The following is a 55,516-nucleotide window of genomic DNA, read 5'->3' as shown; positions in this document are numbered from 1 at the left end:
GATCGGCGATGATGACCAGCCCCAATATGTCGGCAAGCGGCCCTAGGCTGCCGCTGCGTATCAATGCCAGCGGAATTCCCGCGACCCCAACGCCCAAGCCGAGGGCCAGCGCGATCGTCCGGAGCCATTTCGGCACCATGGCCCGATCGACGGCCATCACCGCGCTCAACGTGGCGACGGCAATCGCGAGACACGCGAGGAAGGTGCCGACTTGCGCCGACAAGGTGCCGGCCATTCCCGGCACGAGCGCCAAATGCATCTGGGACCAGAAGGTGCCCCAAAGCAGCATCGTCCCCGACCACGCCGCCTGCCACGCCAGATATTGGCGGCGCACCGCAACGGCGAGCGAGAGGCTGTAAATACAGCTGACGAGCAGAAGCGTAAGTGCGGCACCGACCGCGGCGGCCATGCCGGCCGACTGCATCGCCGCCTCTGCCTTCGGCACCAGCCTTGCGCGCACAAAGACATGGCTGGCGAGCCGGTCGAAGCGCATCGTCGCCGCGGTCAGCGGCACCCCGCGTTCGGGCGCTTCAAACAGGATTTGCCCGCCGACGCGCCAATGCGACCCGTAACGGCCCTGCCGCACCTGCTGCCAGCGCGTTGCACCGTCGGCATAAGAGAAGGCGACCGCCAGCCGATCGAACCGCGACTGATGAACCATCAGCGCGATGTCGCTGCGCCTGCCGCCGCGAGCGTCGATCGGCACGCGCAGCCAGAGGCTCCCTTGCTGATAGTCCGCCGGCGATGCGCGACATGAGAAACGAAGCGTCGAAAGGCTGTCGTCGGGCGCCGCAATATCGCTCTGCGCGTGACAAAGGTCGCGGTCGATGTCGAGCGCCATCGCCGCTGCCGGCGCGGCGCAGAGCGCGAGCACAAGCAGAGCGAAGCCGAGCACGAGCCGGCCGCACAGGTTCGCAAAAAGATCGCCCGCCACAGTCATCGGTGCCCCATCGCACAAATATGTTGGAAAATGTTTAGCATCATTGGACGGGTGGCGCGACGTTAACGGCGGCCGACCTGTATCGTGACCCGGACCCGGTCGCCCACCCCGACCGCTTCGGACCGCTGAACCGCGACCTTGATCGGCAGCAAATAGGTGCCGTCGCGCGGGAAAAGCGATGTTGCGAACACCGTTTTCCCGACCGTCGCCGCCACCGGCACGACGCCCCAGCCATAGCTTTCGGTCATCGCGGCATACCGAATGGCGCCCACATGCTCGTCGGGAACCCGAGCAAAAAGGAACGGTGCCGGCCCGCGCCATTCGATGATCGCGGCCTCGAAAACGACCTCTTCCATCAGTTCCTCGGCGCCTGCCGCCGATAGCTCAGCGCTTCGGCGATGTGGATGCGCCCGATGTCCGCGGTGCCCGCAAGGTCGGCGATCGTGCGCGCCACGCGCAAGATTCGCGTATAGCCGCGCGCCGACAGCCGCATCGCTTCGGCAGCCTGCGCGAGCAGCTTGCGTCCGGCATCGTCGGGGGTCGCGACCGCTTCGAGCAGTTCGCCATCGATCTCGGCGTTGGTGCGCGCCTTGTGCCCGGCGTAGCGCGCGGTCTGGATCGCGCGCGCGGCGGCGACGCGCGCGGCGACCTCGGCGCTGCCTTCGGCGGGGGGCGGCAGGACGAGGTCGGCGGCGCTCACCGCCTGCACCTCGACATGCAGATCGATACGGTCGAGCAGCGGCCCCGACAGCTTCGCCTGATAATCGACGGCGCAGCGCGGCGCGCGGCTGCACGCGAGCGCGGGGTCGCCGAGATGGCCGCAGCGGCATGGGTTCATCGCGGCGACAAGCTGCACCCGCGCCGGGAAGGTCACATGCGCATTGGCGCGTGCGACGCTGACCTCGCCGGTTTCGAGCGGCTGGCGCAGCGAATCGAGCACCCCGCGCTGGAATTCGGGCAATTCGTCGAGGAACAGCACGCCGAGATGCGCGAGGCTGACCTCGCCCGGGCGCACCCGCAGTCCGCCACCGACGAGCGCGGGCATCGACGCCGAATGATGGGGGCTGCGAAACGGCCGCGCGCGGAGGAGGCGCCCGCCCTCAAGCTGTCCCGCGACCGACGCGATCATCGACACCTCGAGCGCTTCGGCGGGGGTAAGGTCGGGGAGGATGCCGGGCATGCACGACGCCATCAGCGATTTTCCCGCCCCCGGCGGACCCGACATCATCAGATTATGTGCGCCCGCCGCGGCAATTTCGAGCGCGCGCTTTGCCGTCTCCTGCCCCTTCACCTGACGCAGATCGACCGTGCGCGCCGGGATTTCGACCTCACCCGGCACCGGGGGCGACAGTAGGGCATTGCCCTTGAAATGATTGAGCAGCGAGAGGAGATCGGGCGCGCCGAGCACCTCGACATTGCCCGCCCACGCCGCCTCGGGGCCCTGCACAGCGGGGCAGATCAGCCCGCGCTCGATGCTGCTCGCATGGATCGCCGCGAGCAGGACCCCGGGCGACGCCGCAACGCGCCCGTCGAGCCCAAGCTCGCCGACGACCACATAGGAGGCGAGTGTCTCGGCATCGATCACCCCCATCGCTCCGAGCAGTGCGAGTGCTATCGGCAGATCGTAATGCGACCCTTCTTTCGGCAGGTCGGCGGGCGACAGGTTGACGGTGATGACCTTGGGCGGGAGCGACAGCCCGATCGCGGCGATGGCGGCGCGGACGCGTTCGCGGCTTTCGCCGACCGCCTTGTCGGGCAGGCCGACGACGACGAAGCGCGGCACGCCCGGCGTGATCTGGCACTGTACCTCGACCCCGCGCGCGTCGATGCCCAGATAGGCAGTGGTTGAAACGACTGCGACCATGTTCCCCCCGGAACAGCACCTATGTGCCCCCTTTGTTCCAAACCTTCTTTAGGCCAGACGGCGGGAAGGTCGAGTCTTTTTGCAACTTCTCGATCGTTGCGCACATCGCGAAGGATGTTCGGGATTTGACAGCATACCAACTAGTCGGTATGTCGATTCGCATGACGCCGAATCAAACCTCGCCTGACACCTCGCCAACCCGCGCTCCGCGGGGCAGCGCGCGCGCCAAGTTGATTGCCGCAGCCCATGCCACGGTGCGCAAGCAGGGCTATTCAGCGACGACGGTCGATCAGATCTGCGCGGCGGCAGGGGTGACCAAGGGCGCCTTCTTCCATCACTTTGCATCGAAGGAAGAGCTGGCGGTCGCCGCGGCCGAGGGCTGGACCGAGCGTGCACGGCCGATGTTCGAACTCGCACCGCATGTGAAGCTCGAAGACCCGCTCGACCGCCTGCTCGGCCATATCGATTTCCGCCTGGCGATGCTCGACGGCCCGACCGAGGATTACACCTGCTTCGTCGGGACGATGGTGCAGGAAGCCTATTCGACCAACGACCGCATTCGCGCCGCGTGCGAGGCGAGCATCAACGCCTATTGCGAAGCGCTGGCACCCGATATTGCCGCGGCGATGGAGGTTTACGGGGTGCCCGAGGACGTCACCGCGATCGGTCTGGCGCAGCATGTCCAGTCGGTATTGCAGGGCGCCTTCGTTCTGGCGAAAACGACGAACGATCCGGCGATTGCGCGCGGCACCGTCACCCATTTGAAGCGTTATGTCCGGATGCTGTTCGACAGCGGAGGAGCGTCATGACGCGGCGCGTAATTGCCCCCGCGCGCCGCGCCCGCTGACTTCAACAATCAACACCCCCAAAGGAGAGAAGACGATGCCCCAGATGATTTTCGTGAACCTGCCGGTCGCCGACCTCGATAAGTCGAAAGCCTTTTACGAAGCGGTCGGCGCGGCGAACAACCCCGCCTTCACCGACGAAACCGCCGCGTGCATGGTGGTTGAAGAGGGTTCGATTCACGTCATGCTGCTGACGCATGAAAAATGGGCGACCTTTACGTCGAAGACGATCCCCGACGCGCACACGACCGCGCAGGTCCTGATCTGCGTGTCGGCCGACAGCCGCGACGCGGTCGACGGACAGGTCGACAAGGCGGTCAAGGCCGGCGGCAAGGCCGACCCGACTCCGACGCAGGATTATGGTTTCATGTACGGCCGCAGCTTCGAGGATCCCGATGGTCATATCTGGGAAGTGATGTGGATGGACCCGACCGCGATCCCCGCCGGAGAACCTGCCGAAGCATCGGCATAACCAGATCATAGGGAGGAGGAAGAGGATGACCGATAGTGCTCCCAATAAGGGCCCGTTGATTGCCGGCCGCGTTTTGAGCGGCCTTGTGATCCTCTTCCTGCTCTTCGACGCCGGGCTGAAGCTGGTGTCGCCCGAAACGGCGATCAAATACACCCCGCCCAGCCTCGGATGGCCGCTCAACGTCCCGACGATGACGATGCTCGCCGTCCTGCTGCTGATCCCGACCCTGCTTTACATCTGGCCGCGCACCGCGATCCTCGGTGCCATCCTGATCACCGGCTATCTCGGCGGCGCGATCGCCACCCATGTGCGGATCGGCAGCCCGCTGTTCAGCCACTGCCTGTTCGGCGTCTACCTCGGCCTGATGCTGTGGGGCGGTCTGTGGCTGCGCGACCCGCGGCTCCGCGCGCTGATCCCTCTGCGGGCAGGAGCAGGCGCATGAGCTTTCAGGCCTATATCGACAATGTCGAAAGCAAGACCGGCAAATCGGCCGAAGAGCTGAAGAGCCTCGCGATCGACAAGGGCCTCGCCGACCAAAGCGGCCTCGCCCCCGGCATCAAGGCCGGCGCGATCATCGACTGGCTGAAGGCCGATTATGATCTGGGCCACGGCCACGCGATGTCGATCGTCGCCTGGATCAAAGGCAAACGGTCCTAGTCTCCGTCCTTAGAATAAGAGGAAACGTCCGATGACAAATCTCTCCTCCCGCCGGAGCCTTGCGCCTGCGATCGCGCTGCTCGCCGCGGCGACCACCGTTGCTGCCGTGCCGCAGCCGGCGCGGGCGCAGACACCCACGACCACCCCGGCCGCCGCGCCGGCGAAGGCCAAGGCCGCCGACGCCGATGTGAACGGCACGCGTATCCATTACCAGCTGCACGGCGACCTCGCCGCGGGCAAGACCCCGCTGCTCGTGCTCCACGGCGCCTTCATGTCGAGCGATGCGATGAAGTCGCTGATCGATCCGCTGGCCGCGACGCGCCCGGTGATCGCAATCGACGCGCGCGGCCATGGCCGTTCGGGCGGGGTCGACGGCAAGCTGAGCTATGACCAGATGGCCGACGATGCCGCCGCGGTTCTCGCGAAGCTCGGCGTGAAACAGGCCGACGTGCTCGGCTATTCGATGGGCGCATCGACGGCGATCGCGCTGGCGGTCCGCCACCCCGGGCAGGTCGGCAAGCAGGTCATCCTGTCGGGAACGTCGCGGCTCGACGGCTGGTATCCCGAAGTGCTGGCGGGGATCGCAGAGCTGACCCCCGCGACATTCGCCGGCAGCCCGATCGAGACGGGGTACAGGAGCCTGTCGCCGACGCCTGACAAATTCCCCAAACTGGTCGAGAATATCAAGACGCTCGACGCGACGCCCTTCGCCTATTCCGACGAGCAGGTCCGCGCGATTCCGGGCAAGACGATGGTGATCATCGGCGATGCCGACGGCGTCACGCTCGACCATGCGATCGCCTTGTTCAAGCTGCGCGGCGGCGGCGACATTGCCGCGGCGACGCAGGGTTTCATGACCGAAGCGCCGAAGGCGCGGCTCGCGATCCTGCCCGCGACATCGCACATCGGGATCATGAGCGAGGTGCCCGCGATCGTCGCGACGGTCGTGCCGTTCCTCGACGATACCGCGCCCCCGATGCCGACCTTTTAATTCCACCCGACACGATCAAAGGAGAGGATCATGCCCGTCAACCCCAATGCCAGCATCGAAGTCACCGCCTTCGACTGGGTCCCCGATTTTGCGCGCGGTTATGTCCGCGACCTGCGCCCGCGCTGGGCGTGCGAGGAAATCGGGCTCGACTATGCCGAACATCTGATCAGCGCGATCAACCGCCCCGCCGACCATTTCCTGTTCCAGCCCTGGGGACAGGTGCCGGTGCTCAACGACGGCGGCATCCGCCTGTTCGAAAGCGGCGCGATCCTGCTCCACCTCGCCGAAAAGGATGCGCGGCTGATGCCCCGCGACGCGCAGGCGCGCGCCAACACGCTCGCCTGGCTGTTCGCCGCCTATAACAGCGTCGAGCCGATGCTGTTCGAACTGGGCAATGTCGATATCTTCGCCGCCGACGAGGAATGGGCGAAGCTGCGCCGTCCGAGCCTGATCGAATTCATCCAGGGCCGCCTTGGCCGCCTGAACGATGCGATCGGCGACAAAGATTATCTGACCGGCGAGTTCAGCGTCGCCGACATCGCGATGGCGACCGTGCTGCGCGAAGCCGTCGAGGCCGGATTGATCGCCGAGCAGCCGCGGTTGCAGGCGTATCTCGACCGCTGCCTCGCCCGCCCCGCCTTCCAGCGCGCGATGGACGCGCAGCTTAAAGCCTTCAGCGAAGAAGCGGGTCCACCCGCCGCCTGAAAACTCCCACCCCCCTTAGGAGAGACAAGATGACCTATGTAGAAGGATTTGTCGTGGCGGTGCCGACCGCCAACAAGGAAGCCTATCGCAAGCACGCCGCCGATGCCGCGCCGCTGTTCAGGGAATTCGGCGTGAGCCGGATGGTCGAAGCGTGGGGCGACGATGTCCCCGATGGCAAGGTCAATGACCTGAAAGGCGCGGTGCAGGCGAAACCCGACGAGACCGTCGTGTTCAGCTGGTTCGAATATCCCGACAAGGCGACACGCGACACCGCGAACCAGAAAATGATGAGCGACCCCCGGATGCAGAGCATGGGCGCGAGCATGCCCTTCGATGCGAAACGGATGATCATCGGTGGCTTCGATTCGATCGTCGACGATCGCAGCGAGGGCAAGACCGGCTATGTCGACGGCTATGTCGTGCCCGTCCCCGACGGCAACAAAGAAGCCTATCGCGCGCTGGCGCAGAAGGCGTCCGAAGTGTTCCGCGACTATGGCGCGACGCGCGTCGTCGAGGCGTGGGCCGACGATGTGCCCGACGGCAAGGTCACCGACTATGCCCGCGCCGCGCACAAGAAGGACGGCGAAACCGTCGTCTACAGCTGGGTCGAATGGCCCGACAAGGAAACGCGCACCGCCGGCTGGGAAAAGATGATGACCGACGAGCGGATGAAGCATGATCCCGAGACCAACCCGTTCGACGGCAAGCGCATGATCTACGGCGGCTTCGCTCCGATCGTCGAGGCGTAACGCTCCAGATCCTCCCTGTGCCGCAGGCATGGGGAGGTGGCAGCGGCGCAGCCGCTGACGGAGGGGCGATGGCGCGACGTCGCCGCCCCTCCACCATCCTTCGGATGGTCCCCCTCCCCATCGCTTCGCGACAGGGAGGATCAGAGGGAAGAGAACCGATGGCCGATATACAAAAACCCGAACACCGGACCGCCTCATGCCCATGCGGCACGGTGAGCCTCGAACTCGTCGGCAAGCCGATCGTCGCGGCGACCTGCTATTGCCATAGCTGCCAGGCGGCGGGGCACGCGTTCGAGGCGCTTCCCGGCGCGCCGGCGGTGGTCGGCGCCGATGGCGGCACACCTTATGTGCTCGTCCGCAAGGATCGCCTGACATGGCTGTCGGGATCGGACCAGCTCGATGAGCATCGGCTGACCACCGAATCGCCGACGCGGCGGTTGGTCGCGCGCTGCTGCAACGCGCCGATCGCGCTCGAATTTACCAAGGGCCATTGGCTGAGCGTCTATTCGGCGCGCATTCCCGAAGGGCAGCGCCCGGCAGCCGAGATGCGGACGATCGTCGGCGACCGGCCCGAGGGCGTCGAATTGCCCGACGACATACCCAATTACAGGTCGCCATCGGGCAAATTCATGTGGCGCCTGCTGACGGCGTGGGCCGCGATGGGTTTCCGCGCGCCGACCATCGAAGCGACGAAGGGATATGGGCGTTGAATAAGGCCATCGAACGCCGCGAGAGCCCCAATCAAGGAGACAGACAATGACCGAAGCATCGAACTTCATCTGGTATGAATTGATGACCCCCGACCCCGCGGGCGCGGCGCAATTCTATGGCGCGGTCGTCGGCTGGACGATTGCGGCCGACCGTGACCCGGCGGCTGGCGACATGGATTATCGCATGATCGGGCGCAGCGACGGCGGCAACGCCGGGGGCGTGCTGGCGCTCAATGCCGACATGCTCGCGGGCGGCGCGCGGCCGATCTGGATCGGCTATCTGCACGTCGCCGATGTCGATGCGGCGATCGCGGCGATCACCGCCGACGGCGGCGCGGTGCAGATGCCCGCGATGGACATCCCCGTCGGGCGCATCGCAATGGTCACCGACCCGCAGGGCGCGCCCTTCTATATCATGGACCCGGTCCCGCCCGAGGGTGGCGGCGAGAGCGACGTGTTTTCGGTAACCGAGCCGCAGCGCGTCCGCTGGAACGAGCTTGCGACGAGCGACCCCGACGCCGCCATTGCTTTTTACCAAAAGCATTTCGGCTGGGGACAGGAGGGCGAGATGGATATGGGCCCGATCGGCGCGTACCGCTTCATCCAGCGCGGCGACGTCGGCATCGGCGCGGTGATGCCGTTGATGGAAGGCTATCCGGTGCCGGTGTGGAATTTCTATATCGGGGTCGACGATATCGACCGCGCGCTGGCCGCGGTGAAAGCCAATGGCGGCACCGTCACCAACGACCCGATGGAAATTCCCGGCGGCGAATATGCGATGAACGCGATCGACCCGCAGGGCGCATCGGTCGGCTTCGTAGGCCCGCGCAAATAGACACCACGCAAATAGACAAGGAGAGGCACGATGGACAATCAGGGCCCGACGACGGGATTGACCCCGCATATCGCGATCGCCGACAAACGCGCGAGCGAGGCGATCGATTTCTACATCAGGGCGTTCGGCGCGACCGAGAATATGCGCATGCCCGCCGACGACGGGGTGCGATTGATGCACGCGCATCTGACGATCAACGGCGCATCGCTGATGATGCACGACGAATTTCCCGAATATGTCGAGAATGAAAGCGGTCCCCCCGACGGGGTGACGTTGCACCTGCACGTCGATGATGCCGACGCATGGTTCGACCGCGCAGTCGCCGCGGGCGCGACGGTGGTGATGCCGCTCGACAATATGTTCTGGGGGGATCGCTACGGCCAGATCAAGGATCCGTTCGGCCATCAATGGTCGATCGGCGGGCCCATCAAAGGAGAGACGAAATGAGCGCGAACAATAACCCCGTCAGCCTGTGCCTGTGGTACGACAAGGACGCCGAAGAAGCCGCGAAATTCTATGCCGCGACCTTTCCGGACAGCAAGGTCGGGGCCGTCTATCATGCGCCGAGCGATTTTCCGGGCGGCAAGGAAGGCGACGCGCTGACGGTCGAGTTCAGCGTGCTTGGCGTGTCCTGCATCGGCCTCAACGGCGGCCCCGCCTTTCCCCAGAGCGAGGCCTTTTCGTTCCAGGTCCATACCGACACGCAGGAGGAAACCGACCGTTACTGGAACGCGATCGTCGGCAACGGCGGCGCGACAAGCGCATGCGGCTGGTGCAAGGATAAATGGGGGCTCAACTGGCAGATCACCCCGCGCGTCCTGACCGATGCGATGGCGAACCCCGATGCCGCCGTCCGCAAGCGCGCGTTCGAGACGATGATGACGATGCACAAGATCGACGTCGCCGCGATCGAGGCCGCGGTGAAGGGATGAGGGGATGCTGATTTTTTATGGCCACCCCTTTTCGTCCTACACCTGGAAGGTGCTGATCGCGCTCTATGAGAAGGGGATCGAATTCGACTATCGCTCGGTCGATCCGGCGTTTCCGGACCATATGCCCGAACTGCTGGCGCATTGGCCGGTCGGGCAGTTCCCGCTGCTCGTCCACGACGGCGTGCCCCGGTTCGAATCGTCGATCATCATCGAATATCTCGACCATCTCGTCCCCGAGCCACGTCTGATCCCGCAGGATTTCAACGCGGCGCTGAAGGTTCGTTTCTTCGACCGCATCTTCGACCATCATGTGATGGGCCAGATGCAGCATGTCGTGAACGACGCAATCCGCGGTCCCGGCGGCCATGTACAATCGATCGTCGATGGCGCGAGAGCGAAGCTCGAGACCGTCTATGGCTGGCTCGACAAGGAGCTCGCGGGCGGCGGCTGGGCGACGCCCTATGGCTTCACGCTCGCCGATTGCGCCGCGGCACCGGCGCTCTTCTACGCCGACTGGGTCTATCAGATACCGCAGACATACGAGAATTTGCGCGCCTATCGCGCGCGGCTGCTCGCGCATCCGACGGTGTCGCGCTGCGTCGAGGACGCGCGGCCGTACCGTGCCTATTTCCCGCTGGGCGCCCCCGACCGCGATTGAGGGACGCCGTCCCATATCGGGGTTAACGCGGCGCTGACGCTGCCTGTTCGTCCTTTGATAGGCGCCCCCGCGCGAAGGCGGACGCATGGTTTCGCCGTCCGCCTTCTTTCGTACGCTCATCGTCGCCGCGCTTGCGGCGGTGCTGGCGTTCGCGCCCGCGCAGGCGCAGCAGGTCATGACGATCACCACGACGACGGTGACATGGACCTATGGCGATGCCGGCGATGACGATGGCGCCGAATATATCGACGAAGATTCGGCGCTGCTCGATGACGAGGCGCTTGCCGAAGACGCCGATTTGGCAGCGACGCGGCGCTATGCGCCCGCCGCCACCCTTGCGACGCTCGGCCATGCCAGGGCGACATATGGCCCCTTCTCGGTGATCGACGGCGCGACCGTCCGGATGGCGGGCGACGTCACCTCGGCGACGCCGCGCCAGTTCGCGGCGATGCTCGCGGCCTTTCCGGGGCTCAAGCGGCTCGAGATGGTCGACTGCCCCGGCAGCCTCGACGAAGAAGCCAATCTGATCCTCGCCCGCGCGATCCGCCGTGCAGGCATGGAGACCGTGGTTCCGGCGGGCGGTTCGATCCGATCGGGCGCGGTCGAGCTGTGGCTCGCGGGGGTCACCCGCCGCGCCGCACCCGACGCCGAATTCGGCGTCCACAGCTGGGCCGACGAATATGGCCGCGAGGCGAACGACTATCCGGCGAACGATCCGGTCCACGCCGAATATCTGGGCTATTACCGCGAGATGGGGCTGAACGACGCCAAGGCGCGCGAATTCTATGCGCTGACCAACAGCACGCCGTTCGACGACGTCCGGTACCTGACCCGCAACGATATGGCGCGGTTCGTCACGCTCAACTGACGGGGCGGCGCTTCGAGCGCTGCTTTATCCTTGTAACACGCCGCCGCCTCCCCCACATCGCCTGCATGGCAAAGCGCAGCCTCTATCAGCGATTGCGATCGACCGCGCAGGTTCGGCTCGCGCTGTTCATCCTGGGCGTCGTGATGATGGCGATCGCGCCGATCATCGGCGTCTTGCCCGGTCCCGGCTTTATCATCCTCTTCCCGCTGGGCCTGATGCTGTGCCTGCAAAACAGCGCGTGGGCGAAGCGCATCTATGTACGGTTCAAATGGCGCCACCCGCGCTATGCCGCATGGACCGATCGCGTGATGCGACGCGCAAGTGCGGCACGAAAACGCGAACGCGCGGCATTGGAGGCGATCAAAGCCGCCGCTTTTCACGGCAAGGCACCGGAAAAGCGCGCCGATGACAATTGACTTTCCGCCGACTCTCGCTTATCCGCGCCTCCATCAGTGGCCGCCCACGTTTGGCGGCCCTTTTCTGTTAGAGCCTTTGACGAGATTTAGGGACAACCGCGATGAAGCGTACCTTTCAACCGAGCAACCTCGTGCGCGCCCGTCGCCACGGTTTCCGCGCCCGCAAGGCAACGGTTGGCGGCCGCAAGATTCTCGCCAACCGTCGCGCCCAGGGCCGCAAGAAGCTGTCGGCCTGATCGCAGACGCTTCTGCGCCAGTCACGCTGGTGCGAACGCTTTCAAAACGTAGCGAATTTCTGGCTGCCAACCGCGGCCTTCGCTTTCCCATGCCCGGCTTTGTCCTGCTCGTCCGCCAGCGCGGCGACGGCGACGATTCGCTGGGCATTGGCTATACCGTCAGCAAGAAAGTCGGCAATTCGGTTACCCGCAACCGGATGAAACGCCGGTTGCGCGAACTGTGCCGCGCCGCGCTCCCCGAATCGGGTATCGCCGGCGCCGACCATGTTCTGATCGGCCGGCCGGGCGGCAACGAGATTCTGTTTGCCGAATTGGGCGAGCATCTTGATTCGGCGCTGCAGCGCGCCGCGAAGAAACTGGCGGCAAAGACGGCTCCGCCGGCATGATCGCGAAACTGCTGATCCTGATCGCGCGCGGCTGGCAGATCGGCCCGTCGCGCATCCTGCCACCCTCCTGCCGTTACTCGCCGTCGTGCAGCGCCTACGCGATCACCGCGCTCCAGCGCCATGGTGCGATCAAGGGTGGCTGGCTGGCGACAAAGCGGCTATTGCGCTGCCATCCTTGGGGGGGCCACGGCCACGACCCCGTTCCCTGAACGGCAAATCCCCGACATTTTGAGACGAAGAGAGACCGAAAAGCGTGGACGACAAGCGTAACATGATCACGGCCATCCTGCTGTCGGTGGCGATCCTGATCGGCTGGAACTTCGTTTCCGAGAAATTCTTTCCCACGCCCGACAAGCCCGATGTGACCAGGACGGTTGCAGGGCCGAACGGCGCGGCGCCCGCCGCGGTGCCCGGCCAGCCGGCGGCGTTGCCCGCGCCCGGCGCGCCCGGCGCGCCCGCCACGCAGGCCATTCGTCCGATCGAAGCGGTCCTCGCCGACGGCAACCGCATTCCGATCGAAACGCCCGCGATCAAGGGGTCGATCAACCTTGTCGGCGCGCGCGTCGACGACATCACGCTCAGCAAATATCGCCAGACGATCCAGAAAAATTCGCCGCCGGTGCGCCTGTTCGCACCCGCCGGAACCAAGGCCGCCTATTTCGCGAGCATCGGCTGGTCGGCGCAGGGCGTCATCGTTCCCGGCCCCAATACGGTCTGGACCGCGACCGGCACCAAGCTGACTCCGACGACCCCGGTCGCGCTGAGCTGGGCGAACGGCGCCGGACAGACTTTCCGTATCGAATACAGCATCGACGACGATTATCTGATCACCGCGAAACAGACGATCGCGAACACCGGCGCCGCGCCCGTCACGGTGCGCAGCGGCACCTATATCGACCGCACCGGCAAGCCGACCGACCCGCATGAACAGGATAGCTGGACGATCCACGTCGGCCCGACCGGCTATCTCGACGGCAAGTCGAACTTCACCAATTATGACGAGCTGGAAGAGGCTGCGGGCAACACCATTTCCTATACGTCGGCCGGCTGGCTTGGCTTTACCGACAAATATTGGCTCGCCGCAGTCGTTCCGGCGAACGGCGAAAAAGTCTCGGCCGCGTTCAACTCGCTGCCAGGCGGCGCGTTCCGTGCCGCCTTTGCCCGCGATCTCGTCGAGGTTGCGCCGGGCAAGCAGATCACGACCACCAGCCGCGTCTTTGCCGGCGCCAAGGAAGTCAGCACGCTCTCGCACTATCAGGACGATCAGGGCATCACGCGCCTGTCGAACGCGATCGACTGGGGCTGGTTCGAATTTTTCGAAGTTCCGATCTTCAAGCTGCTCGACTGGCTGTTCAAGCAGGTCGGCAATTTCGGCGTCGCGATCATGGTGCTGACCCTGATCATTCGCGCGCTGATGTTCCCGATCGCGCAGCGCCAGTTCGGATCGATGGCGCAGATGCGCCTCGTCCAGCCCAAGATGAAGGTGCTGCAGGAACGCTACAAGGACGACAAGCCCAAGATGCAGCAGGAGCTGATGAAGCTCTATAAGGACGAGAAGATCAACCCGCTCGCGGGCTGTCTGCCGATCGTCATCCAGATCCCGATCTTCTATGCCCTCTACAAGGTGCTGATGCTGACGATCGAAATGCGGCACCAGCCGTTCATCCTGTGGATCAAGGATCTGTCGGCGCCCGATCCGCTGCACATCCTCAACCTGTTCGGCCTGTTGCCCTTCACCCCGCCGTCGATCCTCAGCATCGGCATTCTCGCGGTGATCCTGGGCATCACGATGTTCCTGCAGTTCCGTTTGAACCCGCAGGCGACCGACCCCGTGCAGCAACAGGTGTTCAAGATCATGCCGTGGCTGTTCATGTTCATCATGGCGCCGTTCGCGGCGGGCCTGCTGCTCTACTGGATCACCAACAACCTGCTGTCGATCGCGCAGCAGCAGTGGATGTATCGCAAGTTTCCGCAGCTGAAGGCGGCACCGACGACGTGAGCGACATCGATCCCGACCTCGCTCCCGGCGCCGACCCCGAGCGGGCGGAGCGCGCGCGCAAGCTGTTTTCAGGGCCGATTAATTTCCTGAAATCGGCGCCCGCGCTCGAGCATCTGCCCGCGCCGAGCGTGCCCGAAATCGCGTTCGCGGGGCGTTCGAACGTCGGCAAGTCGTCGCTGCTCAATGCGCTGACCAACCGCAACAATCTGGCGCGCACCTCGGTGACGCCGGGGCGGACGCAGGAGCTGAACTATTTCGACGTCGGCGAGGATCCGCTGATCTTCCGGCTGGTCGATATGCCCGGCTATGGCTTTGCCAAGGCGCCGAAGGATGTCGTCAAGAAATGGCGCTATCTGATCAACGATTATGTCCGCGGGCGCGCGGTTCTGAAACGCACCCTCGTGCTGATTGACAGCCGCCACGGCATGAAGGACGTCGATCGCGAAGTGCTCGAAATGCTCGACGTCGGGGCGGTCAGCTATCGCATCGTCCTGACCAAGGCCGACAAGGTGAAGGCGACCGAGCTGGCGGCCGTGCTGGCGGCGACCGAGGTCGAGGCGCGCAAACACGCCGCCGCGCACCCCGAGGTGATCGTCACGAGCAGCGAAAAGGGCATGGGGATCGCCGAGCTGCGCACCGCGGTGCTGGAGGCGGTCGAGATTTAGTTCCCCTCCCCTCCCGCCTGCGGGAGGGGGACAAAAGGACGACGCATGAAACTCTTCCTCGGTAACAAGGCCTACTCAAGCTGGAGCCTGCGCGGCTGGCTGGCGGTCAAGCACAGCGGCCTGCCGTTCGAGGAAATCACCGTTCCCCTCTATGACGAGGATTGGTCGAACCGACGCGAAGGCGACGAATTTGCGCCATCGGGCGGCAAGGTGCCGATCCTGTGGGACGGCGAAGATATCGTCGTTTGGGACAGCCTCGCGATCATCGATTATCTCAATGAAAAGACCGGCGGAACCAAGGGCTATTGGCCCGACGATATCGCCGCACGCGCAATGGCGCGGTCGATGGCGGCCGAAATGCACTCGAGCTTTGCAGCGCTTCGCCGCAACCACAGCATGAACATCCGCCGCATGTACCCGCCGGCCGAGCTGTTGCCCGAAGTGCAGGCCGATGTGATCCGCATCTTTCAGATCTGGGCCGAGGCGCGCGCGCGGTTCGGCGGTGAAGGCGATTTCCTTTTCGGCAGCTGGTCGGCCGCCGACATCATGTTCGCCCCCGTGGTGACGCGCTTCATCACTTATTCGATCCCTCTGCCGCGTTTTGCCGCCGCCTATGCGCAGGCGGTGATCAGCCATCCGTGCATGCAGGAATGGATCGGCGGCGCGCAGGCCGAAGACTGGATCATCGAGAAATTCGAAGGATCGGTCACCGATTGACGGCAAGTCGGTTGTTCAGGACCGGATCAGGTCCGCCGTTTAGTCTGACGCCATGCAAAGACCCCTTATCGCCTCTGTCGTCGCCCTGAGCTTTCTTGCCGCCGCAGCCGCGGTGGCCGCCCCCGCGGCGCCCGGCGCCGCGAGCTGGGTGATCGGTCCGATCATTCGCGGCAAGAATTATTCGCAGAACATGCCGCTGCAACCGCGACCGACGCGAAATGGCGGCTGGTACTTCGATTTTCCGGTCGGCAGCCGCGAAGCGGGGCACGTCCATTATGTGACTTTTCGCTCGAACCCGGTTCCCGCGAAGTCGCGCATCGTCGTGCGTTACCGCGTCGATGCCCGGCCCGGCACGCGCTTCGTACCGCAGGAAACGCAGACCGTGCCCGCGACCGTGTCGGTCTATTTCCAGCGCCGCGGCGACACCTGGACGGCAAAAGGCCGCTACGACCAGTATCGCTGGTACGCCCCGGCCGAAACCGTCCGCCAGATCGCGCCCGGCGAATATGAGATCCGCATCAGGTTCGACGACCCGCGCTGGATTTCGGTTTCGGGCCGCACCGCCGGATCGAACCCGGGCGCGATCGAGGCGGCGCTGGCCGATATCGATCAGCTGGGGCTCGTCTTCGGGTCGACCGAGGCGCGCGGTCACGGCGTATTCGCGACCGCGCCGGCGCGCTTCACGCTGCTGAGCTTCCAAATCCTCTAGGGGATCCGCGACGTCGGATAGGGCGTGCCGTCCTTGTGGAAATAGCCCTCGGGGCCGAACAGCATGTCGATGTCCGAATAGCCGCCGCCGGTGTCGTATTTCTTGCCGCCGCCCAGCGCGACAAAGACGCAGTCGGCGTCCGATTCATTGATCAGATGGTGGCCGTTGGTGCTGCCCTTGGGCCAGACCGCGATATCGCCAGGGCGCATCGGCCAGCGGCCGTCGTCCTCGACCAGAACGGCCTCGCCCGAAATCATCACCAGCATCTCATCCTCACCGTCGTGCCAGTGGCGCTGCGACGACCAGGCGCCGGGTTTGAGCACGACATGGCTCGCGGCGAAATCGCTGAGCCCCGTTGGGGGCGCGAGGCGGCGATACCAGCGGCCCTGGACGGGTTCGTCATAGGGTGCCGGATAGCCGGTGGTGTTGGTTTGCGGGATCGTAGCGAGATCGAGCTTGGGCATGGCAGTCGTCCTTGGACTTGTTCTGTCTTTGTTTCGCACAAAGGCAGCGCCATGCAAAGTCTCGACTTGGGTGTCGGCGAGCGGGTAAGGGGGCGGCATGAGCATGATTGTCGATCCCGTCGAGCTGGCCAAGGCGTTGATCGCCGCGCCGAGCATCACCCCCGCCACGGGCGCCGTGTTCGACACGCTCGAGGCGGCGCTGGCGCCGCTCGGCTTCACCGTCGAGCGCTTCATCGACGGCATCGAACCCGATGGGCCGGTCGAGAATCTGCTCGCAGTGCGGACCGGCAAGGGGCCGAAGCATTTCGGCTTTGCCGGGCACCTCGACGTCGTGCCGCCGGGCGTCGGCTGGACGGGCGACGCCTTTGCCCCCGAAATCCGGGGCGACCTGCTCTATGGCCGCGGCGCGGTCGACATGAAGGGATCGATCGCGGCGTTCGTCGCAGCAGCCGCCGCGACGCCGGCCGAGGCCGGGACGATCAGCCTGATCATCACCGGCGACGAGGAGGGCCCCGCGATTTTCGGCACCCGCGCGCTGATGGAGCATATGGACGCGCGCGGCGTCCGCCCCGACATGATCGTCGTCGGCGAACCGACGTCGGTGAACCGGCTGGGCGACATGGTGAAGATCGGCCGGCGCGGGTCGGTCAATATCTGGATCGACGTGCCGGGGACGCAGGGCCATGTCGCCTATCCCCACCTCGCCGACAATCCGATCCCGAAGCTCATCAAGATATTGGCGGCGATCGACGCGGTGGTGCTCGATACGGGCAACGACTGGTTCCAGCCGTCGAATATCGAATTCACCGATATCGAGGTCGGCAACGGCGCGACCAATGTGATCCCCGCGTCGGCGCGCGCGCGGCTGTCGATCCGGTTCAACGACCAGCACCGCGGCGCCGACCTCGTCGCGCTGATCGAGCGAATTGCGCACGATGTCGAACCCAATGCGAAAGTGCTGGGCAAGATTTCGGGTGAGGCGTTCCTGACCCCGCCGGGCGATTTGTCGGGGCTGGTTGCCGAGGCGATCCATGCCGAGACCGATATCACCCCCGACATGTCGACGACCGGCGGCACATCGGACGCGCGCTTCCTTCACGCACTCTGCCCGGTGGTCGAATTCGGGCTGACCAATGCGACGATGCACAAGCTCGACGAGGCGGTCGCGGTCGAGGATCTGCACAGGCTGACCGCGATCTATCGCGGCATCCTGATGCGCGCCTTCCTTTAATCCTCGCGGGCGCGGCGCAGGATCACATAGACTGCGCCTGCGCCGCCGTGGCTGATATGCGCGGGGCGCAGCGCGACGATCTGGTCGGCGTAGGGCGAAAAGCCAAGCCAATCGGGCAGCGACGCGCGGATCGCGCCGCGCGGGCGCGGGTCGCCGTGCATCTGCGGCAGCCGGTCGGCGCCGGGGCGGAGGCGCCCCGCAACTACAAGCAACACGCGCGCACCGCGGATCAGCCCGCGCCCGATCGCCTCGTCGAGCAAGGCCTGCGCCGAGGCGAGCGTATGGCCGTGAAGGTCGATGCTGAGATCGGGGCGGACCAGCCCTTTCCGCAGCCGCCGGTCCCAATGGCCGTCGAGCGTCGCCGCCTGATGGGTGCGCCGTGGCGGCGGAAGCTTCGTCGCAGGGCGCGGCGCGGCGGCGGGGGCGGGGGTGCTGCGCGGCGTCGGCTGCGGCGGTTTGACGGTCGGCGGCGCAACGGGCGCGAGCGGCGCTTTCGCTTTGGCGAGCGGCTTTACCGTCGCTGCGACCTTTTTCCACAGCGCGCTTTCCTCGGGGGCGAGGCGCCGCGGCACGTCAAGGCGCCGGGATCAGCCGCGCGATGCTGGCGCGCGGCAGCAGCAGCAGCGCAGACCCGCGCCCCGACATGCCGCCGGCGATCGCACGCGCATCGTCGCCAGCGCCCCAGAAGCTGTCGAAGCGGTTGGCGCCCTTGATCGCGCCGCCGGTGTCCTGTGCGATCCACAATCCATTGGGCTCGGCACGGTCGAGCGACAGGAAGACGGGCGCGCCGAGCGGCACATATTTGGGGTCGGCGGCGACGCTGGCGCGGCCGGTCACGGGCACGCCGAGCGCGCCGAGCGGTCCGGCGCCGGTGAGCTCGCGGAAGAAGACCCAGCTGGGATTCTCGTTCATCACCGCCGCGCCGCGCACCGGATCGGCGCGGAGGTAATCGAGGATGCCCTGCATCGACGCCTGCCCGCGCTGAAGCGCGCCGCGATCGAGCAGCAGCTTGCCGATGCCGACATAGCCGCGGCCGTTCTGCGTGTCGTAACCGATCCGCATGACCCCGCCGTCGGGCAGGCGAAGCCTGCCAGAGCCCTGAATCTGCAGGAAGAAGAATTCGGCGGCGTCGGCAGCCCAGGCGATTTCCAGCCCGCGCCCGTCGAGCGCGCCGCTCTCGATCGCCGTGCGGTCATAATAGGGGACAAAATTGCTGCCATCGACGCGGCCGCGGACCTTCTTGCCCTTGAGGTCGTCGGAGAATTGGCCGAGGTCGACCTCGATCAGGTCGGCCGGGCGGCGATAGATGGGGACGTCATAGCCCGGGCGCTTTGTGCGCGAGCCGGCGATTTCGGGTTCATAATAGCCGGTGACGAAGGCGGTGCCCGCGCCAATCTGCACCGTGCCGAAATAGCGGGTGAAGAAGGCCGAGGCGTCGCTGTCCTTCCAGCTTTTCGCCGCGTTGCAGCTTTCGGTCCAGTCGGCGCCCTGCGTCAGACCGCTGGTGTCGGTGCGCCGTTGCACCGAGGGGCAGCTGATGCGGAAAGCAATGAGGGCCGCGGTGGCCTTCTCGGCGGTCACGCCAAGCGTCGAGAAGTCAGGCCCCGCGACAACCCCGCTGGAGGCAGCGGTCGTCGCATCGGCCGGAACGGCAGGCGCAGAAAGCGCCGCGCGCGGGATGGCAGGGATCGGCTGAGCCGCAGCGCCCGTCCCTTCCGACGGGCGGGGTTGATAAGGGCGCGGCGCGGTCGTCGTCGGGCGCGACGGGGCCGGGGCCGTTGTGGACGGGCGGGTGGCGCCGGCGGTATCGGGAATGACCGAAGCGCAACCCGAAAGCAGCGGCAGCGCCGCAAGCAGCGCGAATCCGAAAACGCGCGCGCGCGGCGCCCCCACCGTCATGATCACAGGATCAGGCCGATTCGGCTTCGTCGAGCAGCCAGTTGGGATCGCCGCTGCCGATCTGGCGGCGGAAGGTCCACGAATCGTCGGTCTGCGTCGCGTCGCTCATCGAGCCGGCGATCAACTTGCCATCGGCATCGCGCGTGACTGCGCTGATGTCGGCGCGGTAGCGCACGGTGATGCGCGCTTCGGCGCGGCTCAGTTCGACCGCGGTGATCTTCGCCGAATCGATGACCATCAGACGGTTGTCGAGCTTTTCGCCGCGCGTTTCGCGGGCGGCGATCGCTTCGGCAAAGGCTTCGTAGCTGTCGTCGTCGCACAGGTCACGCAGCGTATCGCGGTCGCCCGCCCAATAGGCCTCCAATATCATGCGGTACGCCGCCTCGGCGCCTTCCATGAAACGACCGGCATCGAAATTGCGGTCGGTCGCGAGCAACTGGCGCAGCCCGGCCTCGGCAGCGGGCTCATAGACCAGGCCTGAAGGGTCGGTCGGCACGGTGGTTGTCGCCTGCGAACCATCGGTCTCGTCCAGCCGTGCGGGCGCCGTAGCGGTCCGCTCACGCGGGAGCACGGGCTCCTGCTCATGCCCGGTGCGCTTACCGAGCACCGAGTAAAGCCGCATGCCGAGAAACGCGGCAATCATGGCGAGCAGGACGATCGAAAAAGCAGTCACGGGCAAAAGTCCAATGCGGGCAATGGAAACATCTCGGCTGATACATAGGCGATCCGGGGCCTAGTTTCAAATAGCCATGGCCGCTGCCGCGCGCGAGGTCAACGATTCGCCCGTTCCTGCACCGCGAGACAGGGGCCCATTGTGCTCGCTGACGGGCGCTGCTAAGCGGCGCGGCAACCGTCCACCGCGGTCCGGACACGGCCCGTAGCGCGGATATTGTTTCCATCTTTCCAGTGAAAGCTTCTTCATCATGGCTGACGAGACCAGCGCCGACATCAACAATCCCGCCCTGCAGCCCAATGGCGAAGACACGAGCCCGGCGATCGGCCTGATTTCGCAATATGTGAAGGATCTGTCGTTCGAAAATCCGAACGCCCCCGCCGTCTATCAGTGGCAGGACGCGCCGCAGGTCGATGTGCAGTTCAACATCGCGGCCGACAGCGTTGGCGACAGCCTGTACGAAGTGACGCTGAAGATCGACGTGACGTCGAAAACCGATCAGGGCACCAGCTTTGTGATCGACCTGAAATATGCCGGCCTGTTCGGCGTGCGCAACGTGCCCGACGACCAGTTGCAGCCCTTCTTCCTCGCCGAAGCGCCGCGCATCCTGTTCCCGTTCGCGCGCCGTGTCGTCGCCGATGCGGTTCGCGATGGCGGCTTCCCGCCGCTGCTGCTCGAACCGATCGATTTCCACGGCCTGTTCATGCAGCAGGTCCAGCAGGTCGAAGCCGAGCAGGCGGGCGATGTGACGGTTGGGCAGGCTTAGGTCTTTATATTTCCTTTGAAACGCCTCCGATATGGTGTGCCTCCACGAAGACGGGGGTCCATCATCTGCTGGCGCAGATTAGCACCGGCCGGAGATGGGTCCCCGCCTCCGCGGGGACACGGTGCTTCGCTTCTGTGCGAGCTCATATAGAATGAGCAGCCTGATCAAAAATGTCGGGACGATCGGCGGACTGACGATGGTCAGCCGCATCTTCGGTTTCGCCCGCGACATGCTGCTCAGCCGTATCCTCGGCGCGGGCGGAGTGGCCGATGCGTGGCAGCTGGCGTTCCAGCTGCCCAATATCTTTCGCCGCCTGTTTGCCGAGGGCGCCTTTGCCGCCGCCTTTGTCCCGCTGTTCAACCAGCGGATGACGAAGGAAGGCGACCATAGCGAAGCGCGCGCCTTTGCCGATGCCGTGCTGGCGGTGCTGATCCCGATCCTGATCGTCTTTTCGGCGTTGCTGCTGATCGTGATGCCGTGGATCATGCACCTGTTCGCCAGCGAGGCGCTGCGCGCCGACAGCGAAAAATTCGACCTGACCGTGGCGATGGCGCGCATCGCCTTTCCCTATCTGGCGTTCATGAGCGTCGCGACGCTGTTCGCGGCGATTTTGAACAGCCTGTCGCGCTTTGCCGCGGCGGCAGCGGCGCCGATCCTGCTCAACATCTGTCTGGTTGCGGCGCTGCTGATCGGTCTGTTCACAGGCGATGGCGGCGAAGCGGCGAAGGCGACGACGGGGCTGTATCTGGCCATATCGGTGTCGATATCGGGGCTGTTTCAGCTGGGCTGGCTGCTTTTCTGGGTGCGGCGATCGGGGTTCCGGCCCGCGCTGCGGCGGCCGCGGCTGACGCCGGGGGTGCGCGAGATGGGGGTGCTGATCCTGCCCGCCGTGTTCGGCGCCGGAGTCTATCAGATCAGCCGCTTCGTCGATCTGTTCTTCATCGCCATGCTGCCCGACAAGAGCATTACCTATCTGGCGATGGCCGATCGGTTGAACCAGCTGCCGCTGGGCATCATCGGCATCGCGCTGGGCACCGCCATCCTGCCCGCACTGTCACGCTTTGTGGCACAAGGCGACAAGGACGGCGCCTTTCGCCTGCAAAGCAATGCCGTCGAGCTGGCGATGCTGCTGACCGTACCGGCGGCGGTCGCGCTGTTCGTCGCCGGACCCGCGATCACCAGCGCCTTTTACGTCGGCGGGCAATATAGCGCCGCCGACGGCCTGGCGACCGGCGCCGTCGTTGGCGGGCTCGTCGTCGGTCTGCCTGCCTATGTGCTGGTCAAGGTGCTGGTCCCCAATTTCTTTGCGCGCAAGGACACGCGGACCCCGGTGTGGACCGCGGCGGTGTCGTTGCTGATCAACATCGGCCTCAACCTCGCTCTGATCCCGTCGCTCGGCATCGTCGGGCTGGCGCTCGCGGGGTCGATCGCCGCGTGGTGCAATGTCGCGATGCTGTACGCCATCCTGCATCGCAGCGGCCTGTTCCGCCTGACCGGACCGGTCGCAAGCCGGATCGCGCGCATCATTCTGGCCGCGGCGGCGATGGCCGCGGCGCTGTATTTCGCCATCCCGCTGGCCGGCGACGCTTTTGTCGGCGGGGTGATCGAACGCATCGTCGCGCTGGCCGCCATCGTCGGGACGGGCGCGGTCATATTCTTTGGTTGCGCCTTCCTCTTTGGCGTGGTCAATCGCGGCACCATCGGCCAGCTGCGCCGACGTCAACTCTAACAGGATAAGAACCATGCGGACGCTATCGGGCATCCAGCCCACCGGAAATTTGCATCTCGGCAATTATCTGGGCGCGATCCGCAACTGGGTGCGCATGCAGGACGAGATGCCGGGCGAGAAGCTCTATTTCCTCGCCGACCTCCACGCGATCACCGTCTATAACGACCCCGCCGAGCTGACCGCGAACACGCGCGAGATGGCGGCGGCGCTGATGGCGGCAGGGATTGATCCCGAAAAGGCGATCCTGTTCAATCAGGCGCGCGTCCCCGCGCACGCCGAGCTTGCGTGGTTGCTGTTCTGCACCGCGCGCATCGGCTGGCTGAACCGCATGACGCAGTTCAAGGAAAAGTCGGGCAAGAACCGCGAGGGCGCGAGCGTCGGCCTTTTTGCTTATCCCGTGCTGCAGGCGGCCGACGTGCTGCTGTACCAGACGACGCATGTCCCCGTCGGCGACGACCAGAAACAGCATCTCGAGCTGGCGCGCGACATCGCGACCAAGTTCAACCTCGACACCGGGACCGAGACCTTCACTTTGCCCGAACCGACGATTCCGGCAGCGGCAGCGCGAATCATGAGCCTGCGCGACGGCTCGGCAAAAATGTCGAAGTCGGACCCGAGCGACGCGAGCCGCATCAATCTGGTCGACGATGCCGACACGATCATGGCGAAGATCCGCAAAGCGAAGACCGATGCCGAACCGCTGCCGTCCGAGGCGGCAGGGCTCGATGGCCGGGCGGAGGCGAAGAATCTCGTCTCGATCTATGCCGCAATGGCCGACGAAAGCGTCGATCAGGTCCTTGCGCGCTTTGCGGGGCAGGGTTTCGGTTCGTTCAAGCCCGCGCTGGGCGAGCTTTTGGTCGAGACGCTGCGCCCAATCGCGACGCGGCTGACGCAGCTCAAGTCCGATCCGGCGGCGATCGACGCCGCGCTCGAAAACGGCGCTGCGCGCGCGTCGGCGCTGGCGCGGCCAACGCTCGATGCGGCCTATGCCGCTTTGGGGCTCTGCCGCTAATCGTTTAGAAGGGCTTGTTTATCAGCCCCGGGGCCCGATATCATGTGTGGAACCGCCGTGCGACGAACGGAGTTCAACCAAGGTTAAGTCGTGTCGGCGTAGTCATGGTACAAGAGGGCGACCTGTGCGCGACCCGAATCACGGAGCCAAGACGATGAGCAAGATGAACCTTCGGCGGCTGAGCCTGGCCGCTATGACCGGCGCGGCGCTGGCGCTCGCCGGCTGCGCAACGCCTTTCAAGGCGGATGTCGCGCGCTTCCAGACGCAGCTTCCCGCGCCGCAGGGCCAGAGCTTCACCGTCGAGGCCAGCGACCCCGCGCTGCAAGGCGGGATCGAGTTCGGGCAGTATGCGGGCCTCGTCGCCGGCGAACTGACGCGTTATGGCTATCGCCCCGCGGCGAGCGGCGAGCGCGCCGACCTCGTCGTGCGGATGGACTATGGCGTCGACAAGGGCCGCGAGCGCGTCGTGTCGAGCCCGGGCTTCGGCGATCCCTGGTACGGTGGATATGGCGGCTATGGCCGCGGTTTCTATCGCCCGGTGATCGTCAGCGGCCGCGGCGGACGCCGTTATGTCTATGGCTATCGCGACCCGTTCCTGTGGGGCGGCGGTTTCGGACCCGGCTGGGGCGGCACTGACGTCAGCAGCTATACCGTCTATACCAGCGGCCTGAACCTGCAGATCAATCGCGCCGCCGACGGCTCGCGCCTGTTCGAAGGCCATGCCGAGGCGCAGTCGCGCGACAACAACCTTCAGGCGATCGTCCCGAACCTCGTCGAGGCGATGTTCACCGGCTTCCCCGGCAATTCGGGCGAGCGGGTACGAATCACGGTGGCACCGCCCGAAAAGGGCTGAGCCGGTTCCGAACGCAAAAAAAGGCCCGCCTTTCATCGAAAGGCGGGCCTTTTTGTTGTCGATAACCCCGGGGATAACCGCGGTATAAATCTGTGGATCAGCTGTTGAGACTGCGCCGGATCGCGGCGATCTCGGCGTCGAGTTCGCTGTCGGCAACGCGCAGCGCCTCGACCGTGCGCACTGCGTGGATCACCGTCGAATGGTCGCGACCGCCAAAGCGCCGCCCGATTTCGGGATAGGAGCGCGGGGTGAGTTCCTTCGCGAGATACATCGCGACCTGGCGCGGCCGGGCAACCGCGCGAACGCGGCGCTTCGACGACATTTCGGACTTGTCGAGCCGGTAGTGGGCGCACACCGCGCGCTGGATCTCGTCGATCGTGATCCGCGGCCGGGCGGTGCGGACATTTTCGGCCAGCCGGTCTTCGGCCAGCGCGATATCGACCGTCGTGCCGGTCAGCGCGGCATAGGCGAGCAGCTTGTTGAGCGCGCCTTCGAGTTCGCGGATGTTGCGGGTAAAATGCTTGACCAGATAGGCGACGACATTGTCGGGCACATCGACCATCGGCATCGCGGTGAGCCGCTGGCGGATGATCCGTTCGCGCAGATCGTCCTCGGGCGCCTCGATGTCGGCGACGAGCCCGCCCGACAGGCGCGAGAGCAGCCGAGCCTCGACCCCGTCGAGCATCGCCGGCGGACGGTCGGCGGTGACGACGAGGCGCTTGCCCGCGGTCATCAGGTCGTCGATCGTGTGGAGCAGTTCCTCCTGCGTCGAATTCTTGCCGATCACGAACTGCAGATCGTCGAGGAGCAGCAGGTCGGCGGCGCGCAGCCGCGCCTTGAACGCCATCATGTCGCCGCCGCGCATCGCGCCGACGAATTCGAGCATGAACTTTTCCGCCGACATCAGGATGATGTTCGCGGTCGGATGTTCGGCCGCATAGGCCTGTGCCATCGCCTGGAGCAGGTGCGTCTTGCCCTGACCGGTGCCCGAGCAGAGATAGAGCGGGTTGAACTGCGGCGCCTCGACCATCGCCATACGGCGCGCGGCGTTGGCGGCGAGGATGTTGCTGCGCGCAACGACAAAGCGGTCGAACGACAGGCGCGGATCGAAATTGAGCAAAGCGGGATTGGCCGCCGGTGCGGGCAGCGCGTCGAAGCTCGGCAGCGGCGATGCCGCGAGAGCGGTCGCGCGATCGTCAGCGGCCGCTCCGCCGCGCACGGTGACGCCGCGGACCGCAGGCATTTGCTGCCGCCATGCGAGTTCGAGCCGGTCGCCAAAGCGCTCGTTGATCCAGTTCGCCGAAAAGCGGCTGACGGTTTCGAGCGTCACAACGCCCGACAGCGTGCAATAGTCGGCAAAGCGCACGGGCTTCAGCCAATGGTCGAAGGTGCGAACGCCGAGATCGCGGCGCAGCCCTTCGGCAACGCGCGGCCAGAGCGTTGCGGCATCGCCGCTCATCGCCCGGCCCTTTGCGTCGTTCCCATGCTGATATCCGCTTTCTGTCACGCCGTGCCGCCCCCTCAGGTCCCCTCATCATCAGACGATCGGGCGGCCATCCACACGCCGATTCGTCGCCTGCGCCGGGCGCAGACATCCTGTCCGGGACCAGCGGCCCGAAGAAGTGCGAATCATGTCGATGTGGCGGCCACCGGCGAAGGCCGACGACGCACCCTGTCTAGTCAGGGCGCGCCGAGTCGAGCAAGGGCGCGGGGTGTAAAAATACTGAAATAAAAATCTTGACTCACTAGGGGTACCGGAATCGCGCCGAAACGCTATTTTTTCGTTTATTTTCAGTATCTTATTTGTGACATTCCCGAGACAAAACAACGAATCGCAGTAATTCCGTCACTTACCGCGCTGCAACACTATTGCCATCGCACTGTCACAATATCGGACGCAAAAAAGGACCCGCGGGCATGAAGCCAGCGGGTCCTTTTTGTTCCCTTTCGGGACAGATCGAATCAGGCGATCGCGTTCACGCTCTTGGTGAGGCGCGAGAACTTGCGAGCCACGGTGTTCTTGTGAAGCACACCCTTCGCAACGCCGCGTGCCATTTCGGGCTGCGCAGCCTTCAGTGCGGTCGCGGCGGCATCCTTGTCACCGGCGACGATGGCGTTTTCGACCTTCTTCACCAGCGTGCGGATGCGCGAAACGCGATTCTTGTTCACGACGGTGCGCGCGGTGTTGCGGCGGATGCGCTTTTTTGCCTGCGGCGTATTGGCCATAAATTCCTCGGTTTCAAAACGGTCTAAGTCAGTCGGAGCGCAGCGTCACCGGAGCAGCCGAATCGCGCAAACAGGCGAATCAATGTCCGGATACGGCCGGTTCCGGAAACCCGGAGCCTGCTCGAAGGGTGCGCGCATAGCCAGCTTGGCCCATATGGTCAATGGTTTTCGTGGGCGATTGCCCCGATCAACGCTGACATTTGGGGCAGCAAAAGGTCGACCGGCCCGATTGCACGATCCGCACGATCGTCCCGCCGCATTCGCAGGGCTGGCCTTCGCGCCCATAGACGCGCCAGTCCTTCGCGAAATAGCCAAGGTCGCCTTCGGGGCTGAGGAAATCGCGCAAGGTCGAACCGCCCGCCGCGATCGCCGCGGCCAGCACATCCTTGATCGCGGGCACGAGCAGCGCCAGCTTCGCCTTCGACACGTCGGCCGCCGCCTTCGTCGGCGCGATGCGCGCCATGTTGAGCGCCTCGCAGACATAGATATTGCCGAGGCCCGCGACGATGGCCTGGTCGAGCAGCATCGCCTTGATCGGCGCCCGGCGCCCGGCAAGCGCCCGCGCCAGATATGCGGCGTCGAAAGCGTCCGACAAGGGTTCGGGACCCAGCGTCACGAACGCCGGGAAAAGCGCCAGCGGATCGCCCCTCACCAGGTCGACCGACCCAAAGCGCCGCGGATCGTGAAGGAACAATCGGTGCCCCGCGCCGGTTTCGAGCAACAGATGGTCGTGCTTGCCCGCCTCGCCGCCCTCGGTGCGCCAGCGCCCCGACATGCCGAGATGGAAGATCATATGGTCGTCGCGGTCGGTCGAGATCACGCCATATTTGGCGCGGCGCGAGAGGGTCGTGACCGTCGCCCCGGTCAGCCGCTGCGCGAGATCGACGGGAAAGGGCCGGCGCAGGTCGGGACGAAAAGTCGTGACCGCGGTCAGCCGCTGCCCTTCGAGGAAGGGCGCGAGGCCGCGGACGGTGGTTTCGACTTCGGGGAGTTCGGGCATATCGCGCATCGGGCTACGCGCCATTTGCGCGGGCGGCAAGGCCCGGCTAAAGGCCGTTCGACTTTACCTCTCCCCGCAAAAGGCGCGCGATCCATGGCCACCCCCGACACCGTCAGCTTCGGCTATGAACAGGTCCCCGCGGGCGAGAAAACCGCGATGGTCGGCGAAGTGTTCAGCCGCGTCGCGCGCAAATATGACATCATGAACGACGCGATGTCGGGGGGCATGCACCGCCTGTGGAAAGACCGCTTCGTCCGCCGCGTGAAACCGCGCGAGGGCGAGGCGATCCTCGACATGGCGGGCGGCACCGGCGACATCGCCTTTCGCATGGAGCCCTCGGGCGCGAGCATCACGGTCGCCGACATCAACCCCGACATGCTCGGCGTCGGCGTCGAGCGCGCGGCGGAGCGCGGCATCGACAGCCTTGTCTGGTCCGAACAAAATGCCGAGAAGCTGTCGTTCCCCGACCAGTTCTTCGACGCCTATACGATCGCCTTTGGCATCCGCAACGTCACCGACATCCCGGCCGCGCTGAAGGAAGCGCACCGCGTTCTGCGTTATGGCGGACGCTTTTTCTGCCTCGAATTTTCGACCAACGAATGGCCGGGTTTCGCGCAGGCCTATGACGCTTACTCGCACCGCCTCGTCCCCAAGCTCGGCAAGCTGATCGCCGACGACGAAGACAGCTATCGTTACCTCATCGAATCGATCCGCCGCTTCCCGCCGATGCCCGCATTCGCGAAGATGATCGGCGAGGCGGGCTTCACCGCGGTGAAGGTCGAGCCGATCCTCGGCGGCCTGGTCGCGATCCACAGCGGGTGGAAAGCTTGACCCGACCCGTCACCCATATCGTCCGCCTGCTGAAGTGGGGCCGCATCCTTGCGCGCCACGGCGCGCTGCGCGGGATCGAAAGTGCGCCGACGACCCCGCCGGGCGTCAAGCGGCTGTGCCGGATCGCGCGGCTGGGCACGATCCAGCCGAAGATCCCCGACTATGCAACCGCCTTTCAGGCGATCGGCCCCGCCGCGGTCAAGCTCGGCCAGACGCTTGCAACGCGCCCCGACCTCGTCGGCGAAGAGGCCGCGCGCAACCTGTTGAGCCTGCAAGATGCCCTTGCGCCGGTAGCGTTCGAGCGGATCCGGCAGGAGATCGAGGCGACGTTCGAAGTGCCGCTCGAAAGCCTCTACCGCGAATTCGATCCCGTCCCCGTCGGGTCGGCATCGATCGCGCAGGTCCACCGCGCGGTGACGATCGAGGGGCGCAAGGTCGCGGTGAAGGTCCGCCGTCCCGGCATCGACAAACAGTTCGCGCGCGACATCGAAACCTATGAATGGGCGGCCGCGCATCTCGAGGCGCTGGGCGGCGAAGCGACGCGCCTGCGCCCGCGGGAGGTCATCGCCAATTTCCGCCGCTGGACGCTGCGCGAGCTCGACCTTCGCCGCGAAGCCGCGTCGGCGTCCGAACTGGCCGACGCAATGGTCGGCGTCCCGACCTATGAAGTCCCCGCGATCGACTGGGACCGCACCGCCAGCCGCGTAATGACGCTCGACTGGATCGACGGCATCAAGATTTCGCATCGCGATGCGCTGATCGCGGCGGGACACGACATGGAGGCGCTGTCGGCGAACCTCGTCAACGCCTTCCTGCGCCAGGCGATCGCCGAAGGGTTTTTCCACGCCGACATGCATCAGGGCAATTTGTTCGTGAAGGCCGACGGCACGATCGCCGCGGTCGATTTCGGGATCATGGGGCGGATCAACCGGCAGGCGCGCTACTGGCTCGCCGAAATCCTCTATGGCCTGACCACGGGCAACTACCGCCGCGTCGCCGAAATCCATTTCGAGGCGCAATATGTACCCGCCTATCACAGCGTCGAGGAGTTTGCGACGGCGCTGCGCGCGGTCGGCGAGCCGATGCGCGGCAAGCCGGTGAGCGAGCTCAGCGTCGGCCAGATGCTCGACGGGCTGTTCGCGATCACGCGCGATTTCGACATGCAGACGCAGCCGCACCTGCTGCTGCTGCAAAAAACGATGGTGATGGTCGAGGGCGTCGCGACGATGCTGAACCCCAGGATCAATATGTGGAACGTGTCGGGCCCCTTCGTCAGCGAGTGGATTCGCGACGAACTCGGCCCCGAGGCGGCGCTCGCCGACGGCATCCGCGAACAGGGCAAGACGCTGGCGCTGATCCCCGACATCATCCGCCGCCTCGACGCGCAATTGCCGAGGAAGGGCGCAGCGCCCCTCGCGCCGCCGCTGCCCGAGATTCCGCTGATGTGGGAGAAGGGCGAGAAAAGGCGCTGGTGGCGTTATACGCTCACCGCGCTCGTTGGCGCGGCGGCCGGCGCGGCTGCGCTGTGGGCGCTGGGGATCAACTAGCGGTTATATCCTTGAGCGCGTCCTTCTCGGGCTTTTTGCCGAGGTTGCGGATGCGCCACACGACCACCGACAGCACGCCGAGCGCGCTGACCAGCGCGAGCAGCATCGTGCGCACGCCGCCAAGGCTGTCGGTCAGCCGCGACACTATCATGTCGAACCGGCCGATCGCATCGGCCTCGACATCGACCGCAATCATGCGGCTGTCGATCGTATCGAGCGGCTTGCCATTCTGCTCGGCGAGGCTTTCGACCTTCACCCCGAGTTTCAGCTTGCCGTCCTGTTTCGGCGAGACGGTCCAGTCGAACGAGAGCATCCGCGACAGCCCGCGCTCCTTGCACTGGCGCGCCGGGCCGTTCAGTTCGAACTGCGATGCGAGCAGCTCGGCACAGATCCACGACCCGAGCCGGATGTCGACGGTCTTGACGTCGCCGGCGTCGGTCGCGCTGTCGACAACCTGCGCCGAGACTTCCCTGGCGCCGATTACCAGCTTCACCGGATAATCGCGCCCCATGTCCATCCGCCGCGGCGGGTCGAAGGCCGCAACGCCGGTCTGCATCGTCGCCAGCAGGCCCGAATAATTGGCGCATTCTTCGGGGGTCGTAAGCCCGCCGAGCTGCGGGCAGGCGATCTTGGCGACACCCGGATTGCCTGCGGCACCTGCGGCGGAAGCGACCCTATGCGCATCCTCCGTCGCCCCGGCACCGGCCGCCGGGACATTGATATGGCCTTTGCGCGCGGCTTCGACCTGTTTCTTTGCCTGCGCGACGGCGGCCTTGGCTTCTTCATAGGCGCGCATGGCTTCCGCGCGCGCCGACTGCTGTTCGCTTGCCGCTCGCTGCGCCATCGCCGCCTCCTGTGCGGCGCGATAAGCGGCCGCGCGATCGGCGTCGGCGGTGGAGGCCGTTTCCTGCGGCGCTGGCGGAAGATCCTGCGGTGCCTTTTTGGCATAACCGCACCCCGAAAGCGCAAGCGTCGTCGCGAGCACAAATGCCCCGCCCCAAGCCTTGTTCATTTAGCCCCCCATGCCCGAAGGCGACCCCTGCGCCATGAAATTGCATGCTTATAAGGCCGCGTCCATCGGCGGACGCTTGGTTACCGGACATTTACCTTAAATCGTTAAGGCTTGACCTCGACCAACCCCGGACGTGAAATCCGGACAAAACCGAGGTTTCATGCGCCACGACACCCTGATTGCCGACGCCATTTTGCCCGTCGATGCGCTGCCTCTCGAGGTGGCGGTCGTGGTGCCGACGCTCAACGAAGCCGCCAATGTCGAGAAATTGATCGCGAAACTCTCGGTCGTCCTCGCCGGGCGCGGCTGGGAAGTCATTTTCGTCGACGATAATTCGCCCGACGGAACGAGCGAGCTGGTGCGCCGCATCGGCCGCGGATCGCGGCATGTCCGCATCGTCCAGCGCGTCGGCCGCCGCGGCCTGTCGTCGGCGGTCGTTGAGGGTATATTGGCCACCGCCGCGCCGATCGTCGCGGTCATGGACGGCGACCTCCAGCACAGCGAGGACGCCTTGCCGCAGCTGATCGATGCGATCGCGGACGGCGGGGCCGATATCGCGGTCGGCACGCGCTATGTCGCGGGCGGCGGGATCGGCGAATGGGACAAGGACCGCGCGCGGATGAGCCGCCTTGCCACCCGCGCCGGACAGATCGCGCTCGGCACCGACGTGTCGGATCCGATGAGCGGCTTTTTTGCAGTTCGCCGCGATGCGTTCGAACGCGCGCTACCGCGCCTGTCGGCGATCGGCTTCAAGATATTGATCGACATATTGGCATCGAGCCCGACGCCGCTGAAGGTCGCCGAAATCCCCTATCAGTTCCGCACCCGCGAAGCCGGCGAGAGCAAGATCGGCGCGCGCGTGATCGCCGAATATGCCGAATTGATCGCCGACAAGACGATCGGCCGCTTCGTGCCCGTCCGCCTGCTCAAATTCCTGATGGTCGGCGGGCTCGGCGTGTTCGTCCACCTTGCCGTCCTGCGCACGATCCTCGGCACCGGAAGCGCATTTCTCACGGCGCAGACCAGCGCGGTGATGATCGCCATCGCCTTCAACTTCTTCCTCAACAACAGCTTTACCTATGCCGACCGCAAGCTGAAGGGCTGGCGCCTCCTCGGTGGCCTTGCCAGCTTTTATACCATTTCGGCGCTCGGCGCGGTCGCCAACATCGGCATCGGCACGTGGATGGCGGGGCACGACGAGCGCTGGTGGGTCGCCGGGGTTGCGGGCGTGCTGGTTGGCGCAATCTGGAACTTCGCCATGTCGTCGGCGCTGACGTGGCGCAAATGACGACGGCGGCGCCGGGCTGGAACCGCTTCGCCGGCGTTTCGCGTCCGGTTGCCGCTGCGGTGCTGGCGCTGCTCGCGCTGCTGATGGCGTGGGGCATGACAAGCGGCGCCGGCCCGGCGCATATCGAGGTTGCAAAACCGACCTCGATGCACTTCGACGGGCTTGTCGGCGACCATGCTCTCTATGCCCGCATCGCGCAGCGGGTCGCGGCGGGCGAGCCCTATTATGCCACCGCCGCCGCCGAACATCGCGGCGGAAACTATCCGCTGCGCCCCTTTGTGACGGTCCGCCTGCCGACGCTCGCCTATATCGTCGCCGCGCTCGGCGAGCAGAAGACGATGCTCCTGCTCCTCCTTACCGGCGCGGTGGCCATACTTGCCTGGTACCGCCGGCTCCGGACCGACGCCGACCTGCCCCGCTACGCCGCGATCGCCGCGCTGTTCGTCGCGGCGAACCTGACGCAGCTTGCCGCGCGCCAGTGGCTGTTCATTCACGAAGTCGCGGCCGGGGTGCTCCTCGCGCTCGCGCTCGCCTTGTACCGGCCGTCGCGGTCATGGATGACGATGGCCGTCCTCGCCGCCGCGCTGGCGATTCGCGAGACTATGTTGCCCGTCGCGATGCTGCTCGGCTTTTTCGCGCTGATCGACCGCGACTGGCGTGCGGTCGCCGGCTGGCTGGCGATCGGCCTGTGCTTCGGGGCCGGCATCCTCGCGCATATGGCGGCGCTGGCGGCGGTCACGACCCCCGCCGACGCCGTAAGCCAGGGCTGGAACGGGCATGGCGGCTGGTCCGCCTATCTGTCCTTTGTCCAGGCCGCATCGCTGCTCCGGTTTTTCGAGGGCTGGGTGGGCGCCGTGCTCGTCCCGCTCGCACTGCTCGGCTGGGCCGCGTGGCGGTCGCGGCTCGGGCTCGTCGGGTTGCTGGTCCAGATCGGCTATGCTGCGCTGCTGATGGCCTTTGCGCGCCCCGCCAATTTCTATTGGGCGATGCTCGTCACCCCAACCCTGTTCATCGGCCTAGCCTTCGCACCCGCCGCACTCGTCGCCCTCGCTTGTTCGCTGCGCCCGGCAAGGATCGCGATTCGCGCCGCGGCGGTTTAGGCGTCGGCTTGAACTGGCGCCCGGAAGCGCATAACTGAGGGGCGAAGGAGACGGCGATGAAACAACCCCTGTCGATCGCCGCCCGTCCCGGGCCGGCCTGCCACCGCTGATGGCCGCCCCACGTATCCTGCTGATCGTCGGCGGCGGCATCGCCGCCTATAAAAGCATCGAGCTGGTTCGCCTGCTCCGCAAGGCGGGCTATGTCGTGCGATGCGTCATCACGCGCGCCGGTGAGCAGTTCGTCACGCCGCTCACGCTCGCAGCGCTTTCCGAGAACAAGGTCTATACCAATCTCTTCGACCTCAAGGACGAGGTCGAGATGGGGCATATCCAGCTGAGCCGCGAGGCCGACCTGGTCGTCGTTGCCCCCGCGACCGCCGACCTGCTGGCCAAGATGGCGGCGGGCATCGCCGACGATCTGGCAACGACGCTGCTGCTCGCGACCGACAAGCCGGTACTCGCCGCGCCGGCGATGAATGTCCGCATGTGGCTGCACGCGGCGACGCGCCGCAATATCGCGACGCTGCGCGGCGATGGCGTCATCGTGATGGAGCCCGGCGAGGGCGAGATGGCGTGCGGCGAATATGGCCCCGGCCGCCTGCCCGAGCCTGCGGCGATCAAGGCGGCGATCGACGCCGCGCTCGCCAATGCACCGACGCCTGTTTCGCTGGCCCCGCCCGCCACGCTGGCGGGTCAGCCCGATTTTGCCGACGAGAATCATCGCCCGCTCTTTGGGCGCCGCATCCTGATTACCGCCGGTCCGACGCACGAGCCGATCGATCCGGTGCGCTATATCGCCAACCGGTCGAGCGGGAAGCAGGGCTTTGCGATCGCTGCTGCCGCCGCCGAAGCCGGTGCCGAGGTGCTGCTGATCGCCGGCCCGGTGCCGCTGCCGACCCCGCCGGGCGTGATCCGCGTCGATGTCGAGACCGCGGTCGAAATGACGGCCGAGGTTGCCAAAGGCCTGCCCGTCGATGCCGCGATCATGGTCGCGGCGGTCGCCGACTGGCGCGCCGCCGACCCCGCGGGCCAGAAGATCAAGAAGGACGGCAGTGGTGTCGTCCCCCCGCTCGCGCTCGCCGAAAACCCCGACATCCTCGCCGGGCTCGCCAAATCGCCCGACCGCCCGGCCTTGCTGGTCGGTTTTGCCGCCGAGACCAACGACGTCCTCGCGCATGCGCAGGCAAAGCTCGCGCGCAAGGGATGCGACTGGATCGTCGCCAACGACGTCGCCGCCGACCCGATGGGCGGCGAAAGCAACCGCGTGCATATCATTAGCAAAGACGGGGTAGACAGCTGGGACCGGCTGCCCAAAAACGCCGTCGCCCACAAATTGATGGAAAAGATCGCCGATGAGCTCGATACCCGTGCACCCCTTGAACGCGATTGAAATCGCCATCCAGCGCCTGCCCAACGGCGGCGGCCTGCCCCTGCCCGCTTATGCGAGCGACGGGGCGGCGGGCATGGATGTCGTCGCGGCCGAGACGCTGACGATCCGCCCCGGCACGCGCTACGCGGTCGCGACCGGCTTCGCGATGGCGATCCCGGTCGGTTATGAGGTGCAGGTGCGCCCGCGCTCGGGTCTCGCGCTCAAACATGGCGTTACCTGCCTCAACACGCCCGGCACGATCGACAGCGATTATCGCGGCGAGGTGAAGGTGATTCTCGCCAATCTTGGCGAAGAGAGTTTCGAGATCAAGCGCGGCGACCGGATCGCGCAGCTCGTCCCCGCCCCCGTTCAGCGCGCGGCCTTTGCCGAGGTCGAAACGCTCGACGAGACCGAACGCGGTGCGGGCGGCTTTGGGTCGACCGGGGTTGAAAGCGATGCGGTCGACGAGACCGCGAACGCGGCCGGCCTGGCGTCGCTTTCGGGAATAAAGACGCGGCGATCGGGCGAATAGGTTCGTGGCCGCCAGCCTTGCCCTGCTGCTGCTGGCCGGAACGACGCCCGTCAAAGCGGAGCGACCGTTCACGAACGCGCTGACGCAAGAGAAATTCATCGCACGACTGGGCGACAATCTTGGCGAGCATGAGGATCAACACTGCCAGGGCGGCGAATATGATCTTGCAATCGGGATGACGCTGCCGCCGACCGGCGAACCCCGCGACATCCGGATCGCGGGGCCAGACTGCGCGTGGCAGCGCATCGCCCATGTCCGGAAATGGCTGACGGCCGCGCCGCGGTCCTATTTCAAGCCGGTGAAGCGCGTGACGCGGTTCAAATTCAAAGTCGCGATGCGGCGTCCCGACTGATGCTCAGCGACGCCGAACTCGATCGCTACGCCCGCCAGATCATCCTGCCGGCCTTTGGCGGCGCGGGTCAGGCCAGGCTGAAGAACGCGCACGTCGCCATCATCGGCGCGGGGGGCATCGGCTGTCCGGCGATCACCTATCTGGCGGCGGCGGGGGTCGGCAAGCTGACGATCATCGACCATGACATCGTCGAACTGTCGAACCTGCAGCGCCAGCCGCTCTTCACCGATGCCGATATTGGCGCGCGCAAGGCTGAGGTGGCGGCGGATGCCGCGCGGCGGATCAATCCGCATGTCGACGCGGTTGCGACTTTCGCGCGCCTCGATGACGGCAATGCCCAGGCCCTGCTGGCAGGGGCGAACCTGATCCTCGACGGATGCGATAATTTCGACACGCGGCTTGCGGTCAACCGCGCCGCCGTCGCGTTACAGGTTCCGCTGCTCAGCGCCGCGATCGGCGCCTTCGAGGGGCAGGTTGCGCTTTACGACGGCTGGCGCGCGGGTCACGCCTGTTACGCATGCCTCGTCGGCAGCGATCCCGACCGCGAGGGGATTAACTGCGCCGAAACCGGCGTGATGGGCGCGCTCGCGGGAATGATCGGGACGATGGCGGCGCTGGAAACGGTCCGTGCATTGACCGGCTGGGGCTCGTCCTTGACCGGGCGCCTTGCAATCGTCGATATGCTCGACCGGCGCTGGCGCGAGGTCGGCGTGCCCGAGGACCCGCTATGCCCGACATGTCGAGCCTGAACATCATCGTTGCGGTCGCCGAGGGACGGCGGCTGTACGCGGCGCTTGAGGCGGGGATGGCGATGGCCGCGCTGGGGCGCCCGGTGCGCATTTTTTTGCAGGGCGAAGCCGCCGCGCTGCTCCGCGATCCCGTGTCCTTCGCCGGCGACGAAGCGCGCCGCGCCGCGGGTCAACCCGACCTTGCGTGGATCGTCGAGGAAGCGATCGCGATGGAGATCGCCTTGTTCGTCTGCCAGTCGGGCATGGCGCTCGTCGGCATGGCAGCGACCGAACTGGTGCCCCATGTTCGTGCCGGGGGTCTCGTCAGCTTCCTCGCCGATATCGGCGCCGAGGATCGTTTGGTCGTTTATTGATATGTTTATCCTCGCTGCCGCGCAGCGATGGGGAGTAAGCAATCACGGATTGTCGCAAACCTTGATCGCGTCGGCATCGGGCCGTTTGCCCTCGGGCGCAAAGCGCGCCAGATAGCCCCCCGCATGCTGCTTGTCGTCGTAGGAGACAAGCTTGTATCCCACCGCCTCGAACTCGCAGACGAGCAGGCGGAACGGCGTGCCATGTTGCGCGATCGGACGATCGCCATCGACGACGAGCACCTGCCCGCCCTTGCGCAGCGCCGGGCGCAGGCGCCACAGAAAGGCGTAGGGCTCGCCGATCTCGTGATACATATGGACCATGAAGACGCGGTCGAAACTCGCCGCGGGCAGGCGCGGATCGTCGACAGCGCCGAGTTTCAGCGAGACATTGTCGAGCCGTTCGCGCGCGACGCGGTCGGCAAGCCGCTCGATCACCTCGGGCATGATATCCTGCGCGAGCACACGCCCGCCGGCGCCAACCCGCTGTGCGAGGCGCACGGTGTAATATCCGTCGCCCGCGCCGATATCGGCAACGGTCATCCCCGGACGCACGTCGGCCGAGTCCATGACATCCTCGGCCTCGTTGACACGGTCGCGCGCTTCCTCGGTCGACCATTTGGTCGAGACGGTCGGCGCCACCGGCCGGTCGGCGGGCGGAAACTCGCGCGCGGTTTCGGTCCGGTCGCTGCCATCGTCCCACGGCGCATCGCAGCCGTTCAGCAGCGGCAAAAATGCCAGCAGGACGACCGCGGCGCGCTTCATCAGTCGATATCTTCCACTTCGACCTTTTCGCCGGTCACCTTTTGCGACAGCGCCGCGGCCATGAAGGGATCGAGCGCGCCGTCGAGCACGTCGGACGGTGCGGTCGAGGTCACGCCGGTGCGCAGATCCTTCACCAGCTGATAGGGCTGGAGGACATAGGAGCGGATCTGGTGGCCCCAGCCGATCTCGGTCTTCGCCTGATATTCGCCCGACGCCGCGGCTTCGCGCTTTTGCAGCTCGGCCTCGTACATCCGCGCCTTCAGCATCCCCATCGCGGTCGCGCGGTTCTTGTGCTGCGACCGGTCGTTCTGACTGGCGACGACGATCCCGGTCGGGATGTGCGTGATGCGCACCGCCGAATCGGTCGTGTTGACGTGCTGGCCGCCCGCGCCCGAGGCGCGATAGGTATCGATCTTGAGGTCGCCTTCGTTGATGTCGATTTCGATATTGTCGTCGATCACCGGATAGACCCACACCGACGAGAAGCTGGTGTGGCGCCGCGCCGAGCTGTCATAGGGCGAAATGCGGACGAGGCGGTGGACACCGCTTTCGGTCTTCGAATAGCCGTAGGCGTTCTCGCCCTTGACCAGCATCGTGGCCGACTTGATGCCCGCCTGTTCGCCCGCCTGATATTCGACCAGCTCGACCTTGAATCCGCGCTTTTCGGCCCAGCGACTGTACATGCGCTGGAGCATTTCGGCCCAGTCCTGGCTTTCGGTGCCGCCGGCGCCCGCATGGACTTCGATATAGGCGTCGTTGGCGTCGGCCTCACCCGCGAGCAAGGCCTTGATCTTGTCCTCTTCGGCGCGCGCCGCGAGAACGCCAAGCGAAGCCACGGCTTCGTCGGCCAGTGCGTCGTCGCCTTCCATCTCGGCCAGCTCGATCAGTTCGGCGGTGTCGGCGCATTCGGTTTCGATCGAACGCGTCGCGGTGATCGCCTCGTCGAGGCGGCGACGCTCGCGCATCACCTCCTGCGCAGCGCGCGGGTCGTTCCACAAAGTCGGGTCCTCGACCTTCGCGTTCAATTCGTCGAGCCGCCGCACCGCGCGGTCCCAGTCGAGGAAACGCCGCAGCAGCGCCAAGGCGGCGCCAATCTTGTCGATATGATCCTGCGCTTCGGCGCGCATGTCCTTGCTCCTGAAATATGTTGATCCCGCCCATACGGCCTCGCGAGCCGCAGGGGAAGGCGGTGCGCGGCGTCAGATGATGCCGCCGCGGTCGTCGAGGAAGTCGCTGTCGGTGCGTCCGGTCGATCCCTTTTGCGCTGCACCGCCGGTCGCCCGCCGCTGCGTCTTGATCGGCTTGATTTCCTCTTCGCGGATCGTCCGGCGCGGTTCGCTTTCAGGCTTGAACGCTTCCCAGATAATCGCGGCCTTCGGATCGCTGCCCGGCCAGCTGCCATAGACGCGGCGCCCCGACTGGCGATCGATTCGCACCATGCGCACGCCCTTCGGCGCCGTGAAAGGAATCGGCTGGCTGTCGGCGAGCGATTCTTCGAAGAATTGCTTGAAGATCGGCGCGGCCATGCTGCCGCCCTGTACATAGCCGCCCATGTTCCGCGGCTGGTCGAAGCCGATATAGACGCCCGCGACGACATCGGGCGTCCCGCCGACGAACCAGGCGTCCTTCGGACCCGAGGTCGTGCCGGTCTTGCCGAAAATCGGCACGCCCAGATCGCGCAGCCGTACCGCGGTGCCGCGCTGGACGACGCCTTCGAGCATGTGGACGACCTGATAGGCGGTCATCGGATCCATCAGCTGCTTGCCCGACTTGGCAAAGCGCGGCATCGGCCGGCCGTCCCAATCCTTTTTGTTGCAGCCCTCACACGGCTTCCAGTTCGTTGGGAAAATCACCTTGCCGCGGCGATCCTGCGCATAGTCGATCACGCGCGGTTTCAGCTCGCGGCCATGGTTCGCGAGCATCGCAAAGGCGTTGGTCATCTTTTCGACCGTCGTCGATCCGGCGCCGAGCGCGGTCGACAGATAGGGCTCGTGATTGCCGATCCCCATCGTCTGGATCGTTTCGACGATCGGTTCCATGCCAACCTGGCTCGCGGTGCGCACCGTCATCAGGTTGCGCGACTGTTCGAGGCCCCAGCGCATCGTATGTTCGCCTGACCCGCCACTACCGCCGAAGTTGCGGAAGCATTTGTTGCCGAGGCTGGCGCCCTGATAAACGCAGAAGGGCCCGTCGACGATCATCGTCGCAGGCGTCATGCCATTGTCGAGCGCGGTCGCATAAACGAAGGGCTTGATCGTCGAACCCGGCTGGCGTTCGGCCTGCGTCGCGCGGTTGAATGGCGACAGGCGCACATCGAAGCCGCCCTGCATCGCATAGATGCGGCCCGAATGCGGGCTTTCGGCCATGAAGCCGCCCGACACCTCGGGAATATTGCGAAGACCATAGGACGAGCCGCCGGTCGATTTGACCGCAATCAGGTCGCCCGGGCGCATCGCCGAGAAGGCGCTGCCGCCCGTCTTGCGATAGATCAAGGTCGCAGTACCCGCGGGAAGCGTGCCGGTCGTGCCATCGGCAAAGCCGATCTGCGCCGCGCCCGCCGATTTGGAGATGACCGCGGCGATCCGCCAGCCGTCGTAATCGATGCCGATGAAGCTCGACGCGAGGCGGCTTTGCCACTGGTCGTCGGCCTCGATCGTCGCGATCGGTCCCGACCAGCCCTTGCCCGCATCGTAACGGATGAGGCCGCGGCGCAGCGAATTGGCCGCCGCCGCCTGCATCTTTCCGTCATAGGCGGTGCGGACCCACAGGCCGCCAGCATAGACGCTGTGCGGCCCCTTGTCGGCGGTTTCGCCAAACTGGCCGATCAATTGCCGCCGAACTTCTTCCATATAATAGCCGCCGACCTGCGCGATCGCGCGGTTGCCGGTGTCGGTGAGACCGAGCGGCATCGCTTTCGCCGCATCGCGCTGCGCCGCGGTGATCCATTCGTTGCGAAACATTTCGTCGAGAACGAAATTGCGCCGCCCGATCGCCTTTTCAGCGTTTCGGGTGCGGCCATAGGTTTCGGGCGCTTTGGGCAGGATCGCGAGGAACGCCATTTCGTGCAGCTGAAGCTGGTCGACGTCCTTGTCGAAATAGGCGCGGCTCGCGGCTTGCACCCCGAAGCTGCGGCGGCCGAGCGGGATTTCGTTGAGGTAGAGCTCGAGAATCTGTTCCTTGGTCAGCGCATCCTCGATACGCGTCGCCAGGATCGCCTCGCGAATCTTGCGCGTATAGCTGACCTCGTTCGTCAGCAGCAGATTCTTCGCAACCTGCTGCGTGATCGTCGAGGCGCCGATCGGACGGCCGCTGTTGCTGAGGTTGGTGATGATCGCGCTGACGATGCCGGGATAGTCGATGCCGCCATGGCTGAAGAAGGTGCGATCCTCCGCCGCCAGATAGGCGCGGACGAGCAGCTGCGGATATTCGCTATATTCGAGCTGCACGCGCCGTTCGCGCGCATAGCTGTGAACGGGCTTGCCCTCGCCGTCGCGAACCATCGTCGGCAGCGGCGGCTCGTAATCGCGCAACTGGTCGACCGAGGGCAGGTTGCGTGCGAACAGCACCCAGACCAGTGCGAGGAAGAGGATGCCGGCGAGCGCAGCATAACCGAGCCAGCGGAACCAGCGCCGTGTCCACATAGCGCCCAGCCATGCGATGACGGCATTGCTGTCGCGGCGCAGGCGCAGGCGCAGGCGGAAATCGGGCGGACTGTCAGCGGCCATATGCCCCGCCTCTAAAGCCTGTGTCGCCGAAAGGGAAGCATGCTTGCGGCGAGGCGCGCGATCAGACTTTTCCGGTCAGGTCGAGCAGCGCCAGGCGCAACATCGACGCGACTTCGGCGAGCACCGCGCCCGCCGAAACACGGTCTTCCTCATAGAGCATTTCGTCGGCCGCGAAGCCGAGTTCGACCGCGAGCCGCAGCCGCGACCACAAGGCGTCGCGGTCGATGGCGGGCAAGTGCAGCGCACAAGCGTCGGTGAGCCGGCCGGTGACATGGCGATGCGATTCGAGCCGGACATGAACGAGTTGCGGCGACGCGTGCAGCGCACGCAAGATCCACACCGCCCCCGGTTCGGCGCGCGTCACCGCGGCATTTTCAGCCAACAGGTCGCCGATATGGTCCGCCATGGCGGCAATTCCGGCCGGCGCATGACGCGCAATCCACGCCTCGAGCACCGCATTCTGGCGCTCCATCATCCGCCGCCCGAGCGCCTCGATCACCGCATATTTGTCGCCGAAATAGCGATAGAGCGCGGGCGGGGTCAGCCCGGCGCGCGCCGCGATCATATTGGTCGAAATGCGCTCGATTCCGACCTCTGCCAGCAAATCGCCCGCGACGTCGAGCAGGCGGGCTTGCGTCTGGCGCGCGCGCGCCTGCTGCGGCGGTCGGCGGGCGGCGAGCGTCACCGCGCGCGACCGCGGGCGCTGACCGGCCAGATGTCGACGAGCGTGCCACCCGTCACGATATGATAATGATCGTAGAGGTTCACCGTCGGGTCGCAATGCGGCACCGTCAGGCTGACCGGATCGCCGGGTTGGAGCTGCGTTCCGATTTCGGGCGCAATCAGCGCGGCATGCTCGTCGCCCATGAACGCGAAAAAGGCGGTTTCGGGCGCGCCGCGCTGAACCACCGCAACGCCGCCGTCGGTCGACAGCGATTTATACCCCGCGTCGATGGTGACGAGGCCGCTGTGGTTGGCGCTGACGACGCGCGCGTCGACCGCCAGCGCGACCTCGAACGGCGGTTCGCCGTCGCCAACAAGGTCGCAATCCAGATATTGCTTGTCCATAAAGACATAGCTGCCCGCCTGAAGCTCGGTAAAAACACCCAGTTCAAGGTCGATCCGGTGCGTTCCTGTGCCCGATCCGGTGACGATGCCCGGCACGAAGCCGGCGTCGATCAGCGCGGCAATGACCTGCTGTAGATAGGCAGTGCGCTCGACGATCGCGGCCCGGCGATCGGCATAGCTTTCGATGTGCTGCTGTGAACCGCAATAGAATTGCACGCCGCGATATTCGAGGTTCGCCGACTTCGAAATCGCCCTTGCCAGCGCAACCGCGGCCTCCGCCGACGCCACGCCGGTGCGCGCGATGCCGGGATCGATATCGATGATCACATCGAGCCTTGTTTCGCTAACCGCCAGCGCCGCGTCGATGCGCCGGGCGACGTCCGGATGATCGACCACCGCCATCAGCCCGTCGGCCCGGGCCGCGAGCGCGGCGAGGCGCATGATCGCGGCAGGGGCGGCAACCGGCGAGGTGATGAGGATGCCCGTGACGCCGCCCTCGGCCAGCACCTCGGCCTCCCCGATCTTCGCGCAGCAGATGCCGACCGCTCCGGCCGCTTTCTGACGCTGCGCGATATCGACGCTCTTGTGCGTTTTCGCATGCGGGCGGAGCGCGACGCCATGGCCGGCCGCAAGCGCCGCCATCGCCAGGATATTGCGGTCGAGCGCGTCGACGTCGAGGACGAGGACCGGCGTGTTGAGATCGGCGCGCGATCCCTGCCGGCCGATCAGATGGTCGTGCAATTCACGGTCGGTCGTCATGCGAACAGGCTTTCCAGATGGGGGTTGAGAAATTTTCCGTGCGGATCGGCGGCGCGGCGCACCGCGGTGTAGCGCCCCGCCATCGGATAGAGCGCCGCGACATCGGCGCGATTCAGGGCATGACGCTTGGCCCAATGCGGCCGGCCGCCAGCCCCGCGAAAGATCGCCTCGGCGTCGGCGAACAGGTTCTGCCAAGGCATTTTGGCATATTGGTGCATCGAAATTGCCGCAACCGGTCCGGCGTTCATCGGGCTCATCCAGATATCGTCGGCCGCGACGACGCGATATTCGAAGGGGAAGGTGACGGGCAGACGCCCGCGCCGGATCCAGCCGACGACCTCTTCCAATGCTTCGAGTCCGGCGGCGCGCGGCATTTCATATTCCATCTCCTCGAAACGGAGCGTCCGGTCGGAGGGAAAGATGCTGTGCGCGGGGCCGCGGCGGCGGCCTGAAATGCCGCTTTTCATCATCAGCCGCTGCAACAGAGGCGTGAGAAAGGGAAGGCGCGCCGAGATGTCGAGGATGCGGCGAAAGGTCGCCTCCTCCATATCGGTCGTGGTTGGCGGCCGGTCGCACGGATCGCACGGGTCGAGCGTTTTCAGGATCACATGGTCGCTGTGCGGAAAGAACCAGAATTCGACATGGCGATGCTGCCGCGTCAGCTCGTCATAGCTTTCGCGCACTTCGGCCCAGCGACGCTTTTCGATCCGCTCGGCGAGGTGAAAGGCGGGCACGACCGCGACCTCGATCTCGGTCGCGACACCGAACAGGCCGAGCGACAGGCGCTGCGCCTGGAACAGGTCGGCGTTGGTGTCGGCATCGCACCAGCGTGCCTCTCCGTCGGCGCCGACCAGCCGGAAACCGCGCGCGAAGGTTGAAAGCGAACCGAGATCGACGCCTGTGCCATGGGTGCCGGTCGCCATCGCGCCCGCGAGTGATTGCGGATTGACGTCGCCCTGATTGCTGAGCGCCAGCCCTTCCTCCCACAGGGCGGCGGTCAGCCGGCGGATGCTCCAGCCCGCAGGGATGCGCGCGGTCCGGCGGTCCGCGGCAATGTGAATCGCGCCCGCGATATCGTCGAGGCTCACGATCAATTCGCCCGATTCGCAGAGCGGCATGAAGCTGTGCCCGGCGCCGGTGGCGCGCAGCTTGTGCGCGCTGCGGACGAGCGCCGCGAGTTCATCCTCGCTTTGCGGCCGTGCCAACGCGGCGTTCGCGCTGACGCTACCCGACCAGTTGCTCCACGCCATGCCTCTCTCCCACAGCCAGCCCGGCAAGGCTGTCTGCAACAGAAAAGTTAGTCAAGACTATATTATCAGCGCGCCGCGATCTGCCGTGCGAAATGGATCTGCACCGCGTCACGCACCCCGCGCGCAACCTTTTTCTGGCCCGCGGACGACGCGAGGAACTCGCTATCGCTCTTGTTCGAAATGAAGCCCGTTTCGAACAGGACGGACGGAGTGTCCGGCGCCTTCAGCACGATGAACGACGCGAAACGGTGCGCGGTGGTCCGGAATTTGACGTCGCCCGACGCCTCGCGCTGGAGAAGCCGCGCGAAGTCGGAGGCAACATTCATTGTCTCGCGCTGGGTGAGGTCGAGCAGGATCGCCGAGACATCGCCGTTGTGCGCGCCGAGGTCGACACCATTGATGATATTCGCCTTGTTTTCACGCGCCGCCAGCCGCGCCGCCTCGCGGTCGGAGGCGACTTCGGACAAGGTATAGATAGACGCGCCGTTGGCGGTTTCATTCTCGGCGGCGTCGGCGTGGACCGAAATGAACAAATCGGCCTTCAGCCGCCGCGCGATGCCGAAGCGTTCTTCGAGCACGAGGAAGCGATCGTCGGCGCGCGTCAGCGCAACGCGCACGCGGCCCGAAGCGAGCAGATCGGCGCGGATCGCGCGCGCGAGCGCAAGAGTGATGTCCTTTTCGCGCTTGCCGCTATGCGGGCTGATCGCGCCAGGATCGTGCCCGCCGTGGCCCGCGTCGATCACGACGAGCGGCAGGCGGCTGTTGCCGGGTCCTTCGATCCGCGGCAGCGCGACCGCGGGCTTCGGTTTGCCGATCGGGACGGTCACGCTGTAGCGTTTCTCGGGCCGCTTGGCGCGAAAACCCGCAGGCGGCTGCAACTGCGCGCGCGGTCCGCGCGATGCGCGTTCGAACTCGTCCGCGGACACCGGACGCAGGTTGAAGGTCAGGCTGCGTCCGTCGGCGGCAAAATGCGCGCCCGACACGATGGCGGGGCGCGCCAGATCGAGGACAATACGCGTGGTATCGGCGTTCGGCTGCCCCTGCCGCACCGCGCGCACCAGTCCGGCGCGCGCATTTGCGGCCTGCGGCGAGCCGCCCGCCTGCGCGCCCGCGATGTCGAGCGCGATGCGATCGGGGCCCGCAAGAACGAAGGACGACGCACCGGCAACGAGGCCGTCGAAACGCAGGATGATGTCCGAATCGGTAATTTCGACCGCGCCGATCTGCCCCGCCAGCGCTGCCGAAGGGGATGCGATCATGCCAAGCAGGACGAGCAGCAGGCTCATGGCGCGTCTATGCCGCTCGATGCGCATAATGGTCCAGCGCTTATTGAAAAACATGAGGCCCCCGGCGACAGAATGTCGTGAACCTTGCATTAGCCATCATGGGTCAAATGGCCGTCAACCGGCAGGGTTAACAGTCGATTCAGTATGTTCGATGCCGCAGGTTTTCTTGCAACACATGCCCGCCGTCCTATCTTTGTGCGGTGGTTGTGGTTGCCGTGGGCACATGCCGATGCTAGCACGCCATCACTGACGGTGTCGTTCCCGGTGCCGTCCGGCCTTTTGAGGGGAAGGCCTGCTCCGCGAATCTGCGGATCATGGCCGCCTTGGTGCCGGACATGCGGGGAAGGGCGACCTGCCGTCAGTCCACCCGGTTGACCGGACAGCCGGGGCGTTCGCACCATGCCCGCCCCGTCCGCCCGCTCACCCCGTAACAGGTTGATGCCGCATGAGGCTTGCCATGCCCTCTTTGAATCCCGACGCGGGCGCTTTCGCCCCGGCCGTCGCCGGATTTGAAGACCGCATGCGCGTCCAGAACCGGACGCAGGCCCCCCACGGCAATAACGTCTTTTTTCTTTTCACCCGTATCCGCCGCGGCTTTCCCTTGGGGAGGGTCGCGGGATTTTTTGATGGCGCGCTAAGGCGCGCTTGGAGTGTAACTAATGACCACGCGCATGTTGATCGACGCGCGGCACCGGGAAGAAACCCGGGTCGCCGTCACCAAGGGAAACCGAATCGAGGAGTTTGATTTCGAGTCCGCTGAGCACAAGCAGCTCAAGGGCAATATCTATCTGGCCAAGGTAACCCGTGTCGAACCGTCGCTTCAGGCGGCATTCGTCGAATATGGCGGCAACCGCCACGGCTTCCTCGCGTTCAGCGAAATCCACCCCGATTATTATCAGATTCCGAAGGAAGACCGCGAAGCGCTGTTGCGCGAAGAGGCCGAGCACGCCGCCGCCGCCGCGCAGCGTGCAGAGGAAGACCTCGACGAACTCGAAGGCGATGTCGCCGACGTCGAATATCACGACGAAGACGACAATGGCGACAGCCGCGCCGATCGCGACGACGACCGCGACGATCGGGACGACCATGATGACGGGGACGACCGCGACGACGATGGCGACGCCGAAAATGGCGAAGGCGACGAGGGCGGCGAAGGTTCGGAAGAAAACAAGGACGGCCGCGGCGACCGCCGGGGCCGTGGACGTGGACGCGGCAACAACAACCGCAAGGGCGGTCGCGGTCGCAGCCGCCGCAACGACGACGAAGACAGCGAAAACCGCATGTCGCTGCGCCGTCGTTACAAGATTCAGGACGTCATCCGTCGCCGTCAGGTGATGCTGGTCCAGGTCGTCAAGGAAGAACGCGGCAACAAGGGCGCCGCGCTGACCACCTATCTGTCGCTCGCCGGCCGCTATTGCGTGCTGATGCCGAACACGATGCATGGCGGCGGGATCAGCCGCAAGATTTCGAACGGCGCCGATCGCCGCAAGCTGAAGGCGATGATCGACGAACTCGCGCTGCCGCCGACGATGGGTTGCATCGTCCGCACCGCCGGGATGAGCCGCACCAAGGTCGAGATAAAGCGCGACTTCGATTATCTCGCCCGCCTGTGGGACGAAATTCGCCAAAAGACGCTCGAATCGAGCGCCCCGGCGCTGGTCCATTCGGACAGCGACCTGGTGAAGCGCGCGATCCGCGATATCTATCACAAGGATATCGAGGAAGTGCTGGTCGAGGGCGACGAGGGTTACAAGGCCGCCAAGCAGTTCATGAAATTGCTGATGCCGAGCCACGCGCGGCGCGTGAAGCAATATGCCGACCCGGTTTCGCTCTATCAGCGCTATGGCGTCGAGGACCAGCTCGCCGGGATGCTCAATCCGGTCGTCCAGCTGAAATCGGGCGGCTATCTGGTGATCAATCCGACCGAGGCCTTGGTGTCGATCGACATCAACTCGGGCCGTTCGACGCGCGAGCATAATATCGAGCAGACCGCGGTCAGCACCAACCTCGAGGCCGCGGCCGAAATCGCCCGCCAGCTGCGCCTGCGCGACATGGCCGGGCTGGTCGTGATCGACTTCATCGACATGGATCATGGTTCGAACGTCCGTAAGGTCGAGCGCGCGATGAAGGATGCGCTGAAGAACGATCGCGCGCGCATTCAGGTCGGCCGCATCTCGGGCTTTGGCCTGATGGAAATGAGCCGCCAGCGCCTGCGCACCGGCGTGCTCGAAGCCTCGACGCGCCCGTGCCCGCATTGCGAAGGCACCGGCCTCGTCCGTACCGCCTCGTCGGCGGGCCTCAGCGCGCTGCGCCTGATCGAAGAGGAAGCCGCACGCGGCAAGGGCAACAAGATCACGCTGCGCGCGAGCCAGGAAGCGACCTTCTACCTCCTCAACGAAAAGCGCCGCGAACTGCGCGAGATCGAGGAGCTTTACGGCGTCACCGTCGAGATCCTGCCCGACGGCGAGACCGAGGGCGCGCGCATGGCGGTCGAGGTCAGCGGTCCGCCGCCGATCGCGCGTCGCAGCTTTGCCCCGATCGCGCCGATCGAGGATGAGGACGACGATTATCCCGAGGACGAGGATGAGGAAGAAGCCGCCGAAGAGGAAGGCACCGAAGATCGTCCTGCCCGCCAGCCGCGCGAACGCGATAGCGAGGAAGCCGATACCGATGGTGAGGGCCGCAAGCGTCGTCGCCGTCGCCGTCGCGGCCGTCGCGGCCGTCGTGACGAGAATGGCAATGAAATCCCCGAAGGCGCCGAAGATCAAGGCGCCGACGGCGAAGCTGCCGACGAAGGCAAAGGCGAAGCTGCACCGGCAGACGCCGAAAGCGAAGCGGTGGAGGCCGAGGAAACCGAAGCCAAGCCGCGCCGCCGTCGTGGCGGCCGTGGCCGCAAGCCCAAGGTCGATGCGGGTGATGCCGGTGATGAAGCTGTCGTTGAGACCGACGCTGCACCGGCAGAGGTGATCGAAGCCGCCGAGCCGGTAGCCGAGGAAGCCCCGGTTGCCGAGGAAAAGCCGAAGCGCAAGCGCGTACCGCGCAAGACCAAGGCTGCAGCCGAAGCGGAAGCCGCTGAAACGGTAGTGGAAGCCGTCGAGGCACCCATTGTCGAAGCGGTCGCCGAGGCAGAGCCCGAGGTCGAAGCCGAACCGGCCAAGCCTGCACCGAAAAAACGTGCGAGCCGCGCCAAGAAGGCCGTCGCCGCCGAAGCTGCTCCCGAAGCCGCCACGACGCGCGAGGCCGAACCGGTCGCCGCCAATGGCGACGAGGACGGTGAAGGCGAAGGCCCCGACGGCGAACCACGCCGCGGCTGGTGGCAGCGCACATTTGGCAATTAATCGGCCATGCCGGTCGGGCACCAATTGACCCGATCTTTTGTCCCCGCGCGCCTGGGCTCCGACCAAGCCATGATGGCTTCAGTTGAGGTTCAGGCGCGCGAGACAAGAAACGCGGCGATGACCCCGCCGAAACCCATTGCTTTCTCTGCGGGCGCCTGGCGTCCGTTTTTCCGTATCACCCTGACATTGCTTGCGATGTTCGCGATCGCGCTGCGCCCGGCCATGGCGCAGTCGATCCTGCGCGACGCCGAAACCGAGGCACTGTTTCAGGACATGATGGACCCGCTGCTCGTCGCCGCGGGGCTCAAGCCCGGACAGGTGCGCGTCCATCTTCTCGGCGACCGCAGCATCAACGCGTTCGTTGCCGGCAGCCAGGACATTTATGTGTTCAGCGGGCTGATCGAAGCCGCCGATAGCGCCGAAGAGGTACAGGGCGTGCTGGCGCACGAACTGGGCCATGTGATGGGCGGGCACGCGATCCGCGTCAACGAAGGCGCCAAGGCGGCGACGGGCATTTCGCTGCTCAGCCTGCTGCTCGGCGCTGCGGCGATCGCGGCGGGCGCCGGCGAGGCCGGCATGGGTGTCATGATGGCGGGCCAGCAGGCTGCGCTCGGCAAATTCCTCGCCTTCAGCCGCGTCCAGGAATCGACCGCCGACGCCGCGGGTGCGCAATATCTGTCGAAGGCCGGGATCAGCGGTCGCGGCAGCCTCGCCTTTTTCAAGAAATTGCAGAATCTCGAGTTCCGCTATGGAATCAAGCAGGACGACGATCAGGCCTATGGCCGGACCCACCCGATGTCGGGCGATCGCATCCAATCGCTGCGCGAGGTTTATGTGATCGATCCGGCCTGGACGAAACCAGCCGATCCGGCGATCGAGCTACGGTTCCAGCGGATCAAGGCGAAATTGTCGGGCTATATGGCCGACCCCGACCGCACGTTGCGCAAATTCCCCGAAAGCAACAGCAGCATTCCCGCGCGCTATGCCCGCGCCTACGCCTGGCACAAAAGTGCCTATCCGCAAAAGGCGCTGACCGAGGTCGAGGGGTTGCTCACAACCAATCCGAACGACCCCTATTTCCTCGAACTCGAAGGCCAGGTGCTGCTCGAATCGGGACGGCCCAAGGAAGCGATCCCGGCGCTGCGCAAGGCAGTCAGCCTGTCGCGGTCGCAGCCGCTGATCAGCGCGACGCTGGGCCACGCCCTGATCGCGACCGAAGATCCGGCAAATTATGCCGAGGCCGAAGAGGTGCTGAAAACCGCGGTCGCGCTCGACAACCAGAACCCCTTCGCCTGGTACCAGCTTGGCATCGTCTATGCGAACAAGGGCGATCAGGCGCGCGCCGCGCTCGCCTCGGCGGAACGATATCAGTTGGAGGGTGGACAGTCGGCGCTCGCGCTGCGTAATGCCGAAATGGCGATGCAGGGCCTGCCCCAAGAGTCTCCCGACTGGATCCGTGCACAGGATATTTCGCTGGTGGCTCGCGCCGAGGTGGAACGCGAGCGTAAACGGCGTTAGATTCGGGTGAAGACGGGAATTCGGATGAAGACGGGGGCGACGCATCGCAATTCCGTGATGCTCGAGGGCGACAAGTGACCGATAAAAAAGACGATTATTACCAGCCATGGCTGCGCGACCCCGCACCGACGCCCGGTGCAGCCCCGCTGCCGCCCGCGTCGCACGACGAAGGATTGGCGAAACCGCGCGAAACGCCGCCCGTTGGTATCGACCTTTCCCGCTATTCGGTTGAGGAAAAGCCGGTGCGCAAACCGGCGGTCACGTCTGGCCAGCTGAAGGCGGGCGCCGCCGGATTCTGGCGGGCGCTGCGCGATGGCGCCGAATCCTTTGCCGACTGGACGATCCGCGTCGGCGACCGCGCCGATATTCCCGCACGCGTCGAAGCCATGGAAATTCCGCGCCGCTCGCGCGACCTTGCAGCCAGAACCGGGGCACTGACCGCGCGCGCCGCGCGCGCCGCCGGGCGCGGATCGGCGCAGGCCGGACGCGCCACCGCCAAGGCCAGCGCCGAGGCATGGGAAAAGATGGCGCTCGGCGACAAGGCCCGGAAGCTGTCGAGCGACGCCGGGCGTGGGCTTGGCGAAGTCGCCGACAAGACCCGGGCCGGGGTTGGCAATATGGCCAAGGCAGGTTCGGAAAGCCTTCGCGACAGCATCGGCGATGCCGCGACCAAATTGCGCCCCGCGCCGCACGAAGAGCCGGCGGCGCCCCCTTCGGGCCTCGCACAATTGCTCGCACGCGAGGAAGCCGCCGCGCGTCAGGCCGAGCCGGGGGCGCCCGACCTGCCGCTGTTCACAAGCGACGCCGCGATCGCCGCGGCGGCCAAGCCCGCGGCAGTCGAAGGCGACGACCGCTCGCCGCTCGTCCAGCCGGTGCCAAAAAAGCCCGCAACCAAGGCGATGGCCGCGCAACGTTTGCCGCAGGTAAAGGGGATGGGGATGGACGGCGTTTCGACACGCACATGGGGCTTCGCGCTGGGCGGCATAGTCCTGCTCGCGGCCGCCTTCTGGCTCGGCGGCCGCCTCGGCGGCGGGATGAGCAAGAGCGAGGTCGAAACCATCGTTGCCGACTATATCAAGGCGAACCCGCAGATCATTCCCGAGGCGCTCGAAGCGCAGCGTGGGCGGGAAATCGCCAAGGCCATCGACGCGATCCGCCCCGCGCTTGAGAAGCCCTATGCCGGTGCATGGGCGGGCAACGCCGACGGCGACGTCACTTTGGTGGTGTTCACCGACTATGCGTGCGGTTTCTGCCGCGCAAGCGTGCCCGACGTCGACCGGCTGATCCGCGAAGACCGCCGCGTCAAGGTCGTGTTCCGCGAGCTGCCGATCATCGCACCGCAAAGCCGTGACGCCGCGCTGATGGCGCTCGCCGCCGCGCGGCAGGGCAAATATGATGCCTTTCACCACGCGATGTTCGCAAGCGGATCGCTCGACAAGTCGGCGATTGCCGCCGCCGCCGCGAAGGTCGGCGTCGTCACCGACGGCACCGCCGATGCGACCGCGAATGAAGCCTTGTTCCAGCGCGAACTCGACAGCAACCTCGCGATCGCAACGCAGCTTCAGCTCAACGCCACCCCGACCTGGATCGTCGGCAACCAGCTGTTCCAAGGACAGATTGGCTATGACGGGCTGAAGCAGGCGGTGGCCAAGGCACGCGCGGCGAAAAGCTGAGACGCGCGGGAATGGCGACCGTTACCCATGATCAGGCGCTCGCCAACGCCCGCCAGCTTCTGAACGGTCAGCCCGGCGCCGCGCTGGCGCAGGCACAGGCGATCATCGAGGCGGTCCCGACATCGGCGGCGGCACACCGGCTGGTCGCCCATGCGCTGCGCGCGCTGAACCGCGAGGCCGAAGCGCAGGCCGCGTCGCTCGCCGCGGTCGGCGCAACGATCCATGATGAGGCGATGGTCGGCGCCGCGCTGGCGCTCGCCGAAAACCGGCTTCCCGATGCCGAAGCCGCGCTGCGCCAGCGGCTGCGCGACGACGCGACTGACGTTGCGGCGATCCGCATGCTCGCCGAGGTCGCGGGGCGGATCGGGCGCTATGAGGACGCCGAAAAATTGCTGTCGCGCGCGCTCCAGCTCGCACCGGGGTTCGGCGCCGCGCGTGCCAATCTTGCCACCGTCTATTACAAGCAGAACCGCTTTGCCGACGCCGCCGAGACGCTCGATGCGGTGCTTGGCGACGATCCCGACAACCCGGCGCACGCGAACCTGCGCGCCGCCGCGCTCGGCCGCATCGGCGGTTATGACGAGGCGCTCGCGCTTTACGAAGAACTGACGCGCCGTTTCCCGGACCATGCCAAGCTGTGGATGAGCTATGGCCATCTGCTCAAGACCGTCGGGCGACAGGACGACAGCATCGCGGCCTATCGCCGCGCGCTGGCCGCCGATCCGGGGCTGGGCGAAATCTGGTGGAGCCTCGCGAACCTCAAGACGATCCGCTTCGACGCCGATGATCGGGTGACCATGGAAGCGGCGCTGGTTGCGGCCGAACCCGATAGCGACGCGCGCGCCGACGACCGGCTGCACCTGCACTTCGCGCTCGGCAAGGCGTATGACGATGCCGCCGAGCATGAGCCCGCATTTCGCCATTATGCTGCAGGCAATGCGATCCGCGCCAGCCAGCTCGGCTATCGCGCCGCCGACACGACCGCCTCGGTCGATGCGATCATCGCGGCCTGCACCCTCGACTTCTTCGCATCGCGCGCCGGCGCGGGCGACCCTGCGACAGACCCGATCTTCATCCTGGGCATGCCGCGCGCGGGATCGACGTTGATCGAGCAGATCCTCGCGAGCCATTCGGCGATCGAGGGGACGATGGAGCTTCCCGACATTCCCGCGCTCGCGCTCGGGCTCGGCCGCGAGAATCACGATGATGGACGGCGCTGGATCGAGGCGCTGGCCGAGACACCAGCCGAACGGCTCGCCGAGCTGGGCGCGGCCTTCCTTCAGCGCACCGCGGTGCAGCGCAAGACCGACAAGCCCTTTTATATCGACAAGCTGCCGAACAACTGGCTCTACATCGCCTTCATCCGCCTGATCCTGCCGAATGCCAAGATCATCGACGCGCGGCGCCATCCGCTCGATTGCTGCTGGTCCAATTTCCGCCAGCATTATGCGAAAGGGCAGGCGTTCAGTTACGGCCTGTCCGACATGGGCGCCTATTATCGCGACTATGTCCGGTTGGTGGCGCATATCGACGCGGTGCAGCCGGGCCGCATTCATCGCGTGATTCACGAGGCCTTGCTCGACGACCCCGAAGCCGAAGTGCGTGCGCTGCTCGCCTATCTGGGCCAGCCGTTCGAAGACGCGTGCATGGCGTTCCACAGCAATGCGCGGGCCGTACGAACGGCGTCGAGCGAGCAAGTTCGCCGACCGATCAATCGCGACGGCGTCGGGCAATGGCATCCCTATGAAGCCTGGCTGGATCCGCTGAAAAAGGCGCTTGGCCCCGTGCTCGACGCATATCCCGGCGCTCCCGCCCATTTTTCCTGAACCTTGCGCCGCAAATCGTTGCCTTTGGGCAACAGCGGACGACATTTTCGACCAGCAACCTGCAAGCCACATCAACAAGGCTTGCGCTTACGCTGCACTGCGTCATGCTCCGGTCATATAGCTGTCATTTGAGGGGGGTCTCATGCGCAAGTTCACCGCGGTTCTGGCAAAGGGCGGCGCGATGCTGCTGGGCAGCACCATCCTGTGCACGTCGGGCGCGGCGCTGGCGCAGCAAGCCGACACGAATGACGATCGCGACATTGTGGTCACCGCGTCGAAGCGCGAAGAAAATCTGCAGGACGTCCCGCTGGCGATCACTGCGATCGGCACCGAGCGGCTCGACGAGCTGCAGGTCAAGGAATTCCAGGACGTCGTCAAATTCCTGCCGTCGGTGACGATCCAGACGCTCGCACCAGGGTTCAGCCAGGTCTATTTCCGCGGCGTTGCGTCGGGCGAGAATGCGAACCATTCGACCTCGCTGCCGACCGTCGGCACCTATCTGGACGAAATGCCGATCACGACCATTCAGGGCGCGCTCGACATCCACACCTATGACTTCGCGCGCGTCGAGGCGCTCGCGGGGCCGCAGGGCACGCTGTATGGCGCCAGTTCGATGGCGGGCACGATCAAGCTGGTCACCAACAAGCCCGATACCAGCGGCACCTATGGCTCGGCGGGGCTCGAACTCAACAGCGTGTCGCGCGGCGGCATCGGCGGGGTTGCCGAGGGCTTTATCAATGCGCGGCTCAGCGATCGCGCGGCGCTCCGCCTCGTCGGCTGGTACCGTCACGATGCGGGCTATATCGACAATATCGCGGGCAGCCGGACCTATCCGACGAGCGGCGTGACGCAGACCAACGCCGATCTGGTCGAGAAAGATTACAACAGCGTCGACACCTATGGCGCACGCCTTGCGCTCGGCATCGAGCTCGATGACGACTGGACGATCCGCCCGACGCTGATGGGCCAGA

Annotated in this window: 58 protein-coding genes (2 of these 58 running past the window's edge); 40 read left to right on the top strand and 18 right to left on the bottom strand. The window is 65.7% G+C overall.

The genetic code is table 11. From position 1 onward, the window contains the following. From AC3A43_RS10300 to AC3A43_RS10290, 3 genes are all read right to left on the bottom strand, one after another. Positions 1 to 940: the 5' portion of a sensor domain-containing diguanylate cyclase gene (locus AC3A43_RS10300; protein ID WP_487792451.1), read on the bottom strand. The gene continues 818 nt to the left of window position 1, outside the view; 940 of the gene's 1,758 nt are visible here — the first part of the coding sequence; its start codon is at positions 938 to 940; its stop codon lies beyond the left edge, outside the window. Positions 941 to 1,002: 62 nt separating this feature from the next. Then, entirely contained in the window at positions 1,003 to 1,296 is a 294-nt protein-coding gene (locus AC3A43_RS10295) for a DUF1905 domain-containing protein (protein ID WP_487792450.1), read from the bottom strand. Beyond that, the gene (locus AC3A43_RS10290; protein ID WP_487792449.1) at positions 1,296 to 2,804 is read right to left on the bottom strand and encodes a YifB family Mg chelatase-like AAA ATPase; all 1,509 of its coding nucleotides are present in this window, start codon (positions 2,802 to 2,804) and stop codon (positions 1,296 to 1,298) included. Before AC3A43_RS10290 ends, AC3A43_RS10295 begins: the two co-directional genes overlap by 1 nt. Before the next feature lie 161 nt (positions 2,805 to 2,965). Between AC3A43_RS10290 and AC3A43_RS10285 the strand changes: the two genes are divergently transcribed. From AC3A43_RS10285 to AC3A43_RS10185, 21 genes are all read left to right on the top strand, one after another. Continuing rightward, positions 2,966 to 3,613, top strand: a complete 648-nt coding sequence (locus AC3A43_RS10285) for a TetR/AcrR family transcriptional regulator (protein WP_487792448.1) — start codon at positions 2,966 to 2,968, stop codon at positions 3,611 to 3,613. Between the two features lie 73 nt (positions 3,614 to 3,686). Next, positions 3,687 to 4,121 (top strand): VOC family protein, encoded by a 435-nt coding sequence (locus tag AC3A43_RS10280; protein WP_487792447.1) that lies wholly within the window; start codon positions 3,687 to 3,689, stop codon positions 4,119 to 4,121. A gap of 25 nt (positions 4,122 to 4,146) precedes the next feature. Beyond that, the gene (locus tag AC3A43_RS10275; protein ID WP_487792446.1) at positions 4,147 to 4,563 is read left to right on the top strand and encodes a DoxX family protein; all 417 of its coding nucleotides are present in this window, start codon (positions 4,147 to 4,149) and stop codon (positions 4,561 to 4,563) included. Beyond that, positions 4,560 to 4,778: a DUF4287 domain-containing protein gene (locus tag AC3A43_RS10270; protein ID WP_487792445.1), complete on the top strand. Its 219-nt coding sequence runs from the start codon at positions 4,560 to 4,562 to the stop codon at positions 4,776 to 4,778. Before AC3A43_RS10275 ends, AC3A43_RS10270 begins: the two co-directional genes overlap by 4 nt. A gap of 31 nt (positions 4,779 to 4,809) precedes the next feature. Beyond that, on the top strand, positions 4,810 to 5,769 hold the full coding sequence (locus tag AC3A43_RS10265) for an alpha/beta fold hydrolase (RefSeq protein ID WP_487792444.1): 960 nt from the start codon (positions 4,810 to 4,812) through the stop codon (positions 5,767 to 5,769). Positions 5,770 to 5,799: 30 nt separating this feature from the next. After that, positions 5,800 to 6,474, top strand: a complete 675-nt coding sequence (locus AC3A43_RS10260; protein WP_487792443.1) for a glutathione S-transferase family protein — start codon at positions 5,800 to 5,802, stop codon at positions 6,472 to 6,474. A 29-nt stretch (positions 6,475 to 6,503) separates the two neighbouring features. Beyond that, positions 6,504 to 7,223 (top strand): DUF1428 domain-containing protein, encoded by a 720-nt coding sequence (locus AC3A43_RS10255; RefSeq protein ID WP_487792442.1) that lies wholly within the window; start codon positions 6,504 to 6,506, stop codon positions 7,221 to 7,223. Between the two features lie 158 nt (positions 7,224 to 7,381). Next, the gene (locus AC3A43_RS10250; RefSeq protein WP_487792441.1) at positions 7,382 to 7,933 is read left to right on the top strand and encodes a GFA family protein; all 552 of its coding nucleotides are present in this window, start codon (positions 7,382 to 7,384) and stop codon (positions 7,931 to 7,933) included. Positions 7,934 to 7,979: 46 nt separating this feature from the next. Further along, positions 7,980 to 8,768 carry a VOC family protein gene (locus tag AC3A43_RS10245; RefSeq protein ID WP_487792440.1) on the top strand — a complete coding sequence of 263 codons (789 nt, stop codon included), beginning with the start codon at positions 7,980 to 7,982 and terminating at the stop codon, positions 8,766 to 8,768. A 30-nt stretch (positions 8,769 to 8,798) separates the two neighbouring features. After that, positions 8,799 to 9,215 carry a VOC family protein gene (locus AC3A43_RS10240; protein WP_487792439.1) on the top strand — a complete coding sequence of 139 codons (417 nt, stop codon included), beginning with the start codon at positions 8,799 to 8,801 and terminating at the stop codon, positions 9,213 to 9,215. Then, a complete protein-coding gene (locus tag AC3A43_RS10235) occupies positions 9,212 to 9,700 on the top strand; it encodes a VOC family protein (protein ID WP_487792438.1) in 489 nt (162 codons plus the stop codon). The genes AC3A43_RS10240 and AC3A43_RS10235 overlap by 4 nt, the downstream gene beginning before the upstream one ends. Positions 9,701 to 9,704: 4 nt before the next feature. Then, a complete protein-coding gene (locus tag AC3A43_RS10230; RefSeq protein WP_487792437.1) occupies positions 9,705 to 10,358 on the top strand; it encodes a glutathione S-transferase family protein in 654 nt (217 codons plus the stop codon). Positions 10,359 to 10,443: 85 nt separating this feature from the next. Next, positions 10,444 to 11,226, top strand: coding sequence for an alpha/beta hydrolase (locus tag AC3A43_RS10225; RefSeq protein ID WP_487792436.1), 783 nt, complete (start codon positions 10,444 to 10,446; stop codon positions 11,224 to 11,226). Between the two features lie 65 nt (positions 11,227 to 11,291). Next, positions 11,292 to 11,642 (top strand): hypothetical protein, encoded by a 351-nt coding sequence (locus AC3A43_RS10220; protein ID WP_487792435.1) that lies wholly within the window; start codon positions 11,292 to 11,294, stop codon positions 11,640 to 11,642. A 101-nt stretch (positions 11,643 to 11,743) separates the two neighbouring features. After that, positions 11,744 to 11,878, top strand: coding sequence for a 50S ribosomal protein L34 (rpmH, locus tag AC3A43_RS10215; protein WP_039570342.1), 135 nt, complete (start codon positions 11,744 to 11,746; stop codon positions 11,876 to 11,878). 29 nt (positions 11,879 to 11,907) lie between these two features. Beyond that, entirely contained in the window at positions 11,908 to 12,264 is a 357-nt protein-coding gene (gene rnpA, locus AC3A43_RS10210; RefSeq protein ID WP_487792434.1) for a ribonuclease P protein component, read from the top strand. Then, positions 12,261 to 12,473 (top strand): membrane protein insertion efficiency factor YidD, encoded by a 213-nt coding sequence (gene yidD / locus AC3A43_RS10205; protein ID WP_447749728.1) that lies wholly within the window; start codon positions 12,261 to 12,263, stop codon positions 12,471 to 12,473. Before rnpA ends, yidD begins: the two co-directional genes overlap by 4 nt. A gap of 44 nt (positions 12,474 to 12,517) precedes the next feature. Beyond that, entirely contained in the window at positions 12,518 to 14,263 is a 1,746-nt protein-coding gene (yidC, locus tag AC3A43_RS10200) for a membrane protein insertase YidC (protein ID WP_487792433.1), read from the top strand. Further along, positions 14,260 to 14,928: a ribosome biogenesis GTP-binding protein YihA/YsxC gene (gene yihA / locus AC3A43_RS10195; protein WP_487792432.1), complete on the top strand. Its 669-nt coding sequence runs from the start codon at positions 14,260 to 14,262 to the stop codon at positions 14,926 to 14,928. Before yidC ends, yihA begins: the two co-directional genes overlap by 4 nt. Positions 14,929 to 14,973: 45 nt before the next feature. Further along, complete coding sequence (locus AC3A43_RS10190) at positions 14,974 to 15,645, top strand: glutathione S-transferase family protein (protein ID WP_487792431.1); 672 nt, start codon at positions 14,974 to 14,976, stop codon at positions 15,643 to 15,645. Positions 15,646 to 15,697: 52 nt separating this feature from the next. Then, positions 15,698 to 16,354 carry a hypothetical protein gene (locus AC3A43_RS10185; RefSeq protein WP_487792430.1) on the top strand — a complete coding sequence of 219 codons (657 nt, stop codon included), beginning with the start codon at positions 15,698 to 15,700 and terminating at the stop codon, positions 16,352 to 16,354. Here AC3A43_RS10185 and AC3A43_RS10180 read toward each other — a convergent pair. Beyond that, positions 16,351 to 16,818: a cupin domain-containing protein gene (locus tag AC3A43_RS10180; RefSeq protein ID WP_487792429.1), complete on the bottom strand. Its 468-nt coding sequence runs from the start codon at positions 16,816 to 16,818 to the stop codon at positions 16,351 to 16,353. The two genes, AC3A43_RS10185 and AC3A43_RS10180, sit on opposite strands and share 4 nt — an antisense overlap. 97 nt (positions 16,819 to 16,915) lie before the next feature. On the opposite strand from AC3A43_RS10180, the gene dapE reads away from it, so the two are divergent. Continuing rightward, complete coding sequence (gene dapE / locus AC3A43_RS10175) at positions 16,916 to 18,049, top strand: succinyl-diaminopimelate desuccinylase (protein WP_487792428.1); 1,134 nt, start codon at positions 16,916 to 16,918, stop codon at positions 18,047 to 18,049. Here dapE and AC3A43_RS10170 read toward each other — a convergent pair. Genes AC3A43_RS10170 through AC3A43_RS10160 form a run of 3 tightly spaced genes read right to left on the bottom strand, consistent with a single transcriptional unit; the run spans position 18,046 to position 20,621 of the window. After that, a complete protein-coding gene (locus AC3A43_RS10170; RefSeq protein WP_487792427.1) occupies positions 18,046 to 18,621 on the bottom strand; it encodes a Smr/MutS family protein in 576 nt (191 codons plus the stop codon). The two genes, dapE and AC3A43_RS10170, sit on opposite strands and share 4 nt — an antisense overlap. Position 18,622: 1 nt before the next feature. After that, the gene (mltA, locus tag AC3A43_RS10165; protein WP_487792426.1) at positions 18,623 to 19,948 is read right to left on the bottom strand and encodes a murein transglycosylase A; all 1,326 of its coding nucleotides are present in this window, start codon (positions 19,946 to 19,948) and stop codon (positions 18,623 to 18,625) included. Between the two features lie 10 nt (positions 19,949 to 19,958). Then, positions 19,959 to 20,621: a Tim44/TimA family putative adaptor protein gene (locus AC3A43_RS10160; protein WP_487792425.1), complete on the bottom strand. Its 663-nt coding sequence runs from the start codon at positions 20,619 to 20,621 to the stop codon at positions 19,959 to 19,961. A 250-nt stretch (positions 20,622 to 20,871) separates the two neighbouring features. On the opposite strand from AC3A43_RS10160, the gene secB reads away from it, so the two are divergent. The 4 genes from secB to AC3A43_RS10140 all read left to right on the top strand — a co-directional run bounded on the left by secB (position 20,872) and on the right by AC3A43_RS10140 (position 24,981). After that, positions 20,872 to 21,387, top strand: a complete 516-nt coding sequence (secB, locus tag AC3A43_RS10155) for a protein-export chaperone SecB (protein WP_487792424.1) — start codon at positions 20,872 to 20,874, stop codon at positions 21,385 to 21,387. A gap of 151 nt (positions 21,388 to 21,538) precedes the next feature. Next, a complete protein-coding gene (murJ, locus tag AC3A43_RS10150; RefSeq protein ID WP_487792423.1) occupies positions 21,539 to 23,116 on the top strand; it encodes a murein biosynthesis integral membrane protein MurJ in 1,578 nt (525 codons plus the stop codon). Positions 23,117 to 23,129: 13 nt separating this feature from the next. Then, entirely contained in the window at positions 23,130 to 24,128 is a 999-nt protein-coding gene (trpS, locus tag AC3A43_RS10145) for a tryptophan--tRNA ligase (RefSeq protein WP_487792422.1), read from the top strand. Between the two features lie 154 nt (positions 24,129 to 24,282). Continuing rightward, positions 24,283 to 24,981 carry a DUF4136 domain-containing protein gene (locus AC3A43_RS10140; RefSeq protein ID WP_487792421.1) on the top strand — a complete coding sequence of 233 codons (699 nt, stop codon included), beginning with the start codon at positions 24,283 to 24,285 and terminating at the stop codon, positions 24,979 to 24,981. 97 nt (positions 24,982 to 25,078) lie between these two features. On the opposite strand, the gene dnaA is transcribed toward AC3A43_RS10140, so the two are convergent. The 3 genes from dnaA to mutM form a co-directional block, all read right to left on the bottom strand. Then, positions 25,079 to 26,440 carry a chromosomal replication initiator protein DnaA gene (gene dnaA / locus AC3A43_RS10135; protein WP_487792420.1) on the bottom strand — a complete coding sequence of 454 codons (1,362 nt, stop codon included), beginning with the start codon at positions 26,438 to 26,440 and terminating at the stop codon, positions 25,079 to 25,081. 503 nt (positions 26,441 to 26,943) lie between these two features. Next, positions 26,944 to 27,207 (bottom strand): 30S ribosomal protein S20, encoded by a 264-nt coding sequence (rpsT, locus tag AC3A43_RS10130; protein WP_088440120.1) that lies wholly within the window; start codon positions 27,205 to 27,207, stop codon positions 26,944 to 26,946. Between the two features lie 187 nt (positions 27,208 to 27,394). Further along, positions 27,395 to 28,207: a bifunctional DNA-formamidopyrimidine glycosylase/DNA-(apurinic or apyrimidinic site) lyase gene (gene mutM, locus AC3A43_RS10125; RefSeq protein ID WP_487793031.1), complete on the bottom strand. Its 813-nt coding sequence runs from the start codon at positions 28,205 to 28,207 to the stop codon at positions 27,395 to 27,397. A 93-nt stretch (positions 28,208 to 28,300) separates the two neighbouring features. Between mutM and AC3A43_RS10120 the strand changes: the two genes are divergently transcribed. Further along, the gene (locus AC3A43_RS10120) at positions 28,301 to 29,038 is read left to right on the top strand and encodes a class I SAM-dependent methyltransferase (RefSeq protein WP_487792419.1); all 738 of its coding nucleotides are present in this window, start codon (positions 28,301 to 28,303) and stop codon (positions 29,036 to 29,038) included. Next, complete coding sequence (gene ubiB / locus AC3A43_RS10115; RefSeq protein ID WP_487792418.1) at positions 29,035 to 30,585, top strand: 2-polyprenylphenol 6-hydroxylase; 1,551 nt, start codon at positions 29,035 to 29,037, stop codon at positions 30,583 to 30,585. The genes AC3A43_RS10120 and ubiB overlap by 4 nt, the downstream gene beginning before the upstream one ends. On the opposite strand, the gene AC3A43_RS10110 is transcribed toward ubiB, so the two are convergent. Beyond that, positions 30,578 to 31,597, bottom strand: coding sequence for a hypothetical protein (locus tag AC3A43_RS10110; RefSeq protein WP_487792417.1), 1,020 nt, complete (start codon positions 31,595 to 31,597; stop codon positions 30,578 to 30,580). The two genes, ubiB and AC3A43_RS10110, sit on opposite strands and share 8 nt — an antisense overlap. A gap of 160 nt (positions 31,598 to 31,757) precedes the next feature. Here AC3A43_RS10110 and AC3A43_RS10105 point away from each other — a divergent pair, with 160 nt between their 5' ends. From AC3A43_RS10105 to AC3A43_RS10075, 7 genes are all read left to right on the top strand, one after another. After that, on the top strand, positions 31,758 to 32,885 hold the full coding sequence (locus AC3A43_RS10105) for a glycosyltransferase (protein ID WP_487792416.1): 1,128 nt from the start codon (positions 31,758 to 31,760) through the stop codon (positions 32,883 to 32,885). After that, entirely contained in the window at positions 32,873 to 33,985 is a 1,113-nt protein-coding gene (locus tag AC3A43_RS10100; RefSeq protein ID WP_487792415.1) for a hypothetical protein, read from the top strand. Before AC3A43_RS10105 ends, AC3A43_RS10100 begins: the two co-directional genes overlap by 13 nt. Before the next feature lie 109 nt (positions 33,986 to 34,094). After that, complete coding sequence (locus AC3A43_RS10095) at positions 34,095 to 35,375, top strand: bifunctional phosphopantothenoylcysteine decarboxylase/phosphopantothenate synthase (protein ID WP_487792414.1); 1,281 nt, start codon at positions 34,095 to 34,097, stop codon at positions 35,373 to 35,375. Continuing rightward, positions 35,338 to 35,886 (top strand): dUTP diphosphatase, encoded by a 549-nt coding sequence (dut, locus tag AC3A43_RS10090; protein ID WP_487792413.1) that lies wholly within the window; start codon positions 35,338 to 35,340, stop codon positions 35,884 to 35,886. The genes AC3A43_RS10095 and dut overlap by 38 nt, the downstream gene beginning before the upstream one ends. 4 nt (positions 35,887 to 35,890) lie before the next feature. Further along, positions 35,891 to 36,238, top strand: coding sequence for a hypothetical protein (locus AC3A43_RS10085; RefSeq protein WP_487792412.1), 348 nt, complete (start codon positions 35,891 to 35,893; stop codon positions 36,236 to 36,238). After that, positions 36,238 to 36,987, top strand: a complete 750-nt coding sequence (locus tag AC3A43_RS10080) for a HesA/MoeB/ThiF family protein (RefSeq protein WP_487792411.1) — start codon at positions 36,238 to 36,240, stop codon at positions 36,985 to 36,987. Before AC3A43_RS10085 ends, AC3A43_RS10080 begins: the two co-directional genes overlap by 1 nt. Then, the gene (locus AC3A43_RS10075; protein WP_487792410.1) at positions 36,966 to 37,340 is read left to right on the top strand and encodes a DsrE family protein; all 375 of its coding nucleotides are present in this window, start codon (positions 36,966 to 36,968) and stop codon (positions 37,338 to 37,340) included. Before AC3A43_RS10080 ends, AC3A43_RS10075 begins: the two co-directional genes overlap by 22 nt. A gap of 42 nt (positions 37,341 to 37,382) precedes the next feature. Here the strand turns inward: AC3A43_RS10075 and AC3A43_RS10070 are convergent, their stop codons facing one another. The 7 genes from AC3A43_RS10070 to AC3A43_RS10040 all read right to left on the bottom strand — a co-directional run bounded on the left by AC3A43_RS10070 (position 37,383) and on the right by AC3A43_RS10040 (position 46,190). After that, positions 37,383 to 38,102, bottom strand: a complete 720-nt coding sequence (locus AC3A43_RS10070) for a class I SAM-dependent methyltransferase (protein ID WP_487792409.1) — start codon at positions 38,100 to 38,102, stop codon at positions 37,383 to 37,385. After that, positions 38,102 to 39,229, bottom strand: a complete 1,128-nt coding sequence (gene prfB, locus AC3A43_RS10065) for a peptide chain release factor 2 (RefSeq protein ID WP_487792408.1) — start codon at positions 39,227 to 39,229, stop codon at positions 38,102 to 38,104. The genes AC3A43_RS10070 and prfB overlap by 1 nt, the downstream gene beginning before the upstream one ends. A 72-nt stretch (positions 39,230 to 39,301) precedes the next feature. Then, positions 39,302 to 41,827 (bottom strand): penicillin-binding protein 1A, encoded by a 2,526-nt coding sequence (locus AC3A43_RS10060; protein WP_487792407.1) that lies wholly within the window; start codon positions 41,825 to 41,827, stop codon positions 39,302 to 39,304. A gap of 61 nt (positions 41,828 to 41,888) precedes the next feature. After that, the gene (locus AC3A43_RS10055; protein WP_487792406.1) at positions 41,889 to 42,512 is read right to left on the bottom strand and encodes a TetR/AcrR family transcriptional regulator; all 624 of its coding nucleotides are present in this window, start codon (positions 42,510 to 42,512) and stop codon (positions 41,889 to 41,891) included. Then, positions 42,509 to 43,654, bottom strand: coding sequence for a DSD1 family PLP-dependent enzyme (locus AC3A43_RS10050; protein ID WP_487792405.1), 1,146 nt, complete (start codon positions 43,652 to 43,654; stop codon positions 42,509 to 42,511). The genes AC3A43_RS10055 and AC3A43_RS10050 overlap by 4 nt, the downstream gene beginning before the upstream one ends. Next, complete coding sequence (locus AC3A43_RS10045; protein ID WP_487792404.1) at positions 43,651 to 44,904, bottom strand: D-arabinono-1,4-lactone oxidase; 1,254 nt, start codon at positions 44,902 to 44,904, stop codon at positions 43,651 to 43,653. Before AC3A43_RS10045 ends, AC3A43_RS10050 begins: the two co-directional genes overlap by 4 nt. Positions 44,905 to 44,969: 65 nt before the next feature. After that, positions 44,970 to 46,190, bottom strand: a complete 1,221-nt coding sequence (locus AC3A43_RS10040; protein ID WP_487792403.1) for an N-acetylmuramoyl-L-alanine amidase — start codon at positions 46,188 to 46,190, stop codon at positions 44,970 to 44,972. Between the two features lie 659 nt (positions 46,191 to 46,849). On the opposite strand from AC3A43_RS10040, the gene AC3A43_RS10035 reads away from it, so the two are divergent. The 5 genes from AC3A43_RS10035 to AC3A43_RS10015 all read left to right on the top strand — a co-directional run. After that, positions 46,850 to 49,528 (top strand): Rne/Rng family ribonuclease, encoded by a 2,679-nt coding sequence (locus tag AC3A43_RS10035; protein ID WP_487792402.1) that lies wholly within the window; start codon positions 46,850 to 46,852, stop codon positions 49,526 to 49,528. Between the two features lie 117 nt (positions 49,529 to 49,645). Next, positions 49,646 to 51,046: a M48 family metalloprotease gene (locus AC3A43_RS10030; RefSeq protein ID WP_487792401.1), complete on the top strand. Its 1,401-nt coding sequence runs from the start codon at positions 49,646 to 49,648 to the stop codon at positions 51,044 to 51,046. Positions 51,047 to 51,120: 74 nt separating this feature from the next. Continuing rightward, on the top strand, positions 51,121 to 52,719 hold the full coding sequence (locus AC3A43_RS10025; RefSeq protein ID WP_487792400.1) for a DsbA family protein: 1,599 nt from the start codon (positions 51,121 to 51,123) through the stop codon (positions 52,717 to 52,719). 11 nt (positions 52,720 to 52,730) lie between these two features. Continuing rightward, entirely contained in the window at positions 52,731 to 54,545 is a 1,815-nt protein-coding gene (locus AC3A43_RS10020; RefSeq protein WP_487792399.1) for a tetratricopeptide repeat-containing sulfotransferase family protein, read from the top strand. A gap of 142 nt (positions 54,546 to 54,687) precedes the next feature. Next, positions 54,688 to 55,516 carry the beginning of a TonB-dependent receptor gene (locus AC3A43_RS10015; protein WP_487792398.1) on the top strand. Its footprint extends 1,544 nt past the window's final position, so 829 of the gene's 2,373 nt are visible here — the first part of the coding sequence; the start codon lies at positions 54,688 to 54,690; its stop codon lies beyond the right edge, outside the window.

The sequence above is a fragment of the Sphingopyxis sp. Soil_C_28 genome (genome assembly GCF_057657055.1).
This window is presented reverse-complemented; position numbering and strand designations above follow the sequence as displayed.

What these genes read in the sequence shown, in the direction of transcription:
- AC3A43_RS10280 (WP_487792447.1), top strand. Translation starts at nt 3,687, where the DNA reads ATGCCCCAGATGATTTTCGTGAACCTGCCGGTCGCCGACCTCGATAAG.
- AC3A43_RS10105 (WP_487792416.1), top strand. Translation starts at nt 31,758, where the DNA reads ATGCGCCACGACACCCTGATTGCCGACGCCATTTTGCCCGTCGATGCG.
- AC3A43_RS10290 (WP_487792449.1), bottom strand. Translation starts at nt 2,804, where the DNA reads ATGGTCGCAGTCGTTTCAACCACTGCCTATCTGGGCATCGACGCGCGC.
- AC3A43_RS10060 (WP_487792407.1), bottom strand. Translation starts at nt 41,827, where the DNA reads ATGGCCGCTGACAGTCCGCCCGATTTCCGCCTGCGCCTGCGCCTGCGC.
- AC3A43_RS10035 (WP_487792402.1), top strand. Translation starts at nt 46,850, where the DNA reads ATGACCACGCGCATGTTGATCGACGCGCGGCACCGGGAAGAAACCCGG.
- AC3A43_RS10045 (WP_487792404.1), bottom strand. Translation starts at nt 44,904, where the DNA reads ATGGCGTGGAGCAACTGGTCGGGTAGCGTCAGCGCGAACGCCGCGTTG.
- AC3A43_RS10040 (WP_487792403.1), bottom strand. Translation starts at nt 46,190, where the DNA reads ATGAGCCTGCTGCTCGTCCTGCTTGGCATGATCGCATCCCCTTCGGCA.
- yidD (WP_447749728.1), top strand. Translation starts at nt 12,261, where the DNA reads ATGATCGCGAAACTGCTGATCCTGATCGCGCGCGGCTGGCAGATCGGC.
- prfB (WP_487792408.1), bottom strand. Translation starts at nt 39,229, where the DNA reads ATGCGCGCCGAAGCGCAGGATCATATCGACAAGATTGGCGCCGCCTTG.
- mutM (WP_487793031.1), bottom strand. Translation starts at nt 28,207, where the DNA reads ATGCCCGAACTCCCCGAAGTCGAAACCACCGTCCGCGGCCTCGCGCCC.
- AC3A43_RS10220 (WP_487792435.1), top strand. Translation starts at nt 11,292, where the DNA reads ATGGCAAAGCGCAGCCTCTATCAGCGATTGCGATCGACCGCGCAGGTT.
- rpmH (WP_039570342.1), top strand. Translation starts at nt 11,744, where the DNA reads ATGAAGCGTACCTTTCAACCGAGCAACCTCGTGCGCGCCCGTCGCCAC.
- AC3A43_RS10050 (WP_487792405.1), bottom strand. Translation starts at nt 43,654, where the DNA reads ATGACGACCGACCGTGAATTGCACGACCATCTGATCGGCCGGCAGGGA.
- AC3A43_RS10095 (WP_487792414.1), top strand. Translation starts at nt 34,095, where the DNA reads ATGGCCGCCCCACGTATCCTGCTGATCGTCGGCGGCGGCATCGCCGCC.
- AC3A43_RS10075 (WP_487792410.1), top strand. Translation starts at nt 36,966, where the DNA reads ATGCCCGACATGTCGAGCCTGAACATCATCGTTGCGGTCGCCGAGGGA.
- AC3A43_RS10070 (WP_487792409.1), bottom strand. Translation starts at nt 38,102, where the DNA reads ATGAAGCGCGCCGCGGTCGTCCTGCTGGCATTTTTGCCGCTGCTGAAC.
- AC3A43_RS10225 (WP_487792436.1), top strand. Translation starts at nt 10,444, where the DNA reads ATGGTTTCGCCGTCCGCCTTCTTTCGTACGCTCATCGTCGCCGCGCTT.
- AC3A43_RS10235 (WP_487792438.1), top strand. Translation starts at nt 9,212, where the DNA reads ATGAGCGCGAACAATAACCCCGTCAGCCTGTGCCTGTGGTACGACAAG.
- AC3A43_RS10270 (WP_487792445.1), top strand. Translation starts at nt 4,560, where the DNA reads ATGAGCTTTCAGGCCTATATCGACAATGTCGAAAGCAAGACCGGCAAA.
- AC3A43_RS10240 (WP_487792439.1), top strand. Translation starts at nt 8,799, where the DNA reads ATGGACAATCAGGGCCCGACGACGGGATTGACCCCGCATATCGCGATC.
- AC3A43_RS10020 (WP_487792399.1), top strand. Translation starts at nt 52,731, where the DNA reads ATGGCGACCGTTACCCATGATCAGGCGCTCGCCAACGCCCGCCAGCTT.
- dapE (WP_487792428.1), top strand. Translation starts at nt 16,916, where the DNA reads ATGAGCATGATTGTCGATCCCGTCGAGCTGGCCAAGGCGTTGATCGCC.
- AC3A43_RS10180 (WP_487792429.1), bottom strand. Translation starts at nt 16,818, where the DNA reads ATGCCCAAGCTCGATCTCGCTACGATCCCGCAAACCAACACCACCGGC.
- AC3A43_RS10255 (WP_487792442.1), top strand. Translation starts at nt 6,504, where the DNA reads ATGACCTATGTAGAAGGATTTGTCGTGGCGGTGCCGACCGCCAACAAG.
- AC3A43_RS10295 (WP_487792450.1), bottom strand. Translation starts at nt 1,296, where the DNA reads ATGGAAGAGGTCGTTTTCGAGGCCGCGATCATCGAATGGCGCGGGCCG.
- AC3A43_RS10285 (WP_487792448.1), top strand. Translation starts at nt 2,966, where the DNA reads ATGACGCCGAATCAAACCTCGCCTGACACCTCGCCAACCCGCGCTCCG.
- AC3A43_RS10275 (WP_487792446.1), top strand. Translation starts at nt 4,147, where the DNA reads ATGACCGATAGTGCTCCCAATAAGGGCCCGTTGATTGCCGGCCGCGTT.
- rpsT (WP_088440120.1), bottom strand. Translation starts at nt 27,207, where the DNA reads ATGGCCAATACGCCGCAGGCAAAAAAGCGCATCCGCCGCAACACCGCG.
- AC3A43_RS10110 (WP_487792417.1), bottom strand. Translation starts at nt 31,597, where the DNA reads ATGAACAAGGCTTGGGGCGGGGCATTTGTGCTCGCGACGACGCTTGCG.
- dnaA (WP_487792420.1), bottom strand. Translation starts at nt 26,440, where the DNA reads ATGAGCGGCGATGCCGCAACGCTCTGGCCGCGCGTTGCCGAAGGGCTG.
- AC3A43_RS10265 (WP_487792444.1), top strand. Translation starts at nt 4,810, where the DNA reads ATGACAAATCTCTCCTCCCGCCGGAGCCTTGCGCCTGCGATCGCGCTG.
- AC3A43_RS10080 (WP_487792411.1), top strand. Translation starts at nt 36,238, where the DNA reads ATGCTCAGCGACGCCGAACTCGATCGCTACGCCCGCCAGATCATCCTG.
- mltA (WP_487792426.1), bottom strand. Translation starts at nt 19,948, where the DNA reads ATGACGGTGGGGGCGCCGCGCGCGCGCGTTTTCGGATTCGCGCTGCTT.
- dut (WP_487792413.1), top strand. Translation starts at nt 35,338, where the DNA reads ATGAGCTCGATACCCGTGCACCCCTTGAACGCGATTGAAATCGCCATC.
- AC3A43_RS10185 (WP_487792430.1), top strand. Translation starts at nt 15,698, where the DNA reads ATGCAAAGACCCCTTATCGCCTCTGTCGTCGCCCTGAGCTTTCTTGCC.
- AC3A43_RS10030 (WP_487792401.1), top strand. Translation starts at nt 49,646, where the DNA reads ATGACCCCGCCGAAACCCATTGCTTTCTCTGCGGGCGCCTGGCGTCCG.
- AC3A43_RS10140 (WP_487792421.1), top strand. Translation starts at nt 24,283, where the DNA reads ATGAGCAAGATGAACCTTCGGCGGCTGAGCCTGGCCGCTATGACCGGC.
- trpS (WP_487792422.1), top strand. Translation starts at nt 23,130, where the DNA reads ATGCGGACGCTATCGGGCATCCAGCCCACCGGAAATTTGCATCTCGGC.
- secB (WP_487792424.1), top strand. Translation starts at nt 20,872, where the DNA reads ATGGCTGACGAGACCAGCGCCGACATCAACAATCCCGCCCTGCAGCCC.
- AC3A43_RS10120 (WP_487792419.1), top strand. Translation starts at nt 28,301, where the DNA reads ATGGCCACCCCCGACACCGTCAGCTTCGGCTATGAACAGGTCCCCGCG.
- murJ (WP_487792423.1), top strand. Translation starts at nt 21,539, where the DNA reads ATGAGCAGCCTGATCAAAAATGTCGGGACGATCGGCGGACTGACGATG.
- AC3A43_RS10190 (WP_487792431.1), top strand. Translation starts at nt 14,974, where the DNA reads ATGAAACTCTTCCTCGGTAACAAGGCCTACTCAAGCTGGAGCCTGCGC.
- AC3A43_RS10260 (WP_487792443.1), top strand. Translation starts at nt 5,800, where the DNA reads ATGCCCGTCAACCCCAATGCCAGCATCGAAGTCACCGCCTTCGACTGG.
- AC3A43_RS10245 (WP_487792440.1), top strand. Translation starts at nt 7,980, where the DNA reads ATGACCGAAGCATCGAACTTCATCTGGTATGAATTGATGACCCCCGAC.
- AC3A43_RS10230 (WP_487792437.1), top strand. Translation starts at nt 9,705, where the DNA reads ATGCTGATTTTTTATGGCCACCCCTTTTCGTCCTACACCTGGAAGGTG.
- AC3A43_RS10250 (WP_487792441.1), top strand. Translation starts at nt 7,382, where the DNA reads ATGGCCGATATACAAAAACCCGAACACCGGACCGCCTCATGCCCATGC.